At 43.8% G+C, this 57,671-nt stretch carries 56 protein-coding genes (1 of these 56 cut by a window edge); 23 read left to right on the forward strand and 33 right to left on the reverse strand.

Annotated elements, in window-relative coordinates; translation table 11 throughout:
- Together L6E24_RS06800 and L6E24_RS06805 are read left to right on the forward strand one after the other, a co-directional pair.
- Positions 1-2,772: the 3' portion of a type I restriction endonuclease subunit R gene (locus L6E24_RS06800; protein WP_257743945.1), read on the forward strand. 414 nt of this gene lie to the left of the window's left edge; the window shows 2,772 of its 3,186 coding nt (coding positions 415-3,186); its start codon lies off the left edge, out of view; its stop codon occupies positions 2,770-2,772.
- The gene (locus L6E24_RS06805; RefSeq protein ID WP_257743946.1) at positions 2,765-3,475 is read left to right on the forward strand and encodes a M48 family metallopeptidase; all 711 of its coding nucleotides are present in this window, start codon (positions 2,765-2,767) and stop codon (positions 3,473-3,475) included. The genes L6E24_RS06800 and L6E24_RS06805 overlap by 8 nt, the downstream gene beginning before the upstream one ends.
- A gap of 51 nt (positions 3,476-3,526) precedes the next feature.
- On the opposite strand, the gene L6E24_RS06810 is transcribed toward L6E24_RS06805, so the two are convergent.
- The 19 genes from L6E24_RS06810 to L6E24_RS06900 all read right to left on the reverse strand — a co-directional run bounded on the left by L6E24_RS06810 (position 3,527) and on the right by L6E24_RS06900 (position 22,392).
- Positions 3,527-3,850, reverse strand: coding sequence for an HTH domain-containing protein (locus tag L6E24_RS06810; protein ID WP_257743947.1), 324 nt, complete (start codon positions 3,848-3,850; stop codon positions 3,527-3,529).
- Between the two features lie 462 nt (positions 3,851-4,312).
- Positions 4,313-4,540 (reverse strand): type II toxin-antitoxin system HicA family toxin, encoded by a 228-nt coding sequence (locus L6E24_RS06815; protein WP_257743948.1) that lies wholly within the window; start codon positions 4,538-4,540, stop codon positions 4,313-4,315.
- Positions 4,537-4,740 carry a type II toxin-antitoxin system HicB family antitoxin gene (locus L6E24_RS06820; protein WP_257743949.1) on the reverse strand — a complete coding sequence of 68 codons (204 nt, stop codon included), beginning with the start codon at positions 4,738-4,740 and terminating at the stop codon, positions 4,537-4,539. Before L6E24_RS06820 ends, L6E24_RS06815 begins: the two co-directional genes overlap by 4 nt.
- Positions 4,741-4,893: 153 nt before the next feature.
- A complete protein-coding gene (locus tag L6E24_RS06825; RefSeq protein ID WP_257743950.1) occupies positions 4,894-6,252 on the reverse strand; it encodes an RNA-binding domain-containing protein in 1,359 nt (452 codons plus the stop codon).
- A 242-nt stretch (positions 6,253-6,494) separates the two neighbouring features.
- Entirely contained in the window at positions 6,495-7,127 is a 633-nt protein-coding gene (locus tag L6E24_RS06830; protein WP_257743951.1) for a V-type ATP synthase subunit D, read from the reverse strand.
- Between the two features lie 8 nt (positions 7,128-7,135).
- On the reverse strand, positions 7,136-8,515 hold the full coding sequence (locus L6E24_RS06835) for a V-type ATP synthase subunit B (RefSeq protein WP_257743952.1): 1,380 nt from the start codon (positions 8,513-8,515) through the stop codon (positions 7,136-7,138).
- A gap of 5 nt (positions 8,516-8,520) precedes the next feature.
- Entirely contained in the window at positions 8,521-10,269 is a 1,749-nt protein-coding gene (locus tag L6E24_RS06840; protein WP_257743953.1) for an ATP synthase subunit A, read from the reverse strand.
- A complete protein-coding gene (locus L6E24_RS06845; protein WP_257743954.1) occupies positions 10,260-10,562 on the reverse strand; it encodes a V-type ATP synthase subunit F in 303 nt (100 codons plus the stop codon). The genes L6E24_RS06840 and L6E24_RS06845 overlap by 10 nt, the downstream gene beginning before the upstream one ends.
- 4 nt (positions 10,563-10,566) lie before the next feature.
- The gene (locus tag L6E24_RS06850) at positions 10,567-11,625 is read right to left on the reverse strand and encodes a V-type ATP synthase subunit C (protein WP_257743955.1); all 1,059 of its coding nucleotides are present in this window, start codon (positions 11,623-11,625) and stop codon (positions 10,567-10,569) included.
- A 15-nt stretch (positions 11,626-11,640) separates the two neighbouring features.
- Positions 11,641-12,219: a V-type ATP synthase subunit E family protein gene (locus tag L6E24_RS06855; RefSeq protein ID WP_257743956.1), complete on the reverse strand. Its 579-nt coding sequence runs from the start codon at positions 12,217-12,219 to the stop codon at positions 11,641-11,643.
- 37 nt (positions 12,220-12,256) lie between these two features.
- A complete protein-coding gene (locus L6E24_RS06860; protein ID WP_004076897.1) occupies positions 12,257-12,508 on the reverse strand; it encodes an ATP synthase subunit C-like protein in 252 nt (83 codons plus the stop codon).
- Positions 12,509-12,511: 3 nt separating this feature from the next.
- The gene (locus L6E24_RS06865) at positions 12,512-14,488 is read right to left on the reverse strand and encodes a V-type ATP synthase subunit I (RefSeq protein ID WP_257743957.1); all 1,977 of its coding nucleotides are present in this window, start codon (positions 14,486-14,488) and stop codon (positions 12,512-12,514) included.
- Entirely contained in the window at positions 14,481-14,804 is a 324-nt protein-coding gene (locus tag L6E24_RS06870) for a V-type ATPase subunit subunit G family protein (RefSeq protein WP_257743958.1), read from the reverse strand. The genes L6E24_RS06865 and L6E24_RS06870 overlap by 8 nt, the downstream gene beginning before the upstream one ends.
- A 270-nt stretch (positions 14,805-15,074) precedes the next feature.
- Complete coding sequence (locus L6E24_RS06875; RefSeq protein WP_257743959.1) at positions 15,075-15,569, reverse strand: hypothetical protein; 495 nt, start codon at positions 15,567-15,569, stop codon at positions 15,075-15,077.
- Between the two features lie 7 nt (positions 15,570-15,576).
- A complete protein-coding gene (locus L6E24_RS06880; RefSeq protein ID WP_257743997.1) occupies positions 15,577-15,729 on the reverse strand; it encodes a hydrogenase maturation nickel metallochaperone HypA in 153 nt (50 codons plus the stop codon).
- 213 nt (positions 15,730-15,942) lie between these two features.
- Complete coding sequence (locus tag L6E24_RS06885; protein WP_257743960.1) at positions 15,943-16,839, reverse strand: cation diffusion facilitator family transporter; 897 nt, start codon at positions 16,837-16,839, stop codon at positions 15,943-15,945.
- Between the two features lie 167 nt (positions 16,840-17,006).
- The gene (locus L6E24_RS06890) at positions 17,007-17,591 is read right to left on the reverse strand and encodes a flagellin (RefSeq protein ID WP_257743961.1); all 585 of its coding nucleotides are present in this window, start codon (positions 17,589-17,591) and stop codon (positions 17,007-17,009) included.
- Positions 17,592-17,803: 212 nt separating this feature from the next.
- On the reverse strand, positions 17,804-19,747 hold the full coding sequence (locus tag L6E24_RS06895) for a type II secretion system F family protein (RefSeq protein ID WP_257743962.1): 1,944 nt from the start codon (positions 19,745-19,747) through the stop codon (positions 17,804-17,806).
- The gene (locus L6E24_RS06900) at positions 19,744-22,392 is read right to left on the reverse strand and encodes a type II/IV secretion system ATPase subunit (RefSeq protein ID WP_257743963.1); all 2,649 of its coding nucleotides are present in this window, start codon (positions 22,390-22,392) and stop codon (positions 19,744-19,746) included. Before L6E24_RS06900 ends, L6E24_RS06895 begins: the two co-directional genes overlap by 4 nt.
- Positions 22,393-22,630: 238 nt before the next feature.
- Between L6E24_RS06900 and L6E24_RS06905 the strand changes: the two genes are divergently transcribed.
- The 3 genes from L6E24_RS06905 to L6E24_RS06915 all read left to right on the forward strand — a co-directional run bounded on the left by L6E24_RS06905 (position 22,631) and on the right by L6E24_RS06915 (position 24,408).
- Positions 22,631-23,461 carry an RAD55 family ATPase gene (locus L6E24_RS06905; protein ID WP_257743964.1) on the forward strand — a complete coding sequence of 277 codons (831 nt, stop codon included), beginning with the start codon at positions 22,631-22,633 and terminating at the stop codon, positions 23,459-23,461.
- Positions 23,458-24,156 (forward strand): KaiC domain-containing protein, encoded by a 699-nt coding sequence (locus L6E24_RS06910; protein ID WP_257743965.1) that lies wholly within the window; start codon positions 23,458-23,460, stop codon positions 24,154-24,156. The genes L6E24_RS06905 and L6E24_RS06910 overlap by 4 nt, the downstream gene beginning before the upstream one ends.
- A gap of 96 nt (positions 24,157-24,252) precedes the next feature.
- Positions 24,253-24,408, forward strand: a complete 156-nt coding sequence (locus tag L6E24_RS06915; RefSeq protein ID WP_257743998.1) for a type II toxin-antitoxin system HicB family antitoxin — start codon at positions 24,253-24,255, stop codon at positions 24,406-24,408.
- Positions 24,409-24,539: 131 nt separating this feature from the next.
- Here the strand turns inward: L6E24_RS06915 and L6E24_RS06920 are convergent, their stop codons facing one another.
- From L6E24_RS06920 to lonB, 4 genes are read right to left on the reverse strand one after another with little or no spacing between them, the layout of a single operon-like run.
- Positions 24,540-24,794 (reverse strand): pro-sigmaK processing inhibitor BofA family protein, encoded by a 255-nt coding sequence (locus L6E24_RS06920; protein WP_257743966.1) that lies wholly within the window; start codon positions 24,792-24,794, stop codon positions 24,540-24,542.
- A 19-nt stretch (positions 24,795-24,813) separates the two neighbouring features.
- A complete protein-coding gene (locus L6E24_RS06925; RefSeq protein ID WP_257743967.1) occupies positions 24,814-26,115 on the reverse strand; it encodes a TldD/PmbA family protein in 1,302 nt (433 codons plus the stop codon).
- Positions 26,108-27,439, reverse strand: a complete 1,332-nt coding sequence (locus L6E24_RS06930; protein WP_257741266.1) for a TldD/PmbA family protein — start codon at positions 27,437-27,439, stop codon at positions 26,108-26,110. Before L6E24_RS06930 ends, L6E24_RS06925 begins: the two co-directional genes overlap by 8 nt.
- A 48-nt stretch (positions 27,440-27,487) precedes the next feature.
- Complete coding sequence (gene lonB / locus L6E24_RS06935; RefSeq protein WP_257741267.1) at positions 27,488-29,587, reverse strand: ATP-dependent protease LonB; 2,100 nt, start codon at positions 29,585-29,587, stop codon at positions 27,488-27,490.
- Between the two features lie 82 nt (positions 29,588-29,669).
- Between lonB and L6E24_RS06940 the strand changes: the two genes are divergently transcribed.
- The 9 genes from L6E24_RS06940 (at position 29,670) to L6E24_RS06980 (ending at position 36,313) form a co-directional block, all read left to right on the forward strand.
- On the forward strand, positions 29,670-30,515 hold the full coding sequence (locus L6E24_RS06940) for a ribose-phosphate diphosphokinase (RefSeq protein WP_257741268.1): 846 nt from the start codon (positions 29,670-29,672) through the stop codon (positions 30,513-30,515).
- Between the two features lie 152 nt (positions 30,516-30,667).
- A complete protein-coding gene (locus tag L6E24_RS06945; protein WP_257741269.1) occupies positions 30,668-31,120 on the forward strand; it encodes an NOB1 family endonuclease in 453 nt (150 codons plus the stop codon).
- Between the two features lie 21 nt (positions 31,121-31,141).
- On the forward strand, positions 31,142-31,750 hold the full coding sequence (locus L6E24_RS06950; RefSeq protein ID WP_257743999.1) for an orotate phosphoribosyltransferase-like protein: 609 nt from the start codon (positions 31,142-31,144) through the stop codon (positions 31,748-31,750).
- A 37-nt stretch (positions 31,751-31,787) separates the two neighbouring features.
- Positions 31,788-32,249, forward strand: a complete 462-nt coding sequence (locus tag L6E24_RS06955) for a chemotaxis protein CheW (RefSeq protein ID WP_257741270.1) — start codon at positions 31,788-31,790, stop codon at positions 32,247-32,249.
- 262 nt (positions 32,250-32,511) lie between these two features.
- A complete protein-coding gene (thsA, locus tag L6E24_RS06960) occupies positions 32,512-34,092 on the forward strand; it encodes a thermosome subunit alpha (protein WP_257741271.1) in 1,581 nt (526 codons plus the stop codon).
- A gap of 279 nt (positions 34,093-34,371) precedes the next feature.
- Complete coding sequence (locus tag L6E24_RS06965; protein WP_257741272.1) at positions 34,372-34,860, forward strand: hypothetical protein; 489 nt, start codon at positions 34,372-34,374, stop codon at positions 34,858-34,860.
- 185 nt (positions 34,861-35,045) lie between these two features.
- Positions 35,046-35,525: a peptide-methionine (S)-S-oxide reductase MsrA gene (gene msrA / locus L6E24_RS06970; RefSeq protein ID WP_257741273.1), complete on the forward strand. Its 480-nt coding sequence runs from the start codon at positions 35,046-35,048 to the stop codon at positions 35,523-35,525.
- 43 nt (positions 35,526-35,568) lie between these two features.
- Positions 35,569-36,042, forward strand: a complete 474-nt coding sequence (locus L6E24_RS06975) for a tetratricopeptide repeat protein (RefSeq protein WP_257741274.1) — start codon at positions 35,569-35,571, stop codon at positions 36,040-36,042.
- A gap of 142 nt (positions 36,043-36,184) precedes the next feature.
- Positions 36,185-36,313, forward strand: coding sequence for a hypothetical protein (locus L6E24_RS06980; RefSeq protein WP_257741275.1), 129 nt, complete (start codon positions 36,185-36,187; stop codon positions 36,311-36,313).
- A gap of 54 nt (positions 36,314-36,367) precedes the next feature.
- On the opposite strand, the gene L6E24_RS06985 is transcribed toward L6E24_RS06980, so the two are convergent.
- Both L6E24_RS06985 and L6E24_RS06990 read right to left on the reverse strand, forming a co-directional pair.
- The gene (locus L6E24_RS06985; RefSeq protein WP_257741276.1) at positions 36,368-36,766 is read right to left on the reverse strand and encodes a DUF4276 family protein; all 399 of its coding nucleotides are present in this window, start codon (positions 36,764-36,766) and stop codon (positions 36,368-36,370) included.
- Between the two features lie 50 nt (positions 36,767-36,816).
- Positions 36,817-38,019 carry an AAA family ATPase gene (locus L6E24_RS06990; protein ID WP_257741277.1) on the reverse strand — a complete coding sequence of 401 codons (1,203 nt, stop codon included), beginning with the start codon at positions 38,017-38,019 and terminating at the stop codon, positions 36,817-36,819.
- 472 nt (positions 38,020-38,491) lie between these two features.
- On the opposite strand from L6E24_RS06990, the gene L6E24_RS06995 reads away from it, so the two are divergent.
- Positions 38,492-39,280 carry a DUF169 domain-containing protein gene (locus L6E24_RS06995; protein WP_257741278.1) on the forward strand — a complete coding sequence of 263 codons (789 nt, stop codon included), beginning with the start codon at positions 38,492-38,494 and terminating at the stop codon, positions 39,278-39,280.
- 358 nt (positions 39,281-39,638) lie between these two features.
- Here L6E24_RS06995 and L6E24_RS07000 read toward each other — a convergent pair whose 3' ends face one another.
- The 4 genes from L6E24_RS07000 to L6E24_RS07015 form a co-directional block, all read right to left on the reverse strand.
- Positions 39,639-40,010 carry a winged helix-turn-helix transcriptional regulator gene (locus L6E24_RS07000; RefSeq protein WP_257741279.1) on the reverse strand — a complete coding sequence of 124 codons (372 nt, stop codon included), beginning with the start codon at positions 40,008-40,010 and terminating at the stop codon, positions 39,639-39,641.
- Positions 40,011-40,240: 230 nt separating this feature from the next.
- Positions 40,241-40,444: a ubiquitin family protein gene (locus tag L6E24_RS07005; RefSeq protein WP_257741280.1), complete on the reverse strand. Its 204-nt coding sequence runs from the start codon at positions 40,442-40,444 to the stop codon at positions 40,241-40,243.
- Positions 40,445-40,607: 163 nt separating this feature from the next.
- On the reverse strand, positions 40,608-41,618 hold the full coding sequence (gene ilvC, locus L6E24_RS07010; protein WP_308219110.1) for a ketol-acid reductoisomerase: 1,011 nt from the start codon (positions 41,616-41,618) through the stop codon (positions 40,608-40,610).
- Positions 41,619-41,777: 159 nt separating this feature from the next.
- Positions 41,778-43,265 (reverse strand): 2-isopropylmalate synthase, encoded by a 1,488-nt coding sequence (locus L6E24_RS07015; RefSeq protein WP_257741281.1) that lies wholly within the window; start codon positions 43,263-43,265, stop codon positions 41,778-41,780.
- Between the two features lie 274 nt (positions 43,266-43,539).
- Between L6E24_RS07015 and L6E24_RS07020 the strand changes: the two genes are divergently transcribed.
- Genes L6E24_RS07020 through L6E24_RS07045 form a run of 6 tightly spaced genes read left to right on the forward strand, consistent with a single transcriptional unit; the run spans position 43,540 to position 50,087 of the window.
- A complete protein-coding gene (locus L6E24_RS07020; RefSeq protein WP_257741282.1) occupies positions 43,540-45,057 on the forward strand; it encodes a 2-isopropylmalate synthase in 1,518 nt (505 codons plus the stop codon).
- Positions 45,029-46,732: a biosynthetic-type acetolactate synthase large subunit gene (ilvB, locus tag L6E24_RS07025; RefSeq protein ID WP_257741283.1), complete on the forward strand. Its 1,704-nt coding sequence runs from the start codon at positions 45,029-45,031 to the stop codon at positions 46,730-46,732. The genes L6E24_RS07020 and ilvB overlap by 29 nt, the downstream gene beginning before the upstream one ends.
- Positions 46,729-47,232: an acetolactate synthase small subunit gene (gene ilvN, locus L6E24_RS07030; RefSeq protein ID WP_257741284.1), complete on the forward strand. Its 504-nt coding sequence runs from the start codon at positions 46,729-46,731 to the stop codon at positions 47,230-47,232. Before ilvB ends, ilvN begins: the two co-directional genes overlap by 4 nt.
- 5 nt (positions 47,233-47,237) lie before the next feature.
- Entirely contained in the window at positions 47,238-48,488 is a 1,251-nt protein-coding gene (locus tag L6E24_RS07035; RefSeq protein WP_257741285.1) for a 3-isopropylmalate dehydratase large subunit, read from the forward strand.
- Between the two features lie 4 nt (positions 48,489-48,492).
- The gene (locus tag L6E24_RS07040) at positions 48,493-48,981 is read left to right on the forward strand and encodes a 3-isopropylmalate dehydratase small subunit (protein ID WP_257741286.1); all 489 of its coding nucleotides are present in this window, start codon (positions 48,493-48,495) and stop codon (positions 48,979-48,981) included.
- Positions 48,969-50,087 (forward strand): isocitrate/isopropylmalate dehydrogenase family protein, encoded by a 1,119-nt coding sequence (locus tag L6E24_RS07045; RefSeq protein WP_257741287.1) that lies wholly within the window; start codon positions 48,969-48,971, stop codon positions 50,085-50,087. The genes L6E24_RS07040 and L6E24_RS07045 overlap by 13 nt, the downstream gene beginning before the upstream one ends.
- 592 nt (positions 50,088-50,679) lie before the next feature.
- Here L6E24_RS07045 and L6E24_RS07050 read toward each other — a convergent pair.
- From L6E24_RS07050 to L6E24_RS07060, 3 genes are read right to left on the reverse strand one after another with little or no spacing between them, the layout of a single operon-like run.
- Positions 50,680-52,461 (reverse strand): IS66 family transposase, encoded by a 1,782-nt coding sequence (locus L6E24_RS07050; protein ID WP_257741288.1) that lies wholly within the window; start codon positions 52,459-52,461, stop codon positions 50,680-50,682.
- 57 nt (positions 52,462-52,518) lie between these two features.
- Positions 52,519-52,689 carry a hypothetical protein gene (locus tag L6E24_RS07055; protein ID WP_257741289.1) on the reverse strand — a complete coding sequence of 57 codons (171 nt, stop codon included), beginning with the start codon at positions 52,687-52,689 and terminating at the stop codon, positions 52,519-52,521.
- Entirely contained in the window at positions 52,686-53,723 is a 1,038-nt protein-coding gene (locus L6E24_RS07060; protein ID WP_257741290.1) for an AAA family ATPase, read from the reverse strand. Before L6E24_RS07060 ends, L6E24_RS07055 begins: the two co-directional genes overlap by 4 nt.
- A gap of 330 nt (positions 53,724-54,053) precedes the next feature.
- Here L6E24_RS07060 and L6E24_RS07065 point away from each other — a divergent pair, with 330 nt between their 5' ends.
- Positions 54,054-54,422, forward strand: a complete 369-nt coding sequence (locus L6E24_RS07065; RefSeq protein WP_257741291.1) for a SpoIIAA family protein — start codon at positions 54,054-54,056, stop codon at positions 54,420-54,422.
- A 339-nt stretch (positions 54,423-54,761) separates the two neighbouring features.
- Positions 54,762-55,877 (forward strand): PDDEXK nuclease domain-containing protein, encoded by a 1,116-nt coding sequence (locus L6E24_RS07070; RefSeq protein WP_257741292.1) that lies wholly within the window; start codon positions 54,762-54,764, stop codon positions 55,875-55,877.
- Between the two features lie 41 nt (positions 55,878-55,918).
- On the opposite strand, the gene L6E24_RS07075 is transcribed toward L6E24_RS07070, so the two are convergent.
- The gene (locus L6E24_RS07075) at positions 55,919-57,364 is read right to left on the reverse strand and encodes an ATP-binding protein (RefSeq protein WP_257741293.1); all 1,446 of its coding nucleotides are present in this window, start codon (positions 57,362-57,364) and stop codon (positions 55,919-55,921) included.
- Between the last annotated feature and the right edge of the window lie 307 nt (positions 57,365-57,671).

Consider the following 57,671-nt stretch of genomic DNA (forward strand, 5'->3'; position numbering starts at 1 on the left):
CCGGTTGAGAGAACAAAAAGCGAGAGAACAGCACGGCCCGACATTGTTCTTTTCGTAAACGGAATTCCACTCGTGGTTATAGAATGCAAATCTCCAAAGAATGATGTAGAAGAGGCAGTATCACAGTCACTCAGAAATCAGGGAAAAGACTACATTCCAAAACTCTTCATGTACGCACAGATTGTCCTTGGAATAAACAAAAACCGGGCAATGTACGCAACCGCAGGCACTACCAAAAAATTCTGGAGCATATGGAAAGAAGAACCACCCTCAGATGAGATAATAAACAGAAGTCTGCCTGACGATATAAAAGATAAACTTTACTCCGGAGACTTTGAGACCGCAGGATGGCATTTTAAAAGATTACAGGAAAGTGGCGGCAGAATTGCAACAGAGCAGGATACGGCCCTGTATTCTCTTTGCAGACCGGAAAGACTCATTGAACTGACACACAGGTTCATCATCTTCGATGCAGGAATAAAAAAGATTGCACGTTACCAGCAGTACTTTGTAATTAAATCAACATTAGAGCGTATCAGAACAACCAACGAAGACAACCGGAGAAGAGGGGGAATTATCTGGCATACACAGGGGTCAGGAAAATCCCTTACAATGGTAATGCTTGCCAGAAATATTGCACTTGATAAAGAGCTGAATAACCCACGGATAGTCATTGTAACAGACAGAACAGACCTTGACACACAGCTCAAAAATACATTTACAGAATGCGGGCTTGAACCCAAGAAGGCGACATCCGGGAGAAACCTCCTTGAACTCGTATCTGAGGAAAAAACAGGCATCATAACAACCCTTGTCCACAAGTTTGACAAAGCACTGAACATAAAAAAATACAGAAATGAATCATCTGAAATAATCATTCTCGTTGATGAAGGGCACAGGACACAGTCTGGATCACTATCCGGACGAATGAGACAGATGTTTCCAAACGCCTGCTATATCGGGTTCACCGGGACACCCCTGCTAAAGAAAGAGAAGAACAGCTTTGAAAGATTTGGAGGACTTATCTCGCCGCATTATTCCATCAGCCAGGCAGTAGAGGACAAAGCAGTAGTCCCGCTTCTTTACGAAGGCCGGCTTGTTGACATAGAACAGGACAAAAAAGCAATTGATACCTGGTTTGAAAGATACACAAAGGACCTGACCAGAGAGCAGATGGCAGATCTAAAACGGAAATATGCAAGAGCAGAAGAGCTGAACAAAGCAGACAGAGTCATATATATGAGGGCTTATGACATCAGTGATCACTTCTGCAAAAACTGGAAAGGGACAGGGTTTAAGGGTCAGCTTATAGCTCCGAATAAAGCATCCGCAGTAACATACCTGAAATATCTAAGAGAAATAGGGGAAGTCTCAGCCGAAGTTATCATATCCCCACCGGACATGAGGGAAGGATACGATGAAGCTGAAGATGAATCAAAAGACCAGGTTGTGGCATTCTGGAAAAAGATGATGGAGAGGTACAGAAATGCGGATGAATACACAACCCAGATAATTAACCAGTTCAAACACGGAGAAGAGCCTGAGATAATAATCGTAGTTGACAAACTTATCACCGGATTTGACGCTCCGGTGAACACCGTCATGTATCTCTGCCGCAACCTGCGTGAACACACCCTGCTTCAGGCTATCGCCAGAGTAAACAGGGTACATGAAGGCAAAGATTTTGGTTACATCATCGACTACGCCGGCATTTTAGGAAAACTTGATGAAGCACTGACTATGTACAGTGCATTTGAAGGATTTGATCCCGAAGATGTAGAGGGCACTGTTATATCTGTTAAATCAGAGATAGAAAAACTTCCCCAGTATCACTCAGATCTTTTAGACATATTTAAGGATGTACCCAATGTCTATGACGAAGAAGCCTATGAGGTCCATTTAAGTGATAAGGAAAGGAGAGACAGATTTTATGGACGGCTGTTTAACTTCAGTAAATGCTTATCTGTCGCACTATCATCAGAACATTTCATGCTAAACACCAGCGATTCACTGATAAAGAGATATAAAAACGATCTGAAGAGATTTACAAACCTGAAAGCATCTGTTAAGCTGAGATATGCAGATTCCATTGATTACCGGGATTATGAGCCAAAGATCAAAAAACTGATCGATACAAACATCAAAGCGGATGAGGTTATCCAGCTCAATGAACCGGTGAACATATTTGACAGGGAGAAGTTTTCAGCCGTAAAAGAGGAACTTGGGATATACAACGGAAAAAGTACAGTTTCCCGTGCAGATATTATTGCCCATGCAACAAAGAGAAAGATAACTGAGAAGATGGATGAGGACCCGGCTTTTTACAAAAAGTTCTCTGACCTGATCCAGGAGGCTATAGATGACTTCAGGGCAAGAAGAATTTCAGAGATTGATTATTATAACAGAGTCGTGGACCTAAAGGAGAAGGTTACAAAGAAAGAACACGAAAATGTACCGGATGACATTCAGGAGAATTACAGTGCAATGGCATACTATGGCGCAATAGACGAAATTCTCAGAGTTAATAACCCTGATGAAGAAAAAAGAAACCAGATTTCAGCAGAGATAGCATTGAAAGTCTGTAAGAGTCTGAAGGCACACAATAAAGTCCAGTTCTGGGAAGATGAGGATGCAAAGAACTGTGTACGAAATGATATAGATGATTATCTTTATGATGTGGTAAAAGACGAGATAGATTTAAGCACCGGACAAATGACTGAGATCATTGATAAAACCCTTCACATTGCAAAAAAACGGGAATGTTATGAATAACTACTCAGGTTCAGTAGAGTATGGCAACCGGCAGATTTGCTATGAAGTAGCCTGTATTGAGAGAAAAACACTTGAAATTGCCGTAAATCCCGATACCACAGTAACCGTTAGAGCACCACTAAATACTCCGCCTGAAAAGGTACTGAAGATTGTTACAAAAAGAGCCAGGTGGATTACAGAGCAGAAGAATTTTTTCAGTCAGTTCTGTCCTAAAACCCCAAAACGCCTGTACGTAGGGGGTGAGACCCACCTCTATCTTGGGAGGCAGTACAGGTTAAAGATAATTTCCGGAGAAAAAAACTCTGTAAAACTATCCGGAGGTTATTTTAATATTACAACTACAGATAGGTCACCTGAAAATGTAAAGTTGCTCCTTGATGCCTGGTACAGGAACAGAGCAGAGATAGTCTTTTCTAAGTCCCTTGAGAACTGCTGGAAAAATATCAGAAGCATTGCAGATGAAAAACCGGAATTTCAGATCAGGAAGATGAAAAAGCGGTACGGAAGTCTCTCAACATCAGGAGTTTTAACCCTTAATCCTGTCATAATACTCTCGCCAAAAACCTGCATAGATTATGTGGTCACTCATGAACTATGTCATTTAAAATATTATAACCACAGCCCGGACTATTACAGACTATTAGAGCAGATTATGCCCGACTGGAAGGAAAGAAAACAGAGGATGGAGATTCTGCTGGCATAAATGAAACAGGTATATGAGACATCCGGAAAAATAAAGTGAAATCCGGGGCCTTTATTTTCCATCCAAAACTTTCCGGTAACCGGTTTTTCTGCCTCCGACTCTTACAATCATCCCGCTCTTTTTCAGCTTTGAAAGATTCTTCTCAACTGTACGTGTCGTTATATTTAGCTCACCTGCGATGTCATCAATTGTAAGATCAGATTTTTTTTTCAAAAGCTGCAATATATTGTATTCAGTCTTTTCCGAACCCTTTTCCGAACCCTTTTCCGAACCCTTTTCCGACATCTTTTCCGACATCTTTTCCGACATCTTTTCCGACATCTTTTCCGACATCTTTTCCGAAACTGAAACATCATTAGTAATAATTACTTCCATAATAGCCCCACCCCCTGTTATTAACAGATTCATAGCCATAATCGTTATTTTCAATAAGATCCATCCTCTCCGGCTCTGATTATTTACAGCCCACAACAAATTTATCGAAAACTTATAGTCGAACATAAGTTTTTCCGGAGATTAACCACACTCCAACGCAAGTAAAGCAGGAGTTTAATTACAATGCAATATAAGAGGCCGTTGCACGGCTATTTTTCTATAGACAATAAGATAATTCCATACGACAATTATCCATATTCTACTGGTATTGCTCCAATAGTGTCCACTATTTATCCATTTGTCCATTAAAATGAGGACTTCAGATTAAAGAGAATTTCGCAGACGTGCCTGCGAAGTTAAGATTCCGGTGTAAGACTACATATGATAAATGTGAAAATCTAAGATAAGTGGGTAAAATTTCCCGGCATAGACCAGATTCAGAATGAAATTAATGAATTCTAATTAAAGAAGCTTATCCAGTTCTTCCAGAGTCATATCAGCCTGTTTAAGGATATGAGAAAGAGTTGATCTTTTTATCGGTTTATGCATAGGAATTGTGAGTTTTATTGTTTCTTCAGGTGTATTTTTATGGAGACGAATATGACTCCCCCTTGTTCTGACAACAACAAAACCATCTCTCTGAAACGCCCGCACTACTTTGTCATAATCCAGAGAGGGAACTTTATTCATACTGCAATCTCTATCTGTTCAGCGTTCTCACCAAAGATTATTTCATCTTCGATTGGCTCAAGATAAAGATCAATCGCCTCTTTGATATTTTGTATAGCCTCTTCCCTGGTTTCTCCTTCGCTGATACAACCGGGAAGCGAGGGAACGTATACTGTATATCCTCCATCCTCACTTGGTTCAAGGACTACACGAATATTCATAGAAACTAATTATCGTTTAAGAATTTAAAAATGTGGTTTAAACGAAAGATGACTAATCGTTTTCCGGAAATCCGGGACTATAGTCAGTGGAAAATTTAATTAACAGTTTTGAGATGCACGGAATATAATTTAGGCCTTTATTTCAATGAAGGTTTAATTCTCACCCAGAACCTCCCAGTGTCCACCTTTGTCAGGACCAATGCGTTTTAGTTTTCCGGCTTCCTTTAGCTTATCTATCTGTTTAGCAACTGCCCTTCTGCTAATTCCAAGACATTCTGCCATTTCTGTTGTGGTAATACTATTATTATCTTTGACAAGCTGCAAAATTTTCTGTGAACTTTTCTGTGAACTTTTCTGTGAACTTTTCTGTGAACTTTTCTGAGCGGTGTCTTCCATTATTTTGGTTACATTTCCATTCTGTTGAAGTTCCAGCGCACCAGAATCCATAGGAAAGACGGTACGGACAAAGTTTGCAGTAAAAAGAAAAGATTCCCTTGGATAGGCCTTAAGAATACGAGGCATACCTGAACCGAGATATTCTACAATACCCAAATCCTTAAAGATCCGCATAAGTATTTTGTTACGTGGAATTGAGTAACCGGCAAAAAACTCCTCACGTGCAATACCAGGTGCAACAGTTCCGGCAGAAGTAATTTCGATACGATCCTGGAAAATTTCAAACTTCGGGACAGCCCCACTGGTATAGTCATTGTGAATAATGGCATTAATTACAGTCTCACGTAAAGCAACGGCATTCCACAGGCGTATATTGATTCGTTCTTTAGAAGTAATCTTCGTTACAGTACGGTTCTCAACCTCCAGTCGATCAAGAACCTGTTTACAGGATTTAATCAAAGAACAATAGCCATATTCATTGCTTTCAATCAGGTCAACCCTGTCCGGACCACGGTACCTGGCAACCTGAACCGAATTTCCGTTATCATCAGCAAGAAGATAAGCTGCATAATTATAATCACCCTCTTTAGTTAACAGTTCGAGATTTGAGGCAAATTTATCTCCAAGATTAAATCCCTTTTCCTGATAATATATACGAAGCTGTTCAAAACTGAGATCCTGTCGTGGGGACCTTATATTACCGATGGAATTGCGAACCCGTTTTGCAAACAATTCTTCGATCATACGTGCCGGCATTGGATCACTTGCACTGCCAACCCGGATGAAGCATCCCTTTTCTGTCATCCCATATTTCCGAAGGTAGTATGGCTTCTCAGAACCACCAGCCAATACAATCCTGACGAGATCTTTTCCATTCCACAATTCATGAATAACATCAAATAACCCAAGGCATGACGGCCGGATATTGTTTCTTAACCTATCCTTAACCTTTAGCTGGATCTCATCAGCATCACTCAGACCGAACACATTTCCCGCCTTATCAATCCCCAAATAAATAACACCACCTTCAGATGTATTTAAAAAGGCCACAACCTCCTTTTCAAGAGATTCTGTTAACTCCTGTTTATACTCAATGCGGTTGGATTCTGTCATCATCTTCTCCCTATAATTAATCAGGATATTTTCGTAATCTCACTCTGTAAAATCCCATCTAAACGAACAATAAAATGCTAATCACTCACAGTGATCAGAGTTATTCGTCTCAAAACTAAAATAAATTCCTCTGATTTCCATCAGGCAATATTATAATCAGGGCATGTACAAAAAATGAGTCTGATGATCCGTGCGCAATATTGTTAATTAGGAAGAAAAAATAAAAGCAAAAACGTAAAAAAAAATTATTTGGCCTGGGTTTTGGCCCGGATCTTTTTGAGACGGACGATTTCGTCCCTTTCCATCTCATCAAGCCTCATTTTAATGAAGTCACGTGCTTCGGAAAGTTCGGGGATTACCTTGAACTCCAGAGCATTGACACGGCGTTTTGTCGACTCAATTTCATCGAGCAGACGCTTCATAGTGGTCTCAATCTCAGCAGCCTGAATGATAGCATCGACCAAATCCTCAAAGGAGGATGCAGTATCATCAATAACCGCTGATGTGCCTAAAACACCATAACCACGCTGTGTAACGTTCTTTCTTACAGCTGAAGACTCAATATCGGGAACAACAACACCCATGATATTCTTCTCCTTAAGAGTAATCTGGGGTTTCTCCTTGACAGCCATTGCAGCCGCCTTAACCCTGATTGAACCCTCAACTGTATTCGCCATTGCAATCATACCGGTTGCACGCTCATACCCTTCAGCAAGAGCACCCCGGCTTTCCTTTGCATCTTCTAAAACCTTGAAAAATTCAAGGATCAGTCCGTCGCGCTTCATCTTGAGGATGTTATAGCCACGTTCGGAGAGCTTAATCTTCCTCTTCAAATCAATAAGCTCAGAACGTGTTGGCTTTACATCTTTAAGCGCCATTTACAGGCTCACTCCTTCTTTCTGTACTTAGGGTGATACTTCCTGATCAGATCACGGTCAATACGGGTAAGCTGATCTTCCGGAAGGGTAGAAAGAAGCTCCCAGCCGAGATCAAGCGAATCCGCAATTGAGCGGTCCTCATCATGACCCTGGCGGACAAATCTGCCTTCAAAGAGGTCAGCGAATTCAAGTAACAGCTGATCACGCTCTGATAAAGCATCCTTACCGACAATAGCCACAAGACCACGGAGATCAACACCCTCTGCATATCCTGCATACATCTGATCAGATACCTTCTTGTGATCTTCACGGGTCTTGCCCTCTCCGATACCAAGATTCATCAGACGTGACAGTGACGGCATGACATTGATCGGCGGGTAGATACCCTTCCTGTGAAGTTCACGGTTGACCACAATCTGACCCTCGGTAATATAACCTGAGAGATCAGGAATTGGGTGTGTAATATCATCACCAGGCATAGTAAGGATTGAAAGCTGAGTAACAGATCCCTTATTGCCCTTGATAATACCTGCACGCTCGTAGAGTGATGCAAGATCAGTGTACATGTAACCCGGATATCCACGTCTTCCGGGCACTTCCTCACGTGCTGCACCAATCTGACGCAGAGCCTCACAGTAGTTTGTCATATCAGTCAGAATAACCAGAACGTGATATCCAAGCTCAAATGCAAGATACTCAGCAGTTGTAAGTGCAAGACGCGGGGTGATGATACGCTCTACAGCAGGATCATCTGCAAGGTTGAGGAAGACAACAGCGTGCTCAAGAGCACCTGTACGCTCGAAATCAGCCATAAACTGATTTTCCTCTTCCTTTGTGATACCCATAGCTGCGAAAACTACAGCAAACTCTTCTGATGAACCAGGCACTTTAGCCTGACGTGCAATCTGAAGAGCGATCTCATTGTGCGGAAGACCTGCACCGGAGAAGATAGGAAGCTTCTGACCACGGACAAGTGTGTTTGTCGCATCAATGGTTGAAATTCCGGTCTGGATAAACTCAGACGGTGATGCACGTGCATACGGATTGATAGCCGCACCGTTGATGTCGATCTTCTTCTCCGGAACAATCTCCGGTCCGCCGTCCTTAGGCTTACCGCCACCGGAAAGGATACGTCCAAGCATATCATGTCCGACAGGCATCTTAATGGTCTCACCTGTGAACCGGACACCTGCATCCCTGCCGATACCGGCAGTTGTCTCAAATACCTGAACAACTACGATATCATCGGAGGTATCAAGAACCTGACCACGCTTTGTGGTCCCGTCTGCCTGGACAATGTTTACAAGCTCATTGTATCCGACAGGCTCAGTCTTCTCGACAAATACAAGAGGACCCTGAACCTTATGAATAGTGCGATATTCTTTCATCTGAATCAGGCCTCCTTGATCTGTGCGAATTCCACTTCCATATCCTTAAAGATCTTTGCAAGTTCAGGCTTGTAATCTTCCGTAAACTTGATCTGCGCAAGTTCATTCTTTGACTTGACAGCAATAATAGAAGCAATCGGGAAACCTGCCTTCTGTGTGGAATATGCAAGCTCTGCGTACTTCTTAATTGCCTTCATAAGATCAAACTGCTTCTCCATTGAACAGAATGTATCAACCGGGTCAAAAGCATTCTGCTGAAGGAAGACCTCACGAAGCATACGTGCCACTTCAATTGTGACCTGCTCTTCGTCAGGAAGTGCATCTGAACCGACAAGCTGTACAATCTCCTGGAGTTCCGCCTCTTTCTGAAGAACTTCCATTGCCCATGCACGAAGCGGGTTCCACTCAGGTGAAACATTCTCATCGTAGTATGGTGCAAGGGTATCAAGATATAAAGAGTACGAATTCAGCCAGTTGATTGCCGGGAAATGTCTCCTCTGCGAGAGTTTTGCATCAAGCGCCCAGAAGCACTTGACAATACGGAGTGTGTTCTGCGTAACCGGTTCTGAGAAATCTCCACCAGGTGGTGAAACAGCACCGATAACGGTAATTGAACCGAGATCTCCGTTGAGAGTATCAACACGTCCTGCACGCTCATAGAATTCTGAGAGACGTGCTGAGAGATATGCAGGGTAACCTTCCTCACCAGGCATCTCTTCAAGACGTGAAGAAATCTCACGCATTGCTTCAGCCCAGCGGGATGTTGAATCTGCCATCAGTGATACATCGTATCCCATATCACGGAAGTACTCCGCAATTGTGATTCCGGTGTAAACAGATGCCTCACGTGCTGCCACAGGCATATTTGAGGTGTTTGCAATGAGAATTGTCCTCTCCATCAGAGGCTTTCCGGTCTTTGGGTCCTCAAGGAACGGGAACTCGGTAAGTACCTCTGTCATCTCATTGCCACGCTCTCCACATCCGATATAGACAACTATCTCTGCATCAGACCACTTTGCAAGAGCCTGCTGGGTAACAGTCTTTCCTGATCCGAACGGACCTGGAATTGCAGCTGTACCGCCCTTTGCAATCGGAAACAGACCATCAAGAATACGCTGCCCTGTAATCAGGGGGATATCCGGATTCTTCTTCTCTGTAACCGGTCTTGGTACACGGACAGGCCACTTCTGCATCATGATGACATCTTCACCGCTGTCAAGAACACAGACTACCTCTTCAACAGTGAAACTGCCTGATTTGATCTCTGTTACTTTTCCGCCTTTGAAATTCGGCGGAATCATAATCTTTGTGACAATGTTCGTCTCCTGAACCTGACCGATAACCATACCAGGTTTAGCGAGATCGCCTTTCTTTAAGAGTGGCTGAAATTCCCACTTCTTCTCATGATCAAGACCTGGTGCAGTAACACCACGTTCAATGAAGTTGCCCATCTTTTCCATGAGCACTTCAAGCGGCCTCTGAATACCATCATAGATACTTGTCAGAAGACCTGGTCCAAGCTCAACTGCCAGGGACAGTCCGGTGTTTTCAACCGGTTCACCCGGACGGATACCGTCGGTCGCTTCATATACCTGAATGATAACGTTGTCACCGTCAATCTTGATGACCTCGCCCATCAGCTGCTCATCGCCAACCCTGACCACATCATACATATGTGCATCAAAATTAACGGCAGTAACGACCGGACCGGAAATCCTTTTTAGAATTCCTTTACTTTTTCCTTTTACTTCCACAGATCAACACCCACTGATCTCTTAATTCTCTCTCTCATGGAAAGTCCGCCCTCTTCACCGCCGATTGCAATGACAGTTGGCCTGACTGATTCCGATAGGGTAGTGCGAAGTCTAACCGGGAGTTTCTGCATATCCTCACCTTTAAGTACTAAGATTCCGACTTCGGGATCACTCATGACCTTTGTGACAAGGTCATTGATCTGATCTGCCGATTCTGCCGGATATGTCTTCTGAATACCGGCAAGACGGAACCCGAGGATAAACTCACTGTTTCCAACAACTGCAATCTCCATATTTTCACACCACCATTGAGGCCTCTATCCTATCTGAAGGGAGCTTTGACTCCTTTCCTCTTGCAAGTGCACGAAGATTTGCAACCTCGTAATACTTCTCTTCAAGATAGACAAGTATTGGAGTGACTGAAAATGCATAACGCCTTGAGAGTTTTTCCATCTCACTAAGCTTTGCCTTAATCAGTCCGACTTCTACCTCATAGGAGGATTTACCCGCCTTTACAAGTTCAAATACTTCGTCAAAAGATTCGCCCTTAATACGCTTATTGACAGTGTCAACAACCTCATCCATATTATCAGAAGAAGCAAGACGGGCAAGTTCATCAACTGTGAAACTTCCGCCTTCAACCATCAGAGCCTTTATCTCTTCCGGATCAGCCTCTCCCTTAACACGGAAGAGAGTCTGAAGGTTTCTGGTATCGACATCGACCTTTATGTAGGACAAAAATGCATGTCCACCCTTCACACCGCCTTTGGCTTCCCTGATAAGGTTGGCGTAATATGCCTTATAAAGCTCATTTTCCATATCTGCAAAGGAACCGGACTCTATTGCTCCGGTAAGTTCCCTTTCAAATACTGGATATAATTTATGACCTTTAAGACTCTCAATAATCCTGTCAGGTGAATCCTCATTTAACAGGCGGTCCAGTACCACTCTGTCAAGGCATCCTGCCGGAATTAAGATCTCCTTGATCTTTCCGGCTTTAACACCCTGGTGTTTACCACGGATTATTGTAAGGACGTTTTGAATGTCCCAGCGCAGAAGGTAACTCTTTGTAAAGCCCTTCAGATGCCCCGGCACAAGTTCAATAATCTTCTGATATTCCTTCGCAAGATTCCAGGAAAGTGCGATCTCAATCAGATCTATACCTGAGAATGATGGAGCAAGCTCATCGATCTCTGCTTTATAGCGTGTCTCTTCAATAACACGCGTAATCTCAGGCAGCTCCATATTCAGCATGCGCATGTAATCTTCGCGGGGGATGAGTTTTGATCTCCTCACCCGCATACGAGTGCATGTATAGATATAGGGGGCAGGGCCTGTTGTATTCACAGCAGCCATTTCTGCAACCCTCCTTTAGCCAAAAAGGGCCTCTGATGCGTCTTTCAGACTGTCTTCCCAGACTTCTGAGAGATAAGCATTGTAGCTGAAATCCAGCTGCAACTGCCCGTCTGCACTCTCTGCAATGACGCCACCCGATATGTCCTTTCTTCCTGCCAGTGAAAAACCTTTAAGCGTTTTAAGCTCGGAAAGAGCTGCCTCAACTGCGGCTGAATCACGTTCATTACAGTAAAACAGACCTTCACCAAGTTCCTTTGCCGCAGCCTTACACAGCTCACGGGCAGCCTTGGCGTGGAAATCCGCAGGAAGTTCATTTATTGCCCTGACAGTTTTCTCATAGGTCTCATCTAAAAGGTCCTTTTCTGCATTAAGAACGCCACGCTTGACAGAAAGGTTTGCAGCTGCAACCTCCCTTGTCACAATGAGCGCTGACTGTCTGTCAGACTCACTCTCTGCGGCCTTCTTGATGGAAATGACTTTCTCATTTGCCTCTGCAAGGATCTTGTCTGATTCCGCTTTTCCTTCCGCTATAATTGCGGCAGCCTCTTTTTCACCTTTTGCTTTGATCTCACTGACTACAGCATCCAATGCCATTGTTCATTACCTCTTATACTTAAGTCGGGCTACCAACTTACGTGAACAACAGCAGGAGTGCAATAACAAGACCAAAGATAACGACTGTTTCCGGAATTACAGTGAAGAGAAGTGCGAGACCGAACATCTCTTTGTTCTCTGCGGTTGCTCCGACTGCTGCACCGCCTATTCCAAGCTGTGCGAGACCTGTTCCCATACCTGCAAGACCTACTGCAAGGCCTGCACCAACTGCTTTAAGTCCAACTGCTGATGCTTGTGCCACTTCAACTGTCATAGCTTCTACTACCATAATTTAATCCTCTGTAAATTTCCTTTTAATTCCAAATGGTTCATATTTCCGTCCTCCACCCTGATAGAACTTGGTGAAGAACTCAACATAGTGCAGACGAATTGAATGCAAACCGCCGCCAAGGAGACCAAGTGCGGTGTTTAAAATGTGTCCGAGAAGGAACACAACAATTCCTGCGATAATTAAAACTATACTCATAATACTGAAATCAGCCATTGCAGGTTCTATCATCATACCAATAGAGATAAAGTTTGTAACTGCTGCAATTGCAACCGATGACAGACCAACTGCTGCAAGACGTGTATATGATAACACGTGGCTGATAACGGTCGGGAGTTCCATCAGCTCAAGGGCTGATTCCTGTCCGATTCCGACAATACCTGCGATAAGCAGAACTGCTCCGAATATACCGAATATATTGAATCCGGAGACAAGCGGTGCAAACCCTGAAAGATCAGGCATAAGCGGCAGTGCGAACATTGACCAGAGAATAAAGAGAATACCCCACATTACAAAGATCCATCCAAGCTGCCCAAAAATAACTTTCTTCTGGTGCTCACCGGGATGTATAGTCTTTTTTGCGTTGTATATGTGAAGACTCCTTCCAAGAGTGATGTGTAAAATTCCAACCCATGCTGACAGAATCAGCATCAGTATTGCGTCCGGTCCTGCACCACCATGGGCCGCCCCTATGTGAAAGTGGCGATTGATCCATAATGGATTCCATGGCAATGCAAATCCTAAGAATTCGCTGTAAAACAGACCGAAAATAATACTTGAAACACTTGCGTTTCTCAGTACGTCAAGGAGCAGATTTCCTGCTTCACTTCCCTTAACCATCCTGCGAAGCCCAAAGCTCGCTGCAAGCAGTATAAGACCATATCCCACATCTCCGAGAATAAATCCGAAGAATATCGGGAAGACGATTGCGACAAGAAGTGTCGGGTCAAATTCACTGTATTTCGGCCTTGAATAAATATCAACCAGAACTTCGGTTGGTTTTGCAAAGTCCGGATTATCGTATTCTACCGGAACAGTGTCTTTATCATAATCAACTTCTGTTTCGGTGACAAAGACCTTACCTCCGGTAACGGATTCAAGGTCTTTTATGAGAGCCGCTGTCTTATCGGATGGAACCCATCCTTCGGCAACGAACGCCTCATCTGTGGTGGCAAATCTAAGCGGAACTTCCGCCCGTTCAACTTCTGCCGTGAGCAGTTCATCGCATGCCACCAAAAACGATGCATGCTTTTCTTTCTGAGCAGAAATCTGCTCATCTAACTTACCAATCTCGCTTTCGAGACGGGTGATCTCATGAGTAAACCGGGAAATGCACTCCTTTGCCGTGCCATCCTCTGCAGGAATGACAACAGATGAAAATCCAGCATCTGAAAGTGCTCTGTCGGCCTTTTCAGAATCAGATTTTGCTACAACTGCAATAAGGAGATTACCGGGCACTTCTGCTGTGAAATATTTTTCACAGTCAACCGGAAGTTCAGTGTCCGCGGGTATATGACCTGCAAATACATTTACTTCCTCGTAGCCCCTGAGCAGTGAAAGATCCACAGGTACAGCAACAAAGGGTTCAAGCTCCGCTACTTTCTGCTGGTTTTCGCGAAGTGTAGTCTCCAGGCTGTTCTTCTTGTCAACCAGAGACGAGACTTCCTTCTCAATTGCAGGAAGCTCACTTTCAACTTTTGCAGATAACGTGCCTGATTTCTGCGCTGTTCCAGGCTCAATATCACCGGACGACAGCCCGATCATATTGATTATGGATCGTATTTTCAACAGCTCGGTGGAAGTTTCAGAGGCTCCTTTCATCGGTTTTCCGATCTTAAAGCCCTGATATTCCTCCTCCTCCTTTTCGACAAAGTCTTCTACATGAAATACATTATAGCGATACAACTCACGTACAATCGGATCAAGCTGGTCCTTAGACGCGGCGATGAGCAGTTTGCTCATCATCTGTGCCTTAAACATTTACTTTCACCTTGAACTTAGAAACAAGCATAGCTACTGCTCTGTCAAGGTTAGAAGCGGCGTCTTTTCTGAGCGATTCAGCACGCTTTTCTCCGTCATTACGGATTTTGTCATACTTCTTCTGCGCTTCAGCACGTGCGTCTGCGGTACGCTTGATTTTGTACTCTTCAGCATCTCTTTCCGCTTTGGAAACAAGGTTTTCAGCTTCTGTTTCGGCAGATGCAATTATTTTTGCATTCTCCACCTTGGCAGCGCTGATTGATTTTTTGTAGTTTTCTTCAGTCTGTTTGATGCTCTTGAGGACCTCAGTCTTCATCCAACCCTCCTCTCACGGCAATATTATAAATGGAGAATGGATTAGTATTAAGAGTTACCATTTTAGGTTTGAAGCATGCCTAAAATGTAATAAAGATAAAAGAGTTTCATAATGTGCTATAATAGCTTTTGCAGAGAAATACCTGATACGCGGAATATTTTCCGGCATAACACTGTATGATTATTCCCATGCCTGCGGACAGAACAGTTTCACAGGGTACAGCATAACAGGATTAATTTAATTCAACTTAAATATAAGTCATATAGAGCATCAGTACCTCAATTCAGAATCAGGAATTCTGACTATATCAATATTCATCCCGGAATTATCTGCCACCCTGCCCAATAATCCGGATTCAATCCTTACAAAACCACCATCAGAATAAAAAGAAAACCCCGAGAATTCCTCAGAGGCACAGATTACATTCTGTTCAGGATGAGTACCCCTCATAATTCCACACCCAGGTATTATCTCCGGACCGGCAGAGACCACCATATTAAGCCTCCCGGACCCCGGATGACCTTTGGGGAGCACCATTACCGGCATATTGTACTCCCGGATCAGTTCAAGGAGCATAAACGCCTGCCGGGGATCACCACCTTCGGGTGCAGATACCGCAATGAGATCATCTTCCCTTACAGTCTGGCAGAGTTCCTTCTCAAAAGTCTCTATAAAAAGGATGAATAAACGCTTCGCTCTTCCAATAAGAATAAAAGAGTTTTTCCCCTTCAGAAGAAGATTTCCCTCTTTTAGATCATATCTCATTGCCCGGTCATACCAGAGTCACATTTTCAGACTGGCATGATGGGCATACCGGATGTTTACCTACCGCCTCAAATGTTGTACCGCAGTCATTGCAGCGGTATTTTTTGCCTTTGAGACGCTCAGCAAGTTCAACATCCATTGGGCCGCCTACAGAACACATGAATCTCACTATGAACAGGACACCGGATAAATGTTTTTAAAAAAACTGAAACAGACATATATAGCAGAAATAACCCGGAATAAAGCATAAACAGTCAATTCACAGTAAAAAAAACAGAGTGCATTCGGGCATCACCAGAGAATTAATATGCTGCCGGAGAGAAACGGCAGTATATATCCGGAACATAAGAGGCAGAAATCAGTCCTTTCCCTCCTAATTATCCGGCTCGATATGAATGGTGACATAAACCCGGCCGTAATGCCGGTAGAAATGATCCTCAATCTTTTCAGTGAGGGCATGCGCACTGGCTACATCCATATCCGGAGGAACAATAAGGTCAAACTCAACATGCCTGTCAGGGCCTGATCTTCTTGTCCTGACTCTGGTGTAACTGCATGATTCACCACAGTTCTGAAGAATAATACTCTCTATTTCCTGAGTATCCTCAGGCGGCAGGGATTTATCGGTTAAATCCCAGAATGACCTCTTAACAAGACCGTAAGCAGTATGGATAATTATCAGCGAAATTCCCACCGCAATTAACGGATCAATTATCTCAAGCCCGGTTATCTTTATGAGAATCAGGCCGGCAAAGACACCAAGGGATGTATAAACATCAGTTCTCAGATGCCAGCCATCACTTTCAAGAGCAATAGAACCGGTAGCATCTGCAACCTCAAATAATTTTGAAGAGACAAACCAGTTTGCACAGGCCGAGATGAGCATTACAACGATACCCACAGCCAGAAATTCCTCCGAGATTGGCTCTCCGCCAAATACAAGTTTCTGAAGGGCTTCCCAGAGAATTATTCCTGCGGCTGCAAAGATCAAAAGCGCCTCTACCATCCCTGAGATGTCCTCATACTTGCCATGGCCGTATGCGTGACATTCATCCGGAGGCCTGCCTGATTTTTTTACAGATAAGAAAGCAATCCCCGAAGCAATGAGGTCAATTCCGGAATGGATGGCCTCAGAGATGATACCGATCGATCCAATTGAAATTCCGGCAATCAGCTTAAATATAACCAGAACTGAGTTAGAAATAACTGAAAGAGCAGCAACATTCTTTTTTCTCTCATTTACCTCATCAGAATTCTGAATACCATTCATATATTAAAAAAACCTCACAAGAATCCGGATATAACTGTTATGGGCACTCTCTGAAAAATCAGTTATGCCCAATCACTCTTAATGAAAAATTCCCTCTTCAGTTTATCTGAACCGGAATTGTCTGATTCATATTTTTACACATCACTGAAAGATCCTATTGTGCTCTGTTATGACAGGACATTTATATTGTCAATTCCCCAGGGTGCTCTTCTGTGAATGATAAATGTCGTGGTTTTGGGAGAGTTCATCTGAATCCTGAAGTCCTGTCCGGGATCAAGCTCCTCACCATCAGTCAGATTGAGATATACAGTATATACCTCATTGGCCTCAAGAAATGTGTCATCCGCCGCAGTTGACGGTTTAATATCAATAATGCCCCAGTAACCCTCGTCTATCATTGTACTGTCATAAAACGGATCATTCTGATCATATGTTCTCAGATAATCAGTGGTACTGTACGTCAGAACCATATTTTCAAAAGCTATAGGGTTTGCCCCCGATGAAATTCCGACATTGAAACGTATTGCACCTATCCCGTCAACCCCATCCTGTTTAATCCCATGCAGATTGCCAAGAAGAACAGGAGTGGAGCCGGTCTGTGAAATGGTGGAGTAAAGCACCCTCTCCGTCGTCTGTGTTGTAAAGTAGCCTGCCCCGATCATGGCAAAAGAGAAGACCGAAGCCACAACTACAAATGCAATCAGGACTATTGCGGCCTCAAGGCCAGTAAAAGCTTCAGAATTTGCCCGCATTACCAACACAAACCAGACTGCCGCCAGACATAAGACAGCATTTCGTAGATATCTACGTTACTATTGCAAAAAATGGTATATAGTAGTTTTGAGTGTGACAATTTTTTTTCAGTCCCTCACATTCAAAAAATTATCAACAAGCAGGCAGAAACCAGAATAATCAACGACTAAAGTAAAGTCTTGAACCTCCTGCCTGTTCACTCCGCAAAAAATCAGATGAAGATATTGAATATTATAAGCGCGACAAGCAGAAGAAGGACAGCATGCTTAATTCCGGCTTTAACAGAACCTTCACCCATCTGTCCAGCTATAAGTCCGGAGAATAACGCCTGTATCAGGCATGTGTGATACATAAGCCTCCTGAATGAATCAACCGCCATTGTGGATGTCTGTGAAAAAGCACCACCCGATGAAGCTATTTCCGCTCCTGATGCACCGGTTTCAGCCATATTTTCTATAATAGAGAGGAAATTTGTATTCAGAACAGAGACTACAAAGACAAAGACAAAGAATGCCAGATAAATGATGACCGTATAGATGAACATCTCTCCGGTCCTCTCTTTTTTAAGGGTCTCTGTCATTCTCGCATCACTGGATGCAATATTTAACACCTCACCAATGTCCCCGCTCATCTCACTGGCCTTCGTGATAAGAGTAACCGTTCTTGCAATGGTTGCAGTCTTTATCCTCTTCTCAAACCTGTAAAGGGCATCATTTACACTCGCGCCCCAGTCGATATCCCTCTTGATTCTCCTAATCTCGTATGAGATCAGGCCGAGGTTGGCCCTGACAAGTATCCCGATTGCTCCGGCAATAGTCATACCTACCCTGTTAATTCCGGCAAGCCGGTCAAGAAAATCAGGGGTGCTCCCCTCAATGCTCCTCACTCTCTTTCTCCACAGCTCAACAAATACAGCATAGGGCAGAAGAATAATAAGAAGTGCAATGATTAAATGATCGTCAATAACTGCATAATAGATCTCAGCATCTGTATAATGCGGCGTGTTCAGGAATAAAAAAATCAGATAAATTACTGCCAGCGGGACAGATATATAAAGAATACGCTCAGATCCGTCTTCAAACCATTTCAGAGGATCTTTTAAGAATCCCTTAATTTTCCTGGAACGTTCATATTTTTCAAGGTCCTTAAATTTCTCCTCTTCACCACCGGGAATACTGATGGTCCCCACATCAGAAAATACCTTCAGCTCGGTTGCTTTTTCAAATTTTTCAACCTTCTCATCCTTTATGCTGACCATATCCAGAAAGAGCATAAACATTATCGCACCTATCGGAAGCAGAAGATAGGTGATTCCTGTAAGCTGAAGGGTGGCGGAGCTGCCGACCATACCCATCACAACCATAATAATTATCAGAAAGAGAGGGCCCGCCACAAAAACAGTCACATAACTCTCAGCCACCATCTGAAGCAGTGATAAGAACTGCTTCTGCTCAAACCTTGCCTCATCCTGATAGAGACGCACGCGGCTTTCAAGATAAGTGGAGACATTCCCACCGCTGTTTATCACCGAAATCAGATCCTCAAGGAAATCCTTAAATTTCTCGGATGGGGTTGTAAGGCTTAGATTTCTGAGGGCAGCAATAATATCAAGGCCGAAATACTCGGCATCCCTTACAACCTGCCTGAATTCAACTGCAACCTCACCATAAATGTCAGCATTGTCAGATATGGATTTAAAAACAGTGAGAAGTTCTGCACCACCCCTTCTCATGGCATAGAGGTATGATACTGCATTATGCAGTGTGAGATTGATCTTGGTGGCCCGTGCCCTCTTCTGCATGCCGGGATAACTCAGCATGACAAAATATGAGAAAACCGTCCCGAAAAGAAAAGCAACCAGAAATGCCAGAATTCCAACATAAAGGCGTATATCCCCCAGAAAAGAAAAATCAGGAGCGGGGAGATTAAAGACATTGTATATCTGAAGCTGAACTCCCGGAATAAAGATAAGGGAAGATATCAGATATCCTGCAACACCAAGCGCAAATCCGGCACAGAGTGACACTATGATTGCATAATAGAGAAAACGGTGCAGAGTGATCCCGCTTCTTGATGATACCAGATCGCCGTGCAGCGTGAGATAGGCATCCTTGTTCCGCGAAATTTTCCGGTCAACATATCTGTCAATTATCATATCAGTGCCTTCTTCAGGTCAGCAAGATTTTCAAGAACCTTCCCCGGATTTATCGCATAGGACTGCACAACCCTTGTAAATGATATATAATCCCTCATACCCTGGTCATGCATTGCATCAAGTATCCTGATCCTTTTTTCAACCTCTTCAGACATCTCCTGATTACTCCATCCTCGCACCTCCATTATATGAGAATAAACCTGCGATCTCCCCTTGTAATTGTGCTGATCAGTGATAGGATCATATTCAAAAACAGTATTGACTCTCATGCTCCCGGTTGAAGCGTCAATTCCAATTATTTCAACAATCTCCATTGACCGCCTCACCCTGTCCTGCCCCCTGTAGATGAGGGACTGGATGCTCACGACATCGAGCGCCTGAACCATATTACGGGGAACATTTAAAGGAGGATTCTCAAGCCTGTGTATGGCAGCATCGACATTATTTGCGTGAAGTGTCGAGAAGGTCGTATGTCCGGTGTTCATCGCCTGAAAGAGGGTCTGAGCCTCCATGCCCCTCACCTCTCCAACGAGGATGTATTCAGGCCTCTGCCTCATTGCAGCCTTTAAGAGGTCAAACATATCAATCTTTGAAGCGTTTGACTCGCTTACGGATTCTCTTGTAACGCTCGCAATCCAGTTGTCATGATAGAGTGTAATCTCCCTTGTATCCTCAATGCTGACAATCTTCGCAATCGGAGGAATGAAGAGGGATACGGCATTGAGAGATGTTGTCTTACCACTTGCCGTTCCCCCGACAAAGAGAAGGCTTTTGTTGTTCTCAATTCCAAGCCAGAAATATACCAGTTCATCTATGCTGAAGGTATTAAGTTCAATCAGTTCAACCGGGGTGAAAGGCACCTCCCTGAACTTTCTGATTGTAAAAGATGTCCCGCGGCTTGTAACCTCTTTTCCAAGTGTCAGCTGAAGCCTGGAGCCGTCAGGCATTGTCGCGTCAAGCATGGGCTGAGATACCGAGATGTGCTTGCCGGACCTCTGGGCCAGGGTTATTGCAAGGGAGTAGAGCATCTCCTCCTCAAACCTCAGGTTTGTCTTTACATTGTGGTACCTCCTGTGGTAGAGAAAAATGGGAATATCTGCACCGTCACAGGATATATCCTCAATGTTTGGATCTTTTATCAGAGGTTCAAGCTTTGACCACCCCAGGAAATTTCTGATCAGGTAATACTGGAGTTTAAAGAGGGCTTTATCCTCAAGGACAACACGGTACTCTTTCAGCAAATCTGCCTTCTTTTCCATCAGAACAACATCTCTCTCCTTTAACAGATCGTCATCTGTCAGAATCAGGACATCGCGCATATCCTCGTAAAGCCTTTCTATAAGTTCTCGCTCAAACTCAGTAAGCCAGGGTTCAAAGAGAAGATATTCATTTAAGCCGGATACGAGGTTTTTTGCAATGATGACCTTTGACATTCCCTCCTGTATCCAGTAACTCTCAATCTCTTCGTAGCCTTCCGGAATTTTAGCATCAAGGAGAGGCTCATCGGTTTCAGGATTGTAAAACCTTACAGGCTCTGATTTTGAGACTCCAATGCCTGATAATAAACCTTTTTTTGCCGGTTTTTCGCCTTCTTGGGTACTGAGAAGAGATTTTTTATGATCAGACATCTTTTTTCTCCCGAAAAATCCCCCAAATGATATTTTCTTACCTTTAACGGCATCTTTTTCCATGCCCAAATCTTCCGGTGCAATTTCAGGAACTGAAAGGGTTTTTTTGCCACCCGGAATAAATACAGCGGCTTCAGCAGGATTTTCCTCCCTTATAACCGGAGTAATCTCTTCTGACGGGATTTCTGATGAAGATTCAGGAGGCTCTCCGGCAGGCACTGCATCCGCATTGTCGGAAGGACTGCCATCATCAATTCCGGAAGGCTCAGCAGCGGCAACAGAGACAGGGTCAGGCAGGCTTTCAGGAGAAGTAACATCAGAAGGAAGAGCATCAGCAGCAGGAGCTGAAACATCACTATCACCCTCCACAACCGGTTCAGGTGAAGACTCAGAAGGGGGAGAGACGGAAGGCTCAACAGAGGAAACAGAAGCACCGGAGACAGGGTCAGGGACCATTTCAGGGTAAGAGCCAGCAGGGAGAACAGCAGCAGGAACGGCAGCTGAAACATCACTATCACCCTCCACAACCGGTTCAGGTGAAGACTCAGAAAATTCCTCAGCATCAGACTCCGGGATTTCCGGAGAGATGGAGGTCTCCGGAGATTCCGTAGATATAACAGATTCTTCAGTGTCAGAACCGGAAATTGTTCCGGAAGATTTCCCGGAATCCACAGGCTTACCCGTAATTACAGGCCACACAGGATCGGAGGGTGCAGGAGATGAGGATGGAATTTCAACGGCATCATAACCGGCAGATTCTGAGAGATTCTCAAATTCAAACATTTCAGGACTACCCACCCCTTCCGGAGAATTTCCGGTCTTTTCACCCTCAGTTGCGGATTCAGACAGGTCATAATCCGGTGTCTCAGTTATGCCTTCTGAATTTTTTGGGTCAGAACCGGATACCTCTTTAACATCTGCTTTGCCGGAAGTCCGGCTTAAAAGGTCACTCAGCTTAATATCTTCCTCTTTCTTTTCAGAATTCTTTTTTTCCTTTTTAAACCATTTAAATGCCAAACCTTACACCTTCTCCCTTTATGCTGAAATAATTAATATGATATTGCAGGCTTATCTGATAACTTCAATTACAATTAACTGGTATATAATCTATTTTGTTGCCCCGTAATAAAGAACTGAACTATTCATACGAATTTCCCGAAAGAACAGGCATAGATTACCAACATACATCACAGGAGTCCATCTCAGATCTACAAACACAATATTTAGATAAAAAACCGCCTATTAGTTAATTATTATGGAAGAGGTTACGGCAGAGAGAATGCCAACCGGAATTTCCTCGCTTGACCCGGTACTGGATGGTGGAATTCCTCCGGGATCAGTAGTTCTTCTTTCAGGCACCCAGGGGTCGGGGAACAGGGAATTTGTGTACAGTTCAGTCATATTCCTTGGAAATATGAAAAAGACAGGACAGAATCCAAAGAATGCCATACTCCCTGAAGAGATTGCCTATATAACATTCACAAGGCTTTCATCATCAATATTAAAGGAGATCAGTCTCTCATTCAAAAAAGACCTGATAGAAGGTATTGAGGAGAGTATAAAATTTATAGACCTCTCCGAAATATATTTTGAATCGACAATAGTGCCAACCGGATGGTACTCTGACTCAACCATACTTGAGAGATTTCAGAAGAGATCAACCGATGACAGCCTGATAGGAGCACTTGCGGCAAAACTGAATGATCTGCCAAGTAGAAGCCTAATAGTCATAGATGCAATATCTGACGTCGCAACAGGATTTTCAACCCCCACTGAATGGAAGGAGATTGTCGGATTTTTAAGAGGACTACAGAGAATTTCAAAGAAATGGAATTCTACAATTATGATCCTCATATCAGAAGGCATACTTCCGGAACAGAAATTCATGGAGGTTGCAGACTGCTGCGATGCACTTGTAAACTTCTCATGGGAAGAAAGTTCCGGCAGGAAACGCCAGAGAATTATGTTCTTTGAGAAGTTTGCCGGAGTTATGCCTCACCTTGAGGAGAACGACCTTGTAAAATTCGGGGTAAAAATATCACCTGAGGCAGGCTTTGAAGTCAGCAATATCAGGGTGGTTATATGAATAAAGAGAGAATTTTTATGGGAATTCCGGGCCTTGATGAGATGATGGGCGGAGGGATGATAAAAGAGAGTATATGCACCATAATCGGGACATATGGTACAGGTAAGACAACCTTTGCCCTTGAATTTCTCTATGAAGGTCTGAAAAATGATGAACCGGGAGTCTTTATCAGTCTTGAGGAAGATGCCGATATAATATATGAAAAGATTGATGACCGGGGTTATGACATCGCACCATACAAGGACAAATCATTCTTCATTCTCAAGCTTGACCCGACTGATTTCAATATATCCATAAACAGCATAAAGAACGAACTCCCTGAACTAATAAAGAGTGTCAATGCAAAGCGGGTTGTAATTGATCCTATATCCCTCTTTGAAGGGCTTTTTGATGACGAAGCGCTCAGAAGAAAGGAGATGTTCAGGCTCTTTGAGTTACTCAGAAAACTGGAATGCACTTACGTTATGACAACGGAGTCTGAAAAAGGTGATTTCTTCTCAAGCAAATACGGCCTTGTTGAATATCTCGCCGACACTGTAGTAATTCTCAGATACATACGCCCCTCTGATCTCTCAGAAGTACATACAGCAGTTGAAGTGGTAAAGATGAGGCGCTCAAACCACTCAAGAGAGATCAAGCCTTACGAGATAATGGAAGACAAGGTCAATGTATATTCAGAGGCAGGGATATTCTGACGTTCCGGAATTTCACACCAATAAAAATTAACAATAACTCAGTACAGTATCATAATTAAGAAGGCTGAATACGGACATTTTGCCCATTTACCCACCATTCAGGGATGCTATGCTCAGGGCGAAACTTATGGGGAGGCACTCATAAATATCGAGGATGCCATAAATCATCATCTCGAAGATATCATAAAATCCGGTCAGAAAATTCCGAAAATAGATCATATCAGCCTGAACATTATGGAAATATCAGGATGATTATATGAACAGAACCCCTCTTTTGATGCTCTAAAATCAAAGCGTAGAACTGATATTCAGAATATAACCATTCAGACTGTTTTTAAAAAAAGGACATTTTTGGATTATGTGAAAACCGGAGATAACTCCAATTATACAGCAATTCCAACAGCATTGAAGAGGATTAAGAGTATCGCACCCGGAAGTCCGCCTATTGCACAGATTATAACGGATGCCCATGTTACCTTAAAGGTCTCCATGCCTAAGATTCCAAACTGACTCACAACTATCAGGGTGATTATTCCCACAATTGAGTTGATTATCAGGGTTGTTACATTCTTCAGCATATACCAGATGAAGAATACAATCCCGACTGCAATCAGAATTGTAATTATTGTTCCAATCATAATTTCACTCCACTCATAGTTACTTTCCTATTATCTGTATGCCATTAAACCTAACCGATGGAATTTTAGATGAGCCAATCTCTCTTGAAGACTCTGACAGTCCTGCAATATCCTTCATCATCTCAAAGAAATTTCCGGATACCATAGCCGACCGTACAGCACTGCCATACTCGCCGGACTCCATCCAGGATGTATTTGACAGTTCAAGTGAGAAATCACCGGTAATTGCATTTGCAGTGTGTGCACCTACGACATCCTGAACATAGAGTGCCTTCTCATCAAAAACATTGCTCCTCTTACCGTCAACATGCAGATTATGCATCCCGATTGATGGCAGTCCGCCGGCACCGCCCCTCTTTGCACTTCCGGTGGACTCCTCACCGTACCTGTATGCAGTCTTTAAATCATATGCAAAGGATTTCAGGACACCTTCCTCCACAAAATCAATTCTGCGTGTCGGGACACCCTCTGCATCAAGGAGTGTGCTCCCCTGTCCGTCCGTAGGGTCGTCATATATGCAGAGGCATTCATCAAAGACCTGCTCACCCATTTTTCCGGCAAGGAAGGACCGGTTGGAATGGACGTTTCTGCCGGAAAAAGATGGCAGAAGAACTGATCCCAGAATCTGACTGAATGCTATAGGTGAGAAGATTACATCATACTGCCCCGATTCAATCTCCTCTGCATCAACTGAGTGTGCAGCAAGAAATGCAGCCTGCTTTCCGGTCTCCTTTGCATCAATCCTGTCATTAAAACAGGCCGAGTCAAATTCATAACCGGTGGATGTCCCGGAGATTGCCTCAAGAGAGACCGAAACCCGGCTCTTCTCACGTGAATAAAAGACACCCTCCGAATTTACGATTACGGAGTATCCGGTACCAAAAGATGAACCTCCGCCTGCAATATTCACATCAAATTCAGATGCACCCTCTTTCATCTCCTCAATTAAGGAGGAAGCAGCTGAAATATCGGGCTTTAACGAACTGTCAAAAATATCCAGATCTATATCGCTTAGAGGTACAGGAGAAGGAAGGCCCTCCCACTTCTGTCCTGTCGCAAGTTTTGCACTCGCTTCAGCGGCAGCAAGGCATTCCTGCCATCTCTCAGGGTTGCCTGTTGTAGAGGAGCCAATCTTTCCGTCTTTAATCAGCCGGATGCCGATGCCGAATGACTCAGATCCTCCGGCCTCACCTATGAGATCGCCCTTAAGCTGTGTCACAACACCACTGCCTCCGGCTAAGAATATCTCAACCTCATCAGCGCATTTATTCCCCGCCTTTATGATAAGTTCAGAAAGGCCTCTTATTTTATCTTCATTCACCGCAACCACCTACCACAGCGTCTTTGAGCAGAATATGAGGCGAACCGTCGGTAACCGGAACGCTCTGACCTCCTTTGCCACAGTATCCCGGAGTCATCTTTTTATCATTGCCACAGAGAGCAATATTATGCATAGTCTTTAAGATATCACCCGAAAGAGAGACATCCCTGACCATCTTTGATAATTCCCCGTTCTCTATCACGTAGCCATATTCTGCATTGAACTGGAAAACCCCCCTTCCGGGGTCTACCTGGCCGCCGCGTGAGCCTTTGAGAAGAATTCCGTTTCTGCACTCCGAAATTATCTCGTCATACGAGGAGTCACCGCTCTCTATGAATGTATTGCTCATTCTGACAAGCGGAACCTCGCCTGCCTGCCCCCTTGCATGTCCGGCATCACCATCACCGACAACGGCAAGTGTCTGCCGGTTGTGAAGATATGCACTTAAAACACCCTCTTTGATGATTTCGGATCTCACCGGAAGAACACCCTCTGAATCCACCGGCATAAATCCGAATTCATGCAGAGTAGGATCATCGACAACAGTCAGATTCGGGCTGCCTATACACTCGCCGATCATTCCCTTAATAACCGAGATGCCCTCTTTAACAAGGTCACCCTCACTGGCATGCCCGATTGCCTCATGTGCAAATACGCCTGCAAGCTGCTGGTCAAGAACAGCATTCATTTTGCCGCCCTTCGCCGGAGAGGCATCCAGAAGTGCAACTGCCCTCTCAGCCGCCTTTGCACCCATATCCTCCTTATGCCGGAGATTTAAGCCGGAGATTGTATGCTCACTCTCCCTTGCAGCCTGCATAACGCCGTTTCGTCCTGCAACCGCTGATATGGAGTATCCTGACCGGCAGATTGCATATGAAAATTCAGCGCCGGAAGAGTTTTCAAAAGAGACAGTGCCTGACCCTTCGGAATATCCGGCACGGGTGCTTACAATACCATCCACCTTTCTCGCCTGTGACTCTATGCCAGAGAGAAGGGAGCATTTCTCCTCTAAGGGGACTGATGCCGGATCTTCCTTCATTGCGGGCATTGGCAGAATTCCGGATCTGGCATCGCCGAGTGCTACATCCTCCACAGTTACCATTGCGTGGCGGAGTGCCTGGCTGATGTACTCGTCCTTCTCCTTTCTGCTCTTTGCACTGTAATTGTCAATAGTTACAATTCCCCACCCGTGACTCCCAAGCACACGCAGAATTGCAGTATCAAAAAACGATGTCCCCGCAGACTCCACCACACCATTGTCGATATCAATATGTGTGGAAGTGCCCGCAGTATGCCTTATATCATAATATCTTGGTTCTTCCATTCAGGATCACCTGTATCTTTAAAAATAAAAAAATTGGCTGAAATTAATTCAGAGTCCGGTTGAAGAGGCAATATTACCGGATATTGATTCTATGAATTCAGAGGGTTTCATATTTGCAAGTTTGTTAAGTTTCTCCATGAAATCCTCCTTCTTCTCAGGCACAAGAGCGATCTCAAGCACCTCCTCTATTGTGCTGACCGGAATTATCTCCACCATATCCCTGTATCTGTCCTCAATTAATACATCATCAAGGTTTGATTTCGGAATAATGACCGTCTTTATACCGGCCTTTGCAGCAGCCTCAATCTTGTAGGTTGCACCGCCTATTGGCAGGACATTACCCCTTACAGAGAGTGAGCCGGTCATTGCAACATCCTGCCTGACAGGAATATTCTCAATTGCACTGATAACAGCGGTTGCAACACTGACTGAAGCAGAGTCACCCTCAACACCATTGTATGTCCCTATGAACTGGATATGAATATCCATATTCCGGATGTCCTTGCCAGTGAACTTCTTTAATATTGCACTGACATTTTTGATTGACTCCTGTGCAATCTCCTTTAACAGTCCGGTTGCGATAACATTGCCGGTTGCGCTCTGTGTAGGGGTTGCCTCAGCCATTATCGGGAGGACCTGACCGGAGTCATGACCAACGACTGCAAGTCCGTTGACCCTGCCGACCGCAGTTCCTTCTACTATTGTAAGGTCATACTCACGGCTTCTTCTGGTATATTCATCTGAGATCTGGTCTTCAACAGACTTTGCAATCTCTTTTGCCCTTAAGACATGCTCAGCAGTTGTGATCTCGGAATTATCCTGTCGTGCCATATCACCGGAAACCCTGATAAGACCACCGATGTCACGAAGCTTGAGTGTCAGATGACCCTTGCGGTTGCTTCTTCTTCTGGCATCCCTCATAATCTCCTCGATTGCGGATCTGTCAAACGGAGGTATCTTGCCGTCGTTCTTGACTTCCTGGGCAACGAATGTGATGAACTTCTTCTGGTTTTCAGGCGTGTCAGGCATGGTATCCTGCATATATACCTCATAACCATAGCCTCTGATCCTTGAACGCAGTGCCGGGTGCATGCCCTCCATGGCATCGAGGTTTCCGGCCGCAATCATTATGAAACTGCAGGGCACAGGTTCGGTCTTGACCATTGCACCGCTTGAACGCTCACTCTGCCCGGTGATTGAGAACTCACCCTCCTGAAGGGCTGTAAGCAGGTTTTGCTGTGAATGAGGAGTCAGAGTATTGATCTCATCCACGAAGAGCACACCCTTGTTGGACTTGTGAATAGCTCCGGCTTCAACACGGTCATGCGCCGGGGTCTCAAGTCCGCCGGACTGGAACGGATCGTGCCTGACATCACCGAGAAGTGCACCTGCATGCGATCCTGTTCCGTCAATATATGGTGCTGTGCTGTCAGGAGTGTTGGAGACGAGAAGTTTTGGCACCATTGCCTCTTCTTTCGGCCTTGAATACTGTAGTGCCATGAATATGAAGGCAGCACCGATGATACCCATCAGCAGCTGTCCGGTAATTATCGCATAGCCCATAATTCCGAAGATAAGAATCATGATGAGGGTATTTCTCGTCTGCGCCCTCTTCTTCGCCTCCGCTTTGTGGGCAGCAACTATCTCCTTGCCTCTTCCGGCTTTTACTGACCGGATTATCGGGTTATTTGAGTCTTCGGAATTTGGATATACAAGTATGTCCTGCATCTCCTCTTTCGGGAGGAGTTCGGCCATTGCCTTTGCAAGCATTGATTTGCCAGTACCCGGTGTCCCGATCATCATGACATGCCGCCTCTGGATGGCAGCCTTCCTTATGACCTCTACTGCATGCTCCTGTCCAATTACCTGATCAATGAGCTTTTCAGGCACCTCTATCTCAGAGGATGAGTTGAGGCTTTCAAGCTCAATATCCTCCGGCTTGATCTTTGGATCTTCTGCCTTCTCCTCCGGAATATCTTCTGAACCTACAACTGATACATTGGGATTGTCTGTTATTGTCTTGTTATTATCCTGATTTATGCTCCCTTTGGTTTCGGCAGGTGACGGAGATTCCCCTGCTCCACCCTGATTATTGACCTCAGGAGAGACATCATCAATATTGGGATTTATTTTATCGTCTTTATCCATTAACTGGTTAACCTCACATAAGCGATAGTTCTTAAATGATTCTTTGTGATAGTTTAAGTACTTTCCAGAACAGGTAATTGAGATGAAGATAATCGGAAATGAAAAATCACAGGTTCTCGCGGCAAAAACAGCCGGGATTTTAGGTGCGGAGCTGCTGCCGGTTGAGTTTCGAAAATTCCCTGACGGAGAACTTTTTCTGAGGGCAGAAGGCATTGGTAACGAGATAACTATAATCGGGAGCATAGTTGACAGTGATTCCTTTGTGCAGCTTCTTCTCTTAATAGATGCGTGCGAAGGGGCAGAGATCACTCTTGTCATTCCGTATATGGGATATGCAAGACAGGACAAAAAATTCCATGAGGGTGAGCCTGTCAGCAGTCGGGCGATTGCAGGCGCACTGTCACGTAATGTCTCAAAGATATATACAATAAATATCCATGAAGAGTCAGTGCTTAATTTCTTTGATACAGATGCAGAAAACCTCTCCCTTGCACCATATATGGGCAGGTATATAAAGGAACTCGGCCTTGAAAATCCCCTGATCCTTGGCCCTGACGGCGGTGCGGCAGAATTTGCAAAGGCTGTTGCCGGTGAAAACGGATGGGACAGTGACCATCTTGTAAAAACAAGGCTTTCAGGGACTGAAGTCAGGATTGAACCAAAGACGGTTGAGGCTAAGGGAAGAGAGGTCGTCTTTGTTGATGACATCATCGCAACCGGAGGCACACTTGCAAACGCGGCTTCAATGCTTATGAATCAGGGGGCAGCCGGAGTTCACGCAGCATGTGTCCACGGTGTATTTGCCAAGGGCGGCTACTCAAAGCTCTGTTCTTCCGGGCTTAAATCCGTTGTATCAGCCGATACGATTGAGTCAGCATCAAGTGTCATCTCGGCGGCGCAGTGCATAGCTGATGCACTCCGGAAGTAAGACAATTTCAGAGAATAAGCCGGAGAGAAAGGCATGAATAGAGAGAAATGTACCGGAATGCCGGTAATTTCCGGAGATACAATCTGCCTGATTAAAACGGCAAATTCAGGGAAAATATACTAAATCAAAAAATATTCAGGCCGGACAACATTATGATAATTCTTGACTCATCATTCTTTTTTACTGACATTCCGCTCAATGAGAGGGCAATGATTCCCCCTTCAGTACTCTGTGAACTGAAGGATTTCAGGTCAAAATGCCGGTTTGATACCCTCAGCCAGAACATGGTATCGGTAGAATCGCCTTCGGCAGAATCCCTTGCGCTCGCAAGGAAGGGTGCGGAGAAGACAAAGGACATCACCGTGCTGTCTGAGACTGACCTTGATGTCATTGCACTTGCGATTGAGAAGAAGGCTGAGCTTGCAACCGATGACTTTGCAGTATCAAATACTGCCCAGTACCTTGGAATCCAGGTAAATCCAATCCAGCAGAGAAGACCAAAACTCAGAAAGTGGAAATACAGGTGCATAGGATGCGGAAGATATGCCAAAGATGCAGGGATATGTGATGTCTGTGGATCAGAGATAAAAAGAAAGCTTAAATGATTGAAAACAAATCCTATTCTTATGTCATCCCTTGAAGAACTTGTCAGCAAAGCGAAGATGCTGCATTCAGAAGGAAGAAGCACAAGCCAGATTGCAGATGAACTAAGTCTATCCGCAGAGACAGTCACCTGGCTTTTAACACAGCAGAAAGGCAGTGAAGCACCAAAGGATGTTTTAATCGACTGGTCTGCCATAAGCGGTCATGCTGATATGTTGAAGGATTCCGCAGTAATGATGATTAAACGGTATTACTACTCCAAGGACGATGCCGGGGAAGATTACTGCCCTCCGGAAGTTGTAATCGGGATTGCACATTCCGGAATTCCGCTTGCAACCTTCATTGCCGCAGAGGAGAACTGTCTCTTTACAATGTTTCACCCGAAAAAACATGCTGCGGGTCAGAATCCGGCAGGTTCCCTCAACAGCAGTTTTGCCGATGTGTCAAACAAGAACTGTATAATTGTCGATGATGTCATCACAAGCGGCAAGACCGTGACCGAAACAGTCTCATATATTAAAAGTCACGGCGGAAATCCGGTTGCGATTCTCGTCCTCTTCAATAAACTTGGTATTAAGGAGATAGATGGCGTACCCCTCATATCACTTGTGAAGATTGAGAGAATCGACTGATAAAAACCGATAAATACGATTAAAATAAGGAGAAATTATGGCAATTATTGATGTGGTGGTCTTTGAGATCGGCGAAACATTATACGCACTTGACATACATCTGGCAAGAGAGATCGTTGAGATGATGCCGATAACACCCGTCCCCAGGGCACCGCCGCATATTGCAGGAATCATCAATTTAAGGGGTGAAATTACAAACATAATTAAACTCAATGAAATCCTCGCCCTTCCTGAGAATGAGGACCAGGAAAACCAGAAGATTATAGTGCTGATGTCTGACACCTCAGGCGGTTCAAATCTTGGAATTATCGTTGACAATGTCCACTCTGTCATTCAGGTGGATGAAAATACCATTGATCAGATGGACTCTGCATTCTCAAAAGAGGCATATGTCAGGGGAATTATTAAGGAGAGGTCTGATCTCGATGGCGAGGAGAAGACTGAGCTTATAATCTGGATTGATCTCGGGCTGATTCTTAATACCCTGAAAGAGGAATAATCCTTTTTTCATCAGTATTCTTATGCCTTATCCTGAATAAAATATTTTCAGGGTTATGAAGTACTGTCAGTTTAATCGTGTGAAAATTACTCTTTAAAGAGAGTAAAAGGCAATAAATGATAATCCAGACAGTTTTTCCGGATAACAGTCAGGACATCATTACGAAACAGGTAAGCCCGAAATCTGTCAGCGACCCATCGCAAATTATATATAGAACCACAATTCTACATTTATGGAAGATCTTAAACAGGAGTATCTGCATATGATAGGAAATCAACCAATTGTAATTTTACGTGACAATGTAGAAGTCACAAAGGGAAGGGAGGCACAGAACTCCAATATCATGGCATGCAAAGCCATTGCAGAGGCAGTAAGAACAACCCTTGGTCCACGCGGAATGGACAAGATGCTCGTTTCACCATCAGGTGATGTGGTAATCACAAACGACGGCGCAACAATTCTCCATGAGCTTGCAGTTGAACATCCGGCTGCGAAGATGGTTATTGCCGTTGCTGAAACACAGGACAATGAAGTTGGTGACGGTACAACAACTGCATCAATTCTCATCGGCGCACTGATGGAAGAGGCACAGAGGCTTATTGCAAAGGGTATTCATCCGACAGTAATCGCAAAGGGATATACACTTGCAATGCAGAAGGCTCTTGAAATCCTTGAAGATAATGCAATCGTTGCAGAAGGAAAGGATATTGATCTGTTAACAAAGGTTGCAGCAACCGCCGTTACCGGAAAGTCAATTGAATCAATGAAAGAGACCATCACAAAGATTGTTGTTGATGCAGTCTGTGAAGTTGCAACAGAGGAAAATGGAAAGTTCTCAGTTGATGAGGATGATGTCAGGATCAAGACCGTCATCGGAGACAGTCTTGAGTCAGCAGAACTTATTACAGGATTTTTGATTGATAAGACCCGCTGTGATAATGGTATGCCAAAGAGGGTTGAGAATGCAAAGATTGCACTTCTGCTAAAGCCTCTTGAGATAGCCAAGACTGAGACAAAATCAAAGATTAAGATCACATCCTCACAGCAGCTTGAGGCATTCTCTGAACAGGAGAAGGAGACACTCAAAGGAATGGCTGACAGGATCAGTGCATCGGGCGCAAATGTTCTTCTCTGCCAGAAGGGAATTGCAGATTCAGTCCAGTACTATCTCGCACGCCATGACATTCTTGCAATTCAGGATGTACCTGAGAAGGATATGAAAGCATTCGCACGTGCACTCTCAGGAACAATTGTAAACACTGTTGATGACCTTGAAGAGGCAGTTCTTGGAAATGCAGAAGTTGTTGAAGAGATGAAGGACATCAAGGTTACAAAGTTCACCGGATGCACAAACGGCCACACAGTCACAATTTTAGTCAAGGGATCTAACCAGATCTATGTTGATGAACTTGAGCGTGCGGTTTATGATGCAGCAAGAGTTGTTATGGATGCCCTTGAGGACGGCAAATATGTCGTTGGTGCAGCAGCAATCGATACTGAAATTCACTTAAAACTGCGTGAATATGCTTCCACAATCGGCGGAAGGATTCAGATCGCAGTTGAGGCATTCTCAAACATCTTTGAGACAATTCCTGAGACACTTGCAGAAAACTCAGGACTTGATTCAATTGATATACTTGTTGACCTTAAGGCAGCACATTCAAAAGGCGAGAAGTATGCCGGAATCAATGTGTTCACCGGAAAGATCTCAAATATGTATGACGCAGGTGTAATTGAGCCAATGCGTGTCAAGAGGCAGGCAATCGAGAGCGCTGCTGAGACAGCATCACTGCTCATCCGTGTTGATGACATGCTGATCTCAAAGTCCGGCTCCCAGATGTAAAAATAAACAGAAATAAATTTTATCCTTTTTTATTCACTGCAAGCCCTTTTACGAATCAGAACTTTTCAGACTCTGCATGAAGCAACCTGTCATGCACCACGCAATTAATAGGCACTAACTTATTTTTCTGTGTTAAAACCCGGGAGTTAAAGGGTATAACCTGCTTTATTTCACTCATATATATACACAAAAAGCTGATTTAGATCTAACCGACCTGTGAAACCTCCTTTCATCAGATTTTACATGGAAAATAGGCTTTGCAACAAAATGGTGAATATAATGAAGAATATATTTAAAGCAGTTGCAGTCATGCTGACAATGTGCCTGACTATGGCAGTTTGCGGCCCTGTAAGTGCACAGGCAGACAGCACACAAAAAAATACAGATGAAAATAGTATCAATATTGACATCTTTGCAAAGGATAAGAACATAAACAGCGGTGATGAGACCTACTTTGTTTCGGTACTGACTGATGAAGCAGGAAATCCTGTTGCAGACAAAACGGTCTACTTCTACCAGAACATCATGGTTTCCGGACTGGGTGTTGACCATTATATCGGAGAGACAGATACAGACGATTATGGAACCGCAGTACTCAAAGTTGAATTAAGTATTGCCGGCGACTCAGAATCTATGTTTGTAGGATGTGTAGCAGAGGATACAGAGACAGGCAGGGCCATTTATTCAGACCATGTCATGATAACTGTTACAAACCCGTACCCGGTATTATCAGATGATGAGAATCAGGAGGAATTATTGAATTACTGAAAATATCAATCAAAACCTCCTAAATAACATACAAACAGTGGCTGGGAGTTAAGTAACATCCGGAAAATGAGAGTTGTCAGCAATTCTAAGATTCCATTCAGCCTTTTTTTTAAATTTTAAACTTCAGATATTTATAACAAAAGAATAGCGGCAGACTTTTTTCTGTTCAGGTCAAAGCAGTTTTTATGGTTAAGGATAATGCCACATTTGCAGCAGGGTGCTTCTGGGGGGTTGAAGCGGCATTTCAGAGAAAAGAAGGCATCCTTGTGACAAGAGTAGGATATACCGGCGGTGAGACCAAAGATCCGGATTACACAATGGTCTGCACCGGAAATACAGGTCATGCTGAAGCTGTGCAGATTGCATTTGATAATGATATTATCTCATACAGGGAACTGTTAGAGATATTTTTTTCAGTACATGACCCGACAACGCTCAACAGGCAGGGGCCGGACGTTGGTGATCAGTACAGGTCTGCTATATTTTACCGGAATGATGAGCAGAAGAAGGAGGCTTTGAATTACATAAAGGAACTTGAGGAGAAGAAAGCCTTTGAGAGTCCTGTTGTGACCGAAGTTCTGCCACTTGGTGATTTCTGGAAGGCTGAGGACTACCACCAGAAGTATTTTGAGAAGATGGGGCGTAAATACGGCTTTTATGATTAAATATCCCTTCAGATCACTGCTGAAAAAAATACAGGATCTTCTTTTGGGTATTGAACAGGAAACTGCTCCGGCAGCACTGCCTAAAATAATCCCCGTCCTGATTGTGCTTGTCGCAGTTGTCATAATTCCGGGCTGCACTGAATTATCTGACAGTTCAGTTGTTTTTCCGGGCGGGACTCAGATCTGTATTGACAACGAAACCCACCTGAAATGGATGGAGGAATTCAGAGAGAACCCGGAGAAGTATCTCACCAATCCGGAAAATCCGTTTGAGTGGACAATTAAGGGCATGCACAGTACTGCAACACCATTTGGAGACGAACAGGCAATTGAATATTACAATAAAGCAATAGAGATCGATTCTGAATTCCCTATGGCATACTGTGGAAAAGCTGAGGCTCTCGGCAATCTTAAGAGATTTAACGAAAGTGTTGAGTGCCTGAGAAAAGCTGTTGAGCTTGACAGCAGGTATGAACCATGGGCCGATAAGCTCAGACAGAGATATAGCCTTGATTAGGTTCGGCTCCGATTCCGGTCTTACCTAACCTCCATAAGTGAATGATCTGAAAGGATGGAGTTTTAAAGAATAAACTACAGATTATTCATTTAACGGACTGCACTTCCGGGCAGCAAATTATCTCAGCACTGATGAGACAATTGTGCCGGAAGCACTTAAATTAGAATATTCTTATCCTGAAATAATATGGATTTTTAAAAACAGGAGCATTTTAACTGAATATGCTTTCAATTCCTCCGGTGAGAACGTTGAAACTGTAAGAAAGATTTGAACCGTCAGTCTTCAGATATTTACCTATTGCTCTTGAACCACTGATCTTCTGATATTATCCATTCGTAATATTTCTGAGTTCTTCTGAGGGTTTTTTTATGCTGTCCGGACTCTGAAATTTTTTTAAGCTCTGCTTTTCAGCGATACCGGGAATGTCAAATCCATCTTCGACCGCTCTTAAATCACCAAGATAAAATGATTCAAGTTCGGTGCACGCAATCCGCACCATTGTATTATCCCTGTGTGCTTCCCTGCATTTGTTCATGAGATTTTCCCTGATCTCTATACAGTTACCATTGTCCTGGTCCCTTAGAATTACAAAAAAAGTATCGGGAGTTCTCCAGCCTCTGAGTTTTTTTACAATCTGTTTCTCTAAATCCTGTTTCCCCTGAAATATCACATAGCGTACCTGAATATATTCCGGAATCATTGAAGGAAGAAGCCCCTTAAGCATCTCTTTTGCTGATGGCTATTCGAGAAAGAAGACAAGAGTTGTGATCATATTCAGATCTCACCAAAAAAGCCCTCTCTCCAGAGAGACCCCATCTGATCGCCTTCTTCCATGTAGGCAGCTATCTGTTCATCATCTTTTGCCCGTTTTATTTTCGTATAGCCATCTGATTTTTCAAGCCAGTACACTTCATCAGGGAGGGCGGCATTGAGGAAGTCGGGGGAGTGGGTAGATACAAACACCTGCCCGCCGCGATTTGCATAGTCCCTGAATTCTTCGGCAAGTTCCCACAGGAGTTTAGGGTAGAGCTGGTTTTCTGGTTCTTCAACACATAAGAGGGGGTGTGGATTTGGATCATAAAGGAGAACGAGATATGCCAGCATCTTTATTGTTCCGTCAGAGACATAACGGGCAAGGAATGGATCTTCAAAAGATCCGTCCTGAAACTTCAGAAGGACACGCCCCTCTTCCGTTGTCTTTGATTCTACATCTGTTATGCCGGGGACCCGGTCCTTTAGCAGTTCAATAATTATCCCAAATGTCTCAGGATATTCCCTGTGCAGATACTGTATTACAATCGAGAGATTTTCACCTTCAGTTAAGAGATGTTCCGCATATCCGGCTTCCTGTTCTGGGCGTGCCCTGTTTATATGAAAATCGGATGTATGCCAGTTTTCAATAAAATTGCCAAGTGAGACCACTGCCGGGAATTTTTCAAACTGTGTGAGGCCCTTTATCGCCAGAATATCATTGGATTTTAAGTTCTGTTCTTCTCTCTGGAGTTTACTTATGTCTGATGTCTCACTCAGTACTTTATCCTGTGCATCATCAGAAATTTCTGTTACTGCGTACCCCTTACCATCTGCAAATTCAAGAATGCTCAGGGGTTTTCCTCTGCTGCCACGGTGGTATTTTAATATCTTATTTTCAACATATGCCCGACCTTTTCGCTCATTTATCCGGAGAAAATATGTTATCAGTGGTTTTTCAGAAGATTCCCTGAATTTTATTTCGATCTCTATCGGGCCTTTGGAATTTCTGCTGCGGACTTCTTCAAATCCTCTGCTGCCTCCAAGTTTTACAAGTGCTGAGTTTACATTGCCTGAGAGTGCATCTTTTAAAAATTTAAATACGCTGAATATTGTGCTTTTGCCGCTTCCGTTAGCTCCGACTATTATACAGAAATCCGGAATATCAGTCATCTCAGCATCCTGAAATGCCTTGAAGTTCTTCAGCCTTATTGATTCAATTTTCATATTTCCACAGCCTTTTAGATACCAGAATTGTCAGAGTTGCCGGAGTTAACAGGGCCCCCAAAGCAGTTAGAGTAGCTAAATTAATATCTGTTTTATTTTCCTTAAATGATGTGCCACGAAATTCAGAGTAACTTTAAACACATCCCAAGAAGGCGCCGGATGCATCAGACAGTATTAACAGATTCTAACGATATTTTGGAGGATAAAATTACTGACATTTGGCTTATCCTCCATTGAAAGTCACACAGGCTGACATTCATACAGCAGTTTTCTGGAATAATGTCCGGAGAATACTCTGACCTGACAGGAGTAGTTTTTGTACATACTGCCTTGTTTTTACAGATTAAAAGTTTTAAATCCGGATTGCATAATCTTATTAAACTATACATTTTGTTAGTATATGTTAAAAATGTCAGTATGAACTATTTATGCACTAACCGACATATGCTAATATACACTAAGGTGAGTAAGCATGACAAACTGGAAAGAACTTGTAGAAGAACTAAATGAACTTGTAAAGCTGGATTCAGGCATCATCGCCTGCAAAAGAATGGCAAAAAAAGACGGTTACATGGACATTCCCGGCATAGAAAAACCACATAAAGGATTTCTCTACTGTCAGCTCCCATACCTTGTAAGAAAACAGGGAAAGACCATCGGAGTAACCAAAGAGGATTTTGAAGCATATGCCGACAAGACTCAGCTGAAGTACCGTTGCGTAAGAATTCAGGGACTTGCACCGGCAGATGAGAAAGAACTTGACAGCGAAGCTAAAGGCTTTGCAGGTTTCTGGTTTAAAGACTATGACACTGCTATGGAACAGATGAAAATTTATCCGGCACCCACTCCAATTGAGGCACTGGTAATGAGTCCTCTTGAAGAGGAGAAATTTGAACCTGATTATATCATGATCTACGCAGATGGTGAACAGATGACGTTTATTCTAAACGGCCTGCAGTACCACAAATATGAACTTATTGAGTCCTGCTTCATTGGAGAAGGCTCCTGTGCCGATGCTCTGCCCCGCTCTGCTGCTACAAAAAAACCGTCCCTTTCCCTGCCCTGTTTAGGTGAGAGGAACTTTGGACTTGCCGGAAAAGAAGAGCTTATCCTCACCATACCCCCAGACAGACTGGAGCGTATAGTAGAAGGTCTAAAGGCACTCAAAGAAAACGGCCTTGCTTACCCGGCAACACCATTAGAACCGGCAGTCAATGCCGGTGAGATGCTTCAGCAGCTCTACCCCCTACAGGACAGCTAAAAATCCTGTGATCCTGCTCTTAAAAAAGCAGGCCCTCCTTTTTCGCCATTATGAGCAGATAATAGATATGTAATTCCGGATGAAGCACATCAATTTATCCATCCGTTATTTTATCATTCCGAAAGTTAAACCCGGCATTTACACTAATGTGCTGAATGAAATAAAAAGACAAATGAAGAATAATAAATGCAGGAAATTAATATCCCTTCAGGTTTAAAAGACATTTAAGCAATAGCATATTCAGACATAACACAGATAAATAAAAGTGTTAATGAAGCAGGAAAGACCTGTAAAAAGCAATTATTTAATATTTACATCCGGGACATATGCCCCCGGACTGATGCCGCATTTTAATCACTTATTCTTTCTTATTCAGAGTACACTGCCTTTCGAGGTATTCAGCTCCCCAGTCGCAGAGTGCCTCTATTATAGGAGAGACGGTCTTTCCAAATTCTGTCAGTGAATATTCAACTTTTGGAGGAATTTCCGGGTACATCTTCCGGTTTACCAGACCGTCCTCTTCAAGTTCTCTCAGTTGTTTTGTCAGCATTCTCGGAGAAACTCCGTGGAGGTTCTGCTGTAGCCTGTTATAGCGTATGACCTCAGTCTCTTTTAACTGCCAGAGGATCAGAGGTTTCCATTTGCCACCGATAACATCAAGGGCAGCTTCTACAGGGCAGTGATACTCCTTGTTGTTCCTGACATTGATCAGTTTCTTTTCTTCTTCCATGCTACCCACTTAGATATACTTTTTGTAAGTGACTATCCAAACCACCCTAATGGTCAGGACAAACACATATGTACCAAATCTGTCCTGTAGCCATATAAGCCATTTCATCAGACCGGCATAACTCACTCAAATTCTGCCTGCATAACTCCTGTTTAATCAGGATCCACTGACCCAAGAATCCCAGTATTTTGCTCAGATATCCTCTAAAAAAGAGATAATACATCAATCCCTTATCCCCGGGAAGCAGTGGTTATAATATCATAACCGGCTTCCTCTGCTAATTCGTCCTCCGGAATTATTCTGCCGTTAAGCTCAATAATTACAGTGTCCGGAATTATTCCGCAGGCCAGCATGAGATCGGAAAGTGGAGTATCCCCCTCAAACTCAGCTTCTTCTGTAATATTTTCTTTTATCAGGGTGAAAGTGCATTTCATAGAATCAATCCAGTATTAAGTCTAATCTGCAATATTTTATCGCATTTTTGTTGAATAAAAAAACAATTTTATAAAAAAAGATGAAAATCAGGGTTTGAATTGGAATATAACTGGAATTCAATCTGAATTTAAATTAGGATTATAGTGATATTGATGGGAGGAATTACTCCTCATCACATTCTTCTTTCTTCTGGAACTGAGGCATCATGCCACGTATCTCGGCACCGACAACCTCTATTAAATGTTCTTCATCCGCTTTTGTCAGTGCATTGAATACCGGCCTTCTGACCCTGTTTTCCAAAATCCACTCCTTAGCAAACTCTCCGGTCTGGATTTCGGTCAGGACATCCTCCATTGCGGCATACGTCTCCGGCCCGATGACCCTTGGCCCTCTTGTAAGATCGCCAAACTGGGCTGTATTGGAGATGGAATCACGCATCTTTGTAAATCCGCCCTCATAGATTAAGTCCACAATCAACTTAAGTTCATGAAGAACCTCAAGGTATGCCATCTCAGGAGCATATCCGGCTGCGACAAGAGTCTCAAAGCCTGCCTTAATAAGGGAAGTTGCACCACCGCAGAGCACTGCCTGCTCACCGAAGAGATCAGTCTCAGTCTCCTCTCTGAATGTAGTTTCAAGAACAACCGCTCTTGTTGCACCGATTCCCTTTGCATAGGCAAGTGAGATCTCCTTTGCATTTCCGGATGAATTCTGATGAATTGCAATGAGTGCAGGAACTCCCATACCTTCCTCATATACTCTTCTGACCATGTGCCCCGGACCTTTGGGTGCAACCATGACAACATCCACGTTCTCAGGCGGAATGATCTGCCCATAGTGGATATTGAAACCGTGTGAGAACATCAGGCAGTCGTTCTCTTCAAGATATGGCTTAATCTCAGCATCATAGACATCTGCCTGAGTTTCATCAGGGAGAAGAATCATTACGACCTGTGCAGCTTTTGCCGCCTCAGAGACATCATATACCTCAAGACCGTCTTCTTCAGCCTGCATTCTGCTCTTACCCGGTCTGATTCCGATAATTACGTCAAGGCCACTGTCGCGAAGATTAAGTGCCTGTCCCCTTCCCTGTGATCCATATCCAATTACTGCAATTTTTTTACCTGAAAGTGTCTTCAGGTCTGCATCGGATTCATAATACTTCTTTATCATAGATTTACTTCCTGAGTTCTGAATTATTCCCGTTATGATTTATTCTTTTGCCATTAAAACGGGTATTGTCAGAATAAATATTCTGCCCGCAGAATTATCCGGAAAAGTTATCCCGCTCTCCCGGATTACTCAATTATTTCAGTATATTCACAGATTCTGCTAATCCCGGTCCCTGTTTGCACGATAGACGAGATTAAGTGCATTCACCATCGCCTCAACCGAGGCCAGGACGATATCACTGTTTGTGCCAGATGAGTCAAACACCCTTCCACGGCTGTCCTCAACCGCAATTGTGACACAACCGATTGCATCTGTACCACCTGAGATCGCCTCAACCTGATAAGATTTCAGCTCAACCGGCTTTGGGATGATGCCCATTAATGCATTCATGGCAGCATCAACAGGGCCATCGCCTGTGCTTGAGCAGACCTTCTCCCTACCATAGACAATCGCCCTGACGCTTGCAGTCGGAATCGCATGAATTCCGGTGAATATCGAGATGTCATCGATCTCAATCGCCTTTTCAGACACACCGGACTCCATAACCGTATCGGCAATCTGGAAGAGGTCATTATCAGTGACCTTCTTACCCCTGCCGGAGATCTCCTTCATGAGCCGGATAATCTCATCGAGTTCTTTGTCATCCGGATTTATGCCTGCGTCGGAGAGCATCTGCCTTACGGCATGGCTGCCTGCATGTTTGCCGAGTTTTAATCTCCTCCTGTGGCCGACCATCTCCGGAGTCATAATACCGGGCTCGAAAGTTCCCGGATTTGAGAGCACACCGTGGGAGTGTATGCCGCTTTCATGCGAGAAGGCATTATCACCCACAACCGGCTGTACCGGCGGTACGGCGATTCCTGAAAACCGCGATACAAGCCTTGAGATTTCAACCAGTTTTTCGGTCACAATTCCGGTGTTAATTCCGTAAATTGCCTCCATGATCATCACAGTCTGAGATATGTCAGCATTTCCGGCACGTTCACCGATTCCGTTCACAGTCACCTGGACCTGATCAGCACCGGCCTCAACCGCAGATATGGTATTTGCAACCGCAAGTCCGAAGTCATTGTGGCAGTGGACATCAATTCTGCAGTCAACATGCTTTCTCACCTCAGAGACCATATCCCTCATCGCAGTAGGGGTGAAAATCCCGACTGTATCCGGAACATTTACGATCTCAGCACCCGCAGCGGATGCAGTGGAATAAACCTCGATAAGATCCTCAATACCCGTTCTTGTGGCATCCATTGCAGAGAACATAACACGATCACACTTTGAGGCGGCATAACGGACTATATCGTCAGTTATTTTCACAACCTCAGGGTGTGTCTTCTTAATAGTATGAATTCTCTGGATCTCCGAAGTAGGAATGAATACATGCACCATGTCAACTCCGGCTTCAACACACCGGTCAACATCACCTTTTACAGATCTTGCAAGGCCACATACAGGAGCTCCCGTATCTGCCCGGACAATCCGTCTGACATTGTCAAATTCCGCATCAGACGAAGCCGGAAAACCTGCTTCGATCATTGCAGCACCAATATCGGAGAGACGGCGGGCGATCTCTATCTTCTGATCAATCGTAAATGAAACTCCGGGAGTCTGTTCTCCATCCCTGAGTGTCGTATCAAAAACTGACACTTTCCTGTTCGCAAATTTAGTACCGAATAAGAAAGCGATCTGCCACTTGTGCAGTGACTTTCCCGGTCCCGATATCATTCTGAGACATACAAATTAAAACGCACTAATAGATTATAAATCTTTGCCGGATTCCGGTGCAGGACACCAGAGCCAACCACATATTTGGTGCAGGCGCACCACACACACCATATGATTTGGTGCAAAAAATACTGGATCCAGACAACATTTAAATACCAGAATAAACACCATCATAAGTGGGAGTGAAAACCTATGAGTGATTACTTTATTTTTCGATAACAAAGAGATAAGATTTTTGGACACAACCCTGAGAGACGGGGAACAGACACCGGGAGTTTCGCTGACTCCTGAACAGAAGCTTGAAATTGCCACTGCACTCTCTGACATAGGCGTAAATGTAATTGAAGCAGGTTCTGCCATAGCATCCGAAGGTGAAAGGGAAGCAATAAAACTGATATCAGAGGCTGGTCTCTCTGCGGAATGCTGCACATATTCAAGAGCACGCACCGGAGATGTAGACCTGGCAGTAGAAAGTGGTGCAGACTCGGTACACCTTGTCGTTCCGGTCTCTGACCTGCACATTGAAAAGAAGATGGGCAAGACCCGTGATGAAGTCTTTGCAATGGCAATGGAGACGACTGAATATGCCAAAGAGAGAGGGCTTATAGTCGAACTCTCCGGCGAGGACGCTTCGAGGGCTGATCAGGAGTTCTTAAGGGGGCTATTTAAAGCCGGAACTGAGCACGGGGCAGACAGGTTATGCTTCTGTGATACAGTGGGGCTTATGACACCTGAGAGGGTGAGGGATTACATACCGGAGCTTTGCTTCGCACCCCTCTCTATACACTGCCACAATGACCTCGGATTTGCACTTTCAAATACGGTTGAGGCACTAAAAGCCGGCGCATCATGCGCCCATGTGACAGTGAACGGGCTTGGTGAGAGGGCTGGCAACACCTCCTTTGAAGAGCTGGTAATGTCACTTGAGAAGCTCTATGATTTCCACACCGGAATCCAGACGGAAAAGCTGTACAGGCTTTCAACGCTCGTATCAAGGCTTACAAGAGTGCCTCTTGCGACAAACAAGCCGATAGTGGGTGCAATGGCATTTACGCACGAGAGCGGAATCCATGCCCACGGCCTTATGAAGGACTCCGGGACATATGAACCAATGCGGCCCGAAACTGTCGGCAGGACAAGGAGAATCGTTTTAGGCAAGCATTCCGGCTCGGCATCCGTTAAGGCGGCCCTCACCGAACTTGGTTATAAACCGAATGAGAAGCAGCTTGCAGAGATCGTAAAACGGATTAAGGAGCTTGGAGATTCCGGCATAAAAGTGAGCGATGCTGATGTTATGGCAATAGCAGATGCAGTGATGCTCCTTGAGTGCAGACCGGTTCTGAGTATGAAGCAGTTTACCGTTGTAAGCGGAAACACAGTCATACCAACCGCCTCGGTGACAATGTCTGTACACGGCGAAGAGGTTACAGGCGCTGCAACAGGTACAGGCCCTGTCGATGCCGCACTGAAAGTACTTCAGCAGTCAGTCAGTGTCGGAGGAGAGATAACGCTTGAGGATTATCATGTGGATGCCATAACAGGCGGCACTGATGCTGTCGTGGATGTGACAGTCAAACTCAGCAGGAACGGAAGAGTAATAACATCCCGTGGTGCAAGAACAGATATAATAGAAGCAAGTGTTGAAGCAGTCCTTTCGGGGATGAACAGACTTCTCAGGAGAGAAAATGAAGACAGGAGCACAGATACTGATTGAAAGCCTGAAAGATGAGGGGACAGATATAATATTTGGATATCCCGGAGGATCAGTCCTCCCAATCTATGATGTCCTATATGACTCAGGCATAAAGCATATTCTTGTAAGGCACGAACAGGCGGCAGTACATGCAGCAGACGGTTATGCAAGAGCCTCCGGTAAAACCGGAGTCTGCCTTGCGACATCAGGGCCGGGTGCATGCAACCTCATATCCGGAATTGCAACTGCAAATATGGATTCTGTGCCCGTCATTGCACTTACAGGCCAGGTTCCGACAGGCATGCTTGGAAACGATGCCTTCCAGGAGTCTGACATCACCGGAATCACAATGCCGGTTACGAAGCACAATTATCTCGTAAACGATGCAGGAAATATCCGGAGAATTGTTAGGGAAGCCTTCTTCATCGCCGGAACCGGCCGTAAAGGCCCTGTGCTCATTGACCTTCCAAAGGATGTCCAGACCGGACAGGTGGATGAGAGTGAAAACCTGAAGACTGAGATTAACCTGAGAGGTTATAAACCTACATTCAGGGGTCACCCAAAGCAGATCAAGAGTGCGATAAAACTCATCGCAGAGGCAAAAAGGCCGATAGTCTATGCAGGAGGCGGAGTAATAGCATCCGACTCCTCAGCTGAGCTCATACAGCTTGCAGAGATGCTCGATCTCCCGGTTACGACAACGATGATGGGCCTTGGAGCAATCCCGGCACACCATCCGCTAAACCTCGGAATGCTCGGCATGCACGGGACAGAAGCTGCCAATTATGCAGTTACGGAGTGTGATCTGCTCATCGCAGTCGGTGCAAGGTTTGATGACAGGGTTACAGGAAAAATAGAACTCTTTGCCCCCAATGCAAAGGTGATCCACATTGACGTTGATCCAGCTGAGATTGGCAAGAATAAAGCTGTGGATGTTCCGATTGTCGGCGATGCAGGTGAAGTCCTGAGGGAGATGATAAACCTTTCAGAGACCCTTGATATCAAAAAGAAGGACCCCTGGCTTGTAAAGATAGAGAACTGGAGAGAGAACCATATGATGAAATACAGGGATGATAAAGAGCTTCATCCGCAGTACATCATAGAGCAGCTCTCCGGAATTCTGGAAGGTGAGGGGATTATAGTATCTGAGGTCGGCCAGAACCAGATGTGGGCTGCACAGTATTATGGTTTTAAGTCGCCCCGGCAGTGGATAAGCTCAGGCGGCCTTGGAACAATGGGATACGGATTTCCGGCAGCCATCGGCGCACAGTTTGCAAAGCCAGACGAGACCGTTGTGTTAATAGCCGGAGACGGCAGTTTCCAGATGAATATACAGGAGCTTGGGACGGTATCACAGTACAATGTCCCTGTAAAAATACTCATACTGAATAATATGTACCTCGGCATGGTCAGACAGTGGCAGGAGTTGTTCTATGAGAGACGGTATTCCTACACCGAACTGCCCCAGGTTGACTTTGTCGGAATAGCGGCTGCATATGGCATTCCCGGTCTTAAGGTAGAGGATAAGGATGATGTTGAAGCGGCACTGAAAAAGGCCATGGAAACAGACGGGCCGTTCCTCATTGACTTCAGGATCGAAAGGGAGGAGAATGTATTTCCTATGGTTCCGGCAGGTGCGGCGATAAGCGATATGATCGGATGCCATATTCCTGACAAAGAGGAGGCCAAAAGATGAAGAAGCAGATATTGAGCGTTCTTGTTGAGAACCAGTCCGGTGTCCTTGCAAGGGTATCCGGACTCTTCTCCAGAAGGGGATATAATATCGAGAGCCTCGTTGTCGGCAGGTGCGAATCCCCAGACATCAGCAGAATGACAATTGTTGCCTGTGGTGACGAGGCACAGATTGAGCAGGTAAAAAAACAGCTCAATAAGCTGATCGAGGTCATCAAGGTGACTGACATCACTGAAAGGAAGCATGTGGAGAGGGAGCTTGCACTTATAAAGGTGAATGCAGAACCGGGAGACATGAGATCAGAAGTTATGCAGATTGCAGGCATATTCCGGGCAAAGGTGATCGATGTCGGGTCAAAAACAATTGTGCTTGAGATCACCGGAGATTCCGGCAAGATAGATGCAATAGAAGAACTCCTGAAGCCATACGGGATATACGAGATGGTACGGACAGGAAAGGTGGCACTCCAGAGAGGATCTGCCACTGTGCTTAATTCAAAGTGATAAGTATGACACAGACATATGTTGAGAAGATCTTCTCTAATAAATGCGGAAAGGTTTATTCAGCCGGAGATATGGTTATGGCACCTGTGGACGGTGCGATGATACATGACATCACCGGGCCGCTGGCGATAAATGTATTTAAGGAGATGGGTGGAGAGAAGGTTTTTGACCCGGAAAAAGTCATAATGCTCTTTGACCACCAGATCCCGGCGGACTCGATTGCGGCGGCGAAGAATCACGTCATGATGAGGGAGTTTGCAAAGGAGCAGGGCATCTTCAACTATGACATAAAAGAGGGAGTATGCCATCAGGTTGTTCCTGAGAAAGGCAGGGCAAGGCCCGGAGAGATAATCGTAGGCGGCGATTCCCATACCTGTGCATACGGGGCACTCGGTGCATTTTCAACCGGAATAGGTTCCACTGATATGGGCTTTGTGCTGAAGTTCGGTGCACTGTATTTCAAAATCCCGGAGAGCATCAGGCTTGAAATAGAAGGTAAATTCCCGAAGAGGACAGGTGCAAAAGATTTGATCCTGAACCTTGCAGGCGACATCGGAGCCGATGGTGCAACCCACAAAGCACTTGAATTCTACGGCGGGACTGTGTCAGATATGGACATATCCGGCAGGATGACAGTTGCCAACATGGCAATCGAGATGGGAGCAAAGGCAGGAATTGTTCCTCCGGATGCAAAGACATGGGATTATCTCTCCGGAAGGGCAGATGTTACACCCTTTGAGATGACCGGAGATGAGGATGCCGCTTATGCTGAGGTGAGGCATTATGATGTCTCCGATCTCGCACCAAAGGTGGCAGTGCCGCATAATGTGGACAATGTCGTGGATGTGACTGAGGTTGCCGGACGGAAGGTTGACCAGGTCTTTATCGGATCATGCACCAACGGGAGATTTGAGGACTTTGCCGAGGCGGCAGAGGTTCTCGGAGACGGGAAGTTCTCAGATGACTTAAGAGTCATCATAGTTCCGGCATCAAAGGAAGAGTACCTGAAAGTCTTAAGGGCCGGGCTTGTTGAGAAGTTTGTTGAGGCAGGGGCACTTGTTGAGGCTCCCTGCTGTGGCCCCTGCATGGGCGGGGCTTTCGGACTGCTGGCACCGGGCGAGGTCTCACTTTCGACATCCAACCGTAATTTCAGAGGCAGACAGGGAAGCACTGAAGCCGGAGTATATCTCTGCTCACCCGCAACCGCCGCTGCCAGTGCAATGACCGGCGTGATAACCGACCCAAGGGAGGTCTGAAATTATGAGAGTGTGGAAATTCGGCAGTGACATAGACACCGACGCAATAATTCCGGGGCGGTACCTGACAATCTATGACGAGAAGGAGCTTGCATCACATGCCTTTGAAGGCACAAGGGACGAGTTCTCAGTTGAGGCAAAGGACGGCGATGTAATTGTCGCTTCAAGGAATTTCGGCTGTGGGTCTTCGAGAGAGCATGCACCTCTTGCACTGAGGGGTGCAGGGGTTAAGGTGATTCTTGCAAAATCCTTTGCGAGAATCTTTTACAGGAATTCCATCAATACCGGACTTCTGCCTGTTATCTGTCCTGAGGCGGATGAGATAGCAGACGGTGCTGAGATTGAGATAGACTCTGAATTCAGATACGTAATGAGTGGCGGGAAGAGATATGAACTTGAGCCGGTCCCGGAATTTATGAAACATATCGTTGATGCCGGCGGACTTGTTAACTATGCAAAAGAGATGGATGAGGTGAAGACGTGTACAGAGTAGCCTGCATGCCGGGTGACGGAATCGGACCTGAGATCGTTGCAGAGGGCAGGAAAGTTCTCGATGCTGCCGGAGAGAAGTTTGGCTTTGATATTGAGTGGACAGATTATGAGATCGGTGCAGAGAGATATCTTCAGACCGGAGAACTGATAACCGAGGATGAGCTAAAGGAGCTTTCGAAGTTTAAGTCGATATACTTCGGATCAATAGGTGATGACAGGGTTAAACCCGGAATTCTGGAGAAGGGAATTCTGCTTGCCATCCGGTTTTACTTTGACCAGTATGTGAACTTAAGGCCGATAAAACTCCTGCCCGGAGTTTCGACTCCGCTTGCCAATAAAGGCCCTGAGGACATTGACTTTGTCGTTGTCAGGGAGAATACCGAGGACTTCTATGTCGGAATCGGTGCAAGGGCAAAGGCCGGAAAGCAGAGGGATGAGCTTGAGGTTATAAGAAACCTCTACAATGTCAGATTTGGCATTGATGTTGAGACCGATGCCGATGAGCTTGCATACCAGATCGGAGTTTTGAGCAGAAAGGGATCAGAGCGTGTGATGAGATACGCCTTTGACCTTGCACAGACCAGGGAAAAGAAGCTTACATCGGTTGACAAGGCAAATGTGCTGACAGATGTATACGGCCTCTGGCGTGAGGTCTTTGAGGAGACCAAAAAAAGTTATCCGGATGTCTCAACCGAATACAACTTTGTCGATGCCATCACCATGTGGTTTGTTAAGAATCCGGAATGGTTCGATGTCGTTGTCACCCCGAATATGTTTGGGGATATTATAACCGATCTCGGTGCCATGATACAGGGAGGACTTGGCCTTGCTCCGGGAGGGAATATCAACCCGAAGGGTACTTCAATGTTTGAGCCGATTCACGGCTCTGCACCGAAGTACAGGGGCAAAAATGTCGCCAATCCGCTTGCGACAGTCTGGGCAGGATCGCTTCTGCTTGATCATATAGGAGAAAAAGAAGCCGCTGCCGCAGTAATCACCTCAATCAGCCATTCAATTGAGAAGGGAGCTGTTACAAAGGACATGGGCGGTTCGATGAGGACATCGGATATAGGCGACTGGATTGCCAAAGACATCCTGAATGGATAATATTTACCCCGAAAACTTTTTTTCAGACTGCTTAAACCCGGGTTATCTGCCAGTCCGGGAAGTTTTTATTCCATCTGTCGACATTGACAACAAAACACTTATGGCTCCTCGCTAAATCCTGTGGGTAGTTATCAAAGGTTTCCAACAAATGACTTGTTTTTTTGCAGGATTATAATAGATCATTTTAGCTAAATGCTGGATTCATGGTGTTTGTGGCTGAATTGGTGATTATAGCGATCAAATTTTACCCACACCAAACAGCGAGGAGCCACACTTATTCACAGGAACCTTCCGCCATCTGCCCGGAAGACCGTCTTTTGGAAGCTGCAGCCTTAAGTCCTTCATAATTTTTGGAATTAGAGGGTTTTCCAGTTCAAGGAGGCAGATGTATATTATTGGTTTATCGAGTCTGTCCTCAGCCCATCTGTACAGAAATGTATCCCTGAATTTCAGTGTCAGTGATTTTATCAGGGGATTATAACAGTTCTTATCAGGATAACCGTCTGAAGCATCGGTGTAGTCTTTAACCTCAACAAAATAATATTTATTCGTATCATATCCAAAATCGGAGAAATAGGTTAAAAATGAATTTTTATAAGTTGGATGAAATGTATCTGTGTTGACCTACCGGTACATTTGAAAGGTCCTCTTTTGCAGCAACTGAATTTTTACCCTCTATTTTAAGATCATCCAAGGTTGCTTTCTGGTTTTTGCATGCTATTATCTCAGCAAGTGATTTTTGTCTATGACCATTTATGATCAAACCGGCTATATGATCAAAGGGATTTATGTCCAACTTCTTAGCAGTTTTAACAATTGTTAAATTTCTGTCTACAACATTTGTTCCTTTCTCATTTCTTGTAAATAAGCTTATATCACGATGTCTGACCTGTGCTCGTGCTCCGAGCTCAGCATCATTATTATGAAGAGGGACGTGAGGGTGATCTAAGAATGTGAGTAAGAAGTCTTTATTCCGGTGTGTCTTCTCAATTCTTAGGTTCAACTCTTTATATTCAGTCTCGCTGTTAAATAACTCATCAAAGTCCTTTCTAATTTTTAATGCCCACTCTGGAGATGGATTGTCTTTATATGCTCTCATCTCTCTGTAAAATGCCCAAAACCGATCCATGAAATCTTCATGGACTTTTCTCATTACAGCAGTTTTAGGTTTTAATTTTTTATAGTGTCTGGCTTCATGAACCCAACATAACTGGTGTTCTTCAGTGATATTGTCGTATTGGGGTGCATCATCTGTAAGAAGAATTTTTGGAACTGGGTAATCTTTCTGTGATCTGTAATAAGCAATCAATCCAGCCTCAGTAACTCGCTTTTTAAGCGTTTTAAATCCTTCTTGACCAAATAACTCAACCAAACTATTTTCTAATTCAAATTCACTAAAGCAAGAGTTGTAAATATTTTCTCTAAGTTTTTTGATCCATTTTTTTGCGGTTCTAAGATTGGATAAATGTTCAAAGGCAAACTCATTGAATAGGTACTTGGGTTCTAAAACTTCCATAATGTGCTTAACTATGCTAATTCTATCCTTTTTTGGAGAAGTTCTAAATGCTGTGAAATTATGATTTGAAAAGATATGTGTATTATATTGAGTGCCATTTACATTAGCTCCAGTTGTATCTGTCTGGAGGTAATCGGAGGACTTTATTCCTTCTTTTAGTATATCTTCCGATTCTTTATCTAAAACCTCATTCTTTTCAGTTAATTTCCTTGAGATTGTAGATTGGGCTATAAAGATACCATGGTTATTTAAAAAGGCTCTAATTGCATTTTCACTCATTCCACAAATTGCTTTGCATTCAATAATAAGTGCCTTTATTCCAGGACCAAATTCTCCACCATATCCTTGAGGTCGATCAGTTAAGAGATATCTTCCTTCTGAAGGGGAATAATATTTTTCAAGTAAAAACTTTGTATTTCTCGGACGAATTTCAATGTCCTGTATGATTAATTCAGAAAAGCCTTTAAAAACTGCATCTTTCGGAAGTTTATTTTTGTCAGAGTACCAGATCTTTTCTTCATGGATTTCGATTTTATGATTACGTTTTCCTCTGCCTTTATTTGGATTATTTTGATCTGATTTCTCTTTTTTTGAGCGTTCCTCCTCAGTAGAATGATTTTTATTGCCAGAACCCCCTTTTCTTTTTCCTTTTTTTGCGGCTTCCGGCCTACCCTGTTCACCAATTAGATGATTGTAATCATCTCTGAGTTGAAGATGCTCTTCATATAATTTATCGTATTTTGCAGATAGTTCCTCAAAGGCTGAGATGAGCAAATATATTATGTCTTTATCCGGAGAATTATCTATCCGATCAGGAGTTATTACGGATTCTAATTCTTTGAAGATACCATTTGACATAATGTATTCTATATTTTGAATTTATAAGTACAAATTATTATCCATTATCACATTACCTCACATTATGGATATGATACATTTATTCTCTGTTTCAACGATGAAATCAACTGCTTTCATGCAGTGAGATAATCCATGAAAAGTTCCTTTTGACCTGTCTTTTTCATCAAACTTAAATGCATCAATCACTCCATTAAAATCAAATTGCAGATTTCCCTCCTGCAATATCATTTAAGACTGCCCCGCATCTCTCTTGCAATATCCCTGTCAATAATATCTGCAAACGTATCATCAATTGCATTGGGAGAGATCTTTTCATATTCCAGAGTTGATGAGATGGAGATTTCATTCGTCTCTTTGTCCCTGAACAGGCTATGATAGATTATCTTATCGTTTTCAATTCTCTGAAGATCAAATTCTTTCAGAATGATATAATCATGGGTTGAAATTAGTATCTGAACTCCCATTCTCTGAAGTTCAACAAGAATCTCAACAACTGTCCTCATAAGCCTTGGATTTAAATTTGCCTCCGGTTCATCCCAGCAGAGCACAGAACCACTGGTAAGTGTCCCGTTCTGTATCAGAAGCCATAGAAGTACCAGTTTTCTGAGGCCCTCTGCAACCAGTGTAAATTCAAGCTCGCCATGCTTATTTTTCAGGAAAAACTCTTCATTTTTGATTACCACCCGGCCATCAATCGCCTTTTGAAGGATATTCATGAGCTTCTTCCTTCCGGCATCCATAGGGCCTTTAAGTGAACCAAGAAAGGCCCTGTCAATGATATCTGCATAGACTTCTTCAAAGTGAATATCCCTCAGGCTGTACAATGACCGGAATCCCGGAGCATTGGCCATCATATCTTTAACAGGAATATATACTGACTCTATCGGTTCCTCAGACCATGTCTTATACGCACCGGAAATTTTTGCACCCTCAGGGCTTTTTGTATGATTGGAGATACTCAGGCGTATTACAGCATTTTTATTCTGATTCAGTACCCTTTGAATTTCTACAAAACCATTTGAACTTCCAGGTGATCTTTTCACAAGGCGTCCGGTATGCTCACCTGAGGGAAGGAAGACTTTAGTCAGTTTTTCTGCAAAACCCTTCCTGCTCTTGGAGATCTCACAACCAGCATATACAGTTTTTAGTATGTGGGTTTTTCCTGTGCTATTTTCGCCGGTAAATACATTAATCCCGGGTGAAAGACCAATCTCCAGCTCCTGAAAAGCGGTGAAGTTTTCAAATTTTACACATTTTATCATTTATCTTCCTGGTGTGAGAATCTCAGCTCATATGTCAATACAATGCCATGAAATCAGATTAATTACTCAGATCTCTGAATTAAGCAATAATAAAGTTTTGCGCCGGAAAAGTGACGGGGAAGAAATCCAAAATATTCAGACCAAATTATAGTTGGTTCACCATCACAGAAATATTTATGCAACAGAGCGTTGCACAAATTTCAGAAGAATAAATCCGTAATAATCCTCAATTCACTTTTAAACAGGAAATCTGAAATCCCAGAATATTACTCAAATGCATAATATGAGCAATCAAATGTCAAAAACAGATATATAAACTCTGAAACAATTATGATAACCAAAATGCCGGAAAGTTCAGGAAGAAATGTGGGTTTTCTGATTCACGGGAAACTTACTGATGAGGACTATAAGGAGATACTCATTCCTGCTCTGGATGAGGCGATTGAAAAACATGAGAAGATCAATATTCTCTTCAAAATGGAAGGTTTCAGGGGATGGACAGCCCATGCAGCATGGGATGATTTAGTCAGCTGGCCAAAGATCAGGGCTGTTGATAAAACTGCAATCGTATTTGACGGAAAGTGGGATGAATTTATGAGCTGGCTATTCAAGTCATACGCTTTAATCTCCCACATTGAGATGAAGTTCTTTCATGATGACCGGACTGATGAAGCCTGGGAGTGGTTAAAGGGAGAATAAGGATTCATAAATTATCAAGAATATGTTACTTATTTTGGGGACACAATAATATCATTATTTTTTTATAAATTGGAGCTCATACCCCTTAATGACTGCCAGATAAATCACAAAACTTTGTGCTTCATCCAGATCATGTATCTCATATAGTCTGTTATCATAAAAGCACCTATCGCACATTCCACCCAACAGACATTTTACAAAGGCGTCCTTGACAATCACCAAAACCAAGCAGTGTAATTATCCGGAGAGTAAAAACCATTTTGCACTAAAAACAACAAATATCCAATAACTAAAGGAGTATAAAGGTAACAATAAAAAAATCGGGAGAGGGCAATTAAAGTGAATAAGGAATCAGATGATCATAAATCACAAAATCAGAGGACTTCAAGGGGTCGCACCAGAGAGGGAGCTATTTTTCCAATTCCAGCAGAAAAAAACATCCTGCCGGAGGACTATGGAGAAATATTTGAAGACATTAAGAAAAGAATCAAATCTGAACGAATTAATGTTACACTCAAAGCAAACGCTGCCATGGTAATGCTTTACTGGGACATTGGGAATGTAATCCTGACCCGCCAGAAAAAAGAAGGATGGGGAGCAAAAATAATTGACCGCCTGTCACATGACCTGAAAGTCGCCTTTCCTGATATGACTGGCTTATCTCCCAGAAATCTCAAATATATGCGAAAATTTGCCAGTGCCTGGCCAAAGCGTGAAATTGTGCAAGAGCATCTTGCACAAATTACCTGGTATCACAATCTTGCTCTGTTGGAAAAATGTGATGAGCCACAGATAAGACTGTGGTATGCACACAGAACCATCGAAAACGGATGGAGTCGGAATATTCTGGCCATTCAGATCAAAAATCAACTGCATGAACGCCAAGGTAAAGCACTTAATAATTTCAAAAATTTACTTCCTCCAGAAGATTCAGATATGGCGGCACAGATATTTAAGGATCCGTATCTCTTTGATTTCCTGGGTACCGCTGATCCACGCAAAGAGCGTGAGGTTGAACAGGCCCTTATAGATCACGTTCAAAATTTTCTCCTCGAAATGGGTACAGGATTTGCATTTGTAGGAAAACAGGTACTACTGGAAGTTGGCGAAAGTGATTTTTACTTAGATCTGCTTTTTTACCACCTAAAACTGCGTTGTTTTGTAGTCGTTGAATTAAAAGCAGTACCGTTTGAACCAGCTTTTGTTGGCCAGCTTAATATGTATCTCTCCGCTGTCGATGACCTGCTTCGACATCCGGATGACAACAGAACCATAGGTCTTCTACTTTGCAGAAGTAAAAACAGGCTTGTTGCAGAGTATTCTTTGAGAGGATTTAACAGTCCAATGGGTGTTGCCGATTGGGAAACTGAATTAACTGAAAAACTTCCGGAAGATTTAATGGGCAGTCTCCCATCAATTGAAGAAATTGAAGCTGAACTGAAAGATAAAATTTAATTCCTGAGAGAACAGGAACATCTGCCATAATGAGTTAAACATCACTTCCAGCCGGAAAGATAAGATCTGCTTAATTCCCTTAAATCCTCCAGATCAAAGAGACGATATCCTTCTGCTCTAAGATTTTCCTTACCGGAAATCTCCTTTGCTATGAGAGCATATACTTCAGATCTCTTCTGGTTTTTCCATTCAACAAGGGGTGATTTTTTGGTTAGTGATTTTAATATTCCCCTCGCTTTCATCTCAGAGAGATTCATCCATTTGCACTCACAGAACAGTGCTTTGTCTGACGATTCATCAAATCCGACAATATCAATCTCATTCTCCTTAAACCACCATCGCCCCAGTTTTGAAAAACGCATATCCTCAAAGAAAAATCCGTTTTGTATAATTTCCATACATAAATTCTCAAACATTTTCCCAAAGTAGACAGGCAACTCAGCCCTGGCTGACTCTAAGACTTCAGATCCTTTTTTTGTTTCAATCTCCATCCTGTGTGGATAGACAACTGCAAACCAGAAGTTAAGGTATGGATCTAAAATCCTGTAGTGCCTCTTCCGGTAGCCTGCATGTGCAGTTACAGGCATCTCATCCACAATGAGATGAATACCTGCCAGAACCGAGAGATATTTCGACACCATACTCTTATCAAGCCCGGTCTGCTGACAGACTGATGAAAGAGTTGTAAATCCGGATGAGAGAGCACGAAGAATTGAAATGTAATTCCCTGCTTCACGAAATTCATAGTGCAGCAGGATCTCGGCCTCAAGGTACAGGTATGAACCCTTGCTTAGCATCTGCTGTAAAATGTTCTCCCACAAGGTAATTTCCGGATTAAACAGCCTGAGATATGCCGGAACACCACCGATAACAGACCAGACCATTATAAGTTCCTCCTCACTGTAAGGCAGAAATTTCCGGATATACGGATAAAAGAGAGGCTCGACCTGCCACTGCCCTGTTCTCCTGCCGTACAGCGGACTTTTGTAACCCAGCACCTCAGTTTCCATCGTGCTGACTGAAGATCCGGAGAGTATAAGCATTATATTTTCATCTGAAAGTATCAGATCCCAGATCTTCTGAAACGCAGATGGAACACCTTTATCTTTTGAAATAAGATATGAGAACTCATCAATTACAATTACAACCCTCTCACCGGAATCAGGACTGAAATTTCTGTGGCTGATAAGGGATTTAAACAGAGCCTGCCAGTCAGGATAATTTGCTCTTTTAAAGTCCGGATCTCTGAGGTAATCACCTGCGACATCTGCAAAATCACGGATATTTGAGGCCTGTCCCTCCTCCGAAGCCATGAAATAAAAGCCCGGAAGGTTTTTGAGAAAACGGGAGATTAGAGTAGTCTTGCCAACCCTTCTCCTGCCGTATATTATTATCAGTTCCGGAATTCTGGAATTATAATGACCGGTTAAGAACTCCATCTCATCATTCCGGTCAATAAACTCCGGCACAGACATTTGTTGAGACATAAGTATACTACTTTATACTCAACAAACTGGTTTAATCTTTTCTCCGGGAATCTTTCAGCGGCCCGAATCTGCACTCAATAGAAGCACCGGTTGTAAGTTATCATACTGTCCAAAGTTAGATGAAATACTCAGATATTGGAACAATATTCAGACCACAGAACAGTTCATTTTTGCAAATCCTTCCTGCACAGATAGCAGAAACACCAATCCATAATCATTATCTATTCCACATCTAAACAGGAAATATATCATCCCGGAATATTACTCAAATGCATACAGAAAGCCATCAAGTGTTAAAAACAGATAT

The organism is Methanoplanus endosymbiosus (assembly GCF_024662215.1).
Lineage (GTDB): Archaea > Halobacteriota > Methanomicrobia > Methanomicrobiales > Methanomicrobiaceae > Methanoplanus > Methanoplanus endosymbiosus.

Excerpts from the sequence above, each read along its gene's own strand:
- L6E24_RS06835 (WP_257743952.1), bottom strand. The coding sequence starts at position 8,515 with ATGAAAGAATATCGCACTATTCATAAGGTTCAGGGTCCTCTTGTATTT.
- ilvC (WP_308219110.1), bottom strand. The coding sequence starts at position 41,618 with ATGATAAAGAAGTATTATGAATCCGATGCAGACCTGAAGACACTTTCA.
- L6E24_RS06845 (WP_257743954.1), bottom strand. The coding sequence starts at position 10,562 with ATGGAGATTGCAGTTGTTGGAAACAGTGAGTTTATCCTCGGGTTCCGT.
- L6E24_RS06815 (WP_257743948.1), bottom strand. The coding sequence starts at position 4,540 with ATGAATAAAGTTCCCTCTCTGGATTATGACAAAGTAGTGCGGGCGTTT.
- L6E24_RS06940 (WP_257741268.1), top strand. The coding sequence starts at position 29,670 with ATGAAGATAATCGGAAATGAAAAATCACAGGTTCTCGCGGCAAAAACA.
- L6E24_RS07005 (WP_257741280.1), bottom strand. The coding sequence starts at position 40,444 with ATGAAATGCACTTTCACCCTGATAAAAGAAAATATTACAGAAGAAGCT.
- L6E24_RS06920 (WP_257743966.1), bottom strand. The coding sequence starts at position 24,794 with ATGATTGGAACAATAATTACAATTCTGATTGCAGTCGGGATTGTATTC.
- L6E24_RS07060 (WP_257741290.1), bottom strand. The coding sequence starts at position 53,723 with ATGATAAAATGTGTAAAATTTGAAAACTTCACCGCTTTTCAGGAGCTG.
- L6E24_RS06820 (WP_257743949.1), bottom strand. The coding sequence starts at position 4,740 with ATGAATATTCGTGTAGTCCTTGAACCAAGTGAGGATGGAGGATATACA.
- L6E24_RS06955 (WP_257741270.1), top strand. The coding sequence starts at position 31,788 with ATGGCAATTATTGATGTGGTGGTCTTTGAGATCGGCGAAACATTATAC.
- L6E24_RS06880 (WP_257743997.1), bottom strand. The coding sequence starts at position 15,729 with ATGTGTTCTGTAGGCGGCCCAATGGATGTTGAACTTGCTGAGCGTCTC.
- L6E24_RS06830 (WP_257743951.1), bottom strand. The coding sequence starts at position 7,127 with ATGGCGCTTAAAGATGTAAAGCCAACACGTTCTGAGCTTATTGATTTG.
- L6E24_RS06910 (WP_257743965.1), top strand. The coding sequence starts at position 23,458 with ATGAATAAAGAGAGAATTTTTATGGGAATTCCGGGCCTTGATGAGATG.
- msrA (WP_257741273.1), top strand. The coding sequence starts at position 35,046 with ATGGTTAAGGATAATGCCACATTTGCAGCAGGGTGCTTCTGGGGGGTT.
- L6E24_RS06995 (WP_257741278.1), top strand. The coding sequence starts at position 38,492 with ATGACAAACTGGAAAGAACTTGTAGAAGAACTAAATGAACTTGTAAAG.
- L6E24_RS06985 (WP_257741276.1), bottom strand. The coding sequence starts at position 36,766 with ATGCTTAAGGGGCTTCTTCCTTCAATGATTCCGGAATATATTCAGGTA.
- L6E24_RS07000 (WP_257741279.1), bottom strand. The coding sequence starts at position 40,010 with ATGGAAGAAGAAAAGAAACTGATCAATGTCAGGAACAACAAGGAGTAT.
- ilvN (WP_257741284.1), top strand. The coding sequence starts at position 46,729 with ATGAAGAAGCAGATATTGAGCGTTCTTGTTGAGAACCAGTCCGGTGTC.
- L6E24_RS06930 (WP_257741266.1), bottom strand. The coding sequence starts at position 27,439 with ATGGAAGAACCAAGATATTATGATATAAGGCATACTGCGGGCACTTCC.
- L6E24_RS06825 (WP_257743950.1), bottom strand. The coding sequence starts at position 6,252 with ATGATGACAGAATCCAACCGCATTGAGTATAAACAGGAGTTAACAGAA.
- L6E24_RS06990 (WP_257741277.1), bottom strand. The coding sequence starts at position 38,019 with ATGAAAATTGAATCAATAAGGCTGAAGAACTTCAAGGCATTTCAGGAT.
- L6E24_RS06890 (WP_257743961.1), bottom strand. The coding sequence starts at position 17,591 with ATGCGGGCAAATTCTGAAGCTTTTACTGGCCTTGAGGCCGCAATAGTC.
- L6E24_RS06810 (WP_257743947.1), bottom strand. The coding sequence starts at position 3,850 with ATGGAAGTAATTATTACTAATGATGTTTCAGTTTCGGAAAAGATGTCG.
- L6E24_RS06895 (WP_257743962.1), bottom strand. The coding sequence starts at position 19,747 with ATGATAATTGACAGATATGTTGACCGGAAAATTTCGCGGAACAAGGAT.
- thsA (WP_257741271.1), top strand. The coding sequence starts at position 32,512 with ATGATAGGAAATCAACCAATTGTAATTTTACGTGACAATGTAGAAGTC.
- L6E24_RS07065 (WP_257741291.1), top strand. The coding sequence starts at position 54,054 with ATGATAACCAAAATGCCGGAAAGTTCAGGAAGAAATGTGGGTTTTCTG.
- L6E24_RS07040 (WP_257741286.1), top strand. The coding sequence starts at position 48,493 with ATGAGAGTGTGGAAATTCGGCAGTGACATAGACACCGACGCAATAATT.
- L6E24_RS06950 (WP_257743999.1), top strand. The coding sequence starts at position 31,142 with ATGTCATCCCTTGAAGAACTTGTCAGCAAAGCGAAGATGCTGCATTCA.
- lonB (WP_257741267.1), bottom strand. The coding sequence starts at position 29,587 with ATGGATAAAGACGATAAAATAAATCCCAATATTGATGATGTCTCTCCT.
- L6E24_RS06855 (WP_257743956.1), bottom strand. The coding sequence starts at position 12,219 with ATGGCATTGGATGCTGTAGTCAGTGAGATCAAAGCAAAAGGTGAAAAA.
- L6E24_RS06870 (WP_257743958.1), bottom strand. The coding sequence starts at position 14,804 with ATGAAGACTGAGGTCCTCAAGAGCATCAAACAGACTGAAGAAAACTAC.
- L6E24_RS06905 (WP_257743964.1), top strand. The coding sequence starts at position 22,631 with ATGGAAGAGGTTACGGCAGAGAGAATGCCAACCGGAATTTCCTCGCTT.
- L6E24_RS07050 (WP_257741288.1), bottom strand. The coding sequence starts at position 52,461 with ATGTCAAATGGTATCTTCAAAGAATTAGAATCCGTAATAACTCCTGAT.
- L6E24_RS06965 (WP_257741272.1), top strand. The coding sequence starts at position 34,372 with ATGAAGAATATATTTAAAGCAGTTGCAGTCATGCTGACAATGTGCCTG.
- L6E24_RS07075 (WP_257741293.1), bottom strand. The coding sequence starts at position 57,364 with ATGTCTCAACAAATGTCTGTGCCGGAGTTTATTGACCGGAATGATGAG.
- L6E24_RS07055 (WP_257741289.1), bottom strand. The coding sequence starts at position 52,689 with ATGATATTGCAGGAGGGAAATCTGCAATTTGATTTTAATGGAGTGATT.
- L6E24_RS06945 (WP_257741269.1), top strand. The coding sequence starts at position 30,668 with ATGATAATTCTTGACTCATCATTCTTTTTTACTGACATTCCGCTCAAT.
- L6E24_RS06875 (WP_257743959.1), bottom strand. The coding sequence starts at position 15,569 with ATGAGATATGATCTAAAAGAGGGAAATCTTCTTCTGAAGGGGAAAAAC.
- ilvB (WP_257741283.1), top strand. The coding sequence starts at position 45,029 with ATGAAGACAGGAGCACAGATACTGATTGAAAGCCTGAAAGATGAGGGG.
- L6E24_RS06860 (WP_004076897.1), bottom strand. The coding sequence starts at position 12,508 with ATGGTAGTAGAAGCTATGACAGTTGAAGTGGCACAAGCATCAGCAGTT.
- L6E24_RS06865 (WP_257743957.1), bottom strand. The coding sequence starts at position 14,488 with ATGTTTAAGGCACAGATGATGAGCAAACTGCTCATCGCCGCGTCTAAG.
- L6E24_RS06885 (WP_257743960.1), bottom strand. The coding sequence starts at position 16,839 with ATGAATGGTATTCAGAATTCTGATGAGGTAAATGAGAGAAAAAAGAAT.
- L6E24_RS06850 (WP_257743955.1), bottom strand. The coding sequence starts at position 11,625 with ATGGCTGCTGTGAATACAACAGGCCCTGCCCCCTATATCTATACATGC.
- L6E24_RS07035 (WP_257741285.1), top strand. The coding sequence starts at position 47,238 with ATGACACAGACATATGTTGAGAAGATCTTCTCTAATAAATGCGGAAAG.
- L6E24_RS06805 (WP_257743946.1), top strand. The coding sequence starts at position 2,765 with ATGAATAACTACTCAGGTTCAGTAGAGTATGGCAACCGGCAGATTTGC.